Raw genomic sequence first — 55,932 nt, 5'->3', positions numbered from 1 at the left:
AAAATGAAGGGTTTTTAATTAAGGGTTTTGCTCAAGACGTTGGAGATGTTATGCAGCAATCGAAAGTGCTTTTAGCCCCAATTCGGTTTGGAGCAGGGCTGAAAGGAAAGTTGTTTGATGCCATGCAAAATGGCACACCATATGTAACAACTACAATTGGAGCAGAGGGTGTTGTAGAAGATGCAGAGCAGGATTTTGTGTGTGATGTGGCAGAAGAATTTATAGATTACGCAGTAGAGCTATATCAAAGCGAATCACTTTGGACTACGCAACAAAAGATGGGGTTTCAGATTTTAAACACACAATTCTCAAAGACAAACTTTGAAGTTCAGTTTAACGACCGATTGCATGTGGTTTGCAAAGACTTAGAATCACATAGGCAGAAAAACTTTATCGGACAAGTACTTCAACATCATACTTTGCAAAGTACTAAGTTTATGAGTAAGTGGATTGAAGCAAAAAATTCGTGATTTAAAAGCATAAAAAAACCCGAAACAAGTTCGGGTATATAGGATTACATTTTATTTATTCGTCAGTAGACTCCTCCATGGTATGGTAGACGTTTTGAACGTCATCATCTTCTTCCAGTTTTTCGAGTAATTTTTCTACCTCTTCAGCTTGTTCTGTACTGAGTTTTTTTGTGACTTGTGGGATACGTTCAAAGCCAGATGATAAAATTTCAATAGATCTTGATTCTAATTCGGCTTGAATGGTACCAAAGTTCTCAAAAGGGGCATAAATTAAAATACCATCGTCATCAGCAAAAACCTCTTCAGCACCATAATCGATAAATTCTAATTCAATTTCTTCTGGATCAAGACCTTCAGCATTTATTCTAAAATTGCAGGTACGATCAAACATAAAGACTACAGATCCAGATGTCCCTAAGCTACCATCGCACTTATTAAAATAACTACGAACATTAGCTACTGTGCGCGTATTATTGTCGGTTGCAGTTTCTACTAAAACGGCAATACCATGAGGTGCATAACCTTCAAAAACAACTTCTTTATAATCGCCTTGATTTTTATCTGAAGCTCTTTTAATAGCACGCTCGATATTGTCTTTAGGCATGTTAACGGCCTTTGCGTTTTGAATTACCGCACGCAATCGAGAGTTAGAATCTGGATCAGGTCCTCCTTCTTTAACAGCCATAACAATGTCTTTACCAATACGTGTAAAGGCCTTGCTCATTGCCGACCATCGTTTCATTTTTCTTGCTTTGCGAAATTCAAAAGCTCTTCCCATTAGTGTTCTGTTTTAAAAAATCATTTTAGTGAAGTTCAAAATTATCGAAATTATATCGATTTGACAATACTAGAGCTTAGTCTTTAGGGATGTGTTTTGATAAAAACTTCGAATTAGTGGCATTCAAACTATTGATCATTTTCTGGCGTTGCTCATTTAATTCTACGTTTACCTTATTGTAATTATCAGCGGCCTCATTGATTTCTTTTACTTTTTTGTTGTAATTATCAATTTGAGCTTCAGTACGTTTACGTTCTGGTGTTTGATCAATAGATGCCTGGATTTTTTCAAAATCTTCATTCAAAATTAAAAATTCGGTGATCACCGGAATTTGGTTTTCACTTTCGTCTATAAAAAACTCAAACACTTTTTTAGTTGCATTCAGGATTGAAGTATCATTTTTGTAAGTGGATTTAGTTTTTAAAATTTCTAATCCGTCTTTAGCTGCAGTATTCAAGGCATTTGCGTTTTGTTGAATAGCACTCACATCATTAGCCGTTATAGCTTCCCAGAGATATACCTCATTGATATATACTTTAAAATAAGTTAGAAACAAATCATTATAATGTTCAAATACCTGGTTGGAAATTTTCATTTTTTTTCCAAGGTCGGTTTCATTTTCAACAATATTTATATTGTGTTTAGTGGCAAACTCATGCAGGTTTTTTTCGTAATCTCGTTGCGATTCCTCCATTTTTTTATCTGCTAATTCTTGAGCTAAAATATAGGCCTCCATAGCATCATATGACTGTTCTGCAACGGCCTTCATGTCAATGATTTTAGCGTAGTCTTGATTGAGTAGATTTTTATTAAAAGTGAGGTGTTCTAATATTTTGTTCTTGTAATCGTCGCCGTCAAAACCGTTGGCTTTTTTAATTTTTAAGATGGCTCTATCAACAGATTTTAGAAGATTTTTTCGTTTACCATCAATGCTACGATCACTTTTGCTGTGTGCAACTGCTTTGGTATATCGCCACATATTTTTAGTGATGGCTTTTTGCTCTTTTCCAACAAAATCTAAATAGTCTGTTGCGCTTTTGAAGTTTTGAGCAGACATAGAAGTAATTACAAATAAAAAGGCGATGGTTAGTTTTAAGCTAATGTTTTTCATACTTAATTTAAAGGATTTAAATTTAGAAGATCCTGAAGAATAGCGTAAGCCTCTTCAATATAAATGTCTTGTTTTATGTCTTTTAAAATGGTTTCATTTATTAATTTCTGATCTTCATTATAGCTCATAACTTCCTGAGTAAAGGCTGAGTTTTTTACGGTAAAATCAGATTCGTTATTATCAATGGGTAAGTTGATAATTTCCCATTGCTTACGATAATTAGTCATTTCAGTATAGACATTTTTTAAGGTAAGAAGATATTCGGTATCTATCTGAAAATAGTTATCGATAATTAATGTGTTGAGGTCTTTTACAGAGGCGAAAGACTTGTCGTTGGCTATACGCAATGCGCTTCTTTTTTTTAGTTCATTTATGGGAAGTGGCTTGAGTTTTGGATATTTTTTTACTCCAGGAATGGTGTCATTTTGAAGCGCAAAATCTTCATACTGTTCTTGGGTTCCAAAACCATCATATACATTAGGTAAAATAATATCTGGAATCACGCCTACAGATTGATGACTCTTACCAGTTACACGATAGAATTTCTCAACGGTTAGTTTAGAGTAGCCTAAAGAGTCGGTATCACCTAATGGTAAAATGGCTTGAGCAGAGGCTTTACCATGTGTACTTGCTCCGACGATTATTGCTCTATTGTAGTCTTGCATGGTTGCTGCAAAAAACTCAGAAGCAGAGGCGCTATAGTTATTTACTAAAACGATTATTGGTTTTGTGAATAATGAACCTCGGTTTACATCTCTAATTGTATAGGTTTCACCATTGTTGTACTTTAATACTGAAATGGGGCCTCTATTAATAAACATTCCTGAAAGGTCTGCAGCCTCTTTCATGGAGCCTCCACCATTAAACCTTAAATCCAGAATAAGTCCTTCTATTTTTTCCTTTTGGAGTTTGTACAACTCTTTTGCCACATCATTGGCAAGCCCCAAACCATTAGGAGATTCAAAATCTGAATAAAAACTTGGGATATTGATATAACCTAATTTTGATTTGTTTTCAATAACATAACCAGAAACTGTATTTTCTTCAATTTTGGTTTCTGTTTTTGTAAGCTCGATATCTTTTACAGCTCCGTTTTGTTTTTTTATTTTGAAAGTGACTGTTTGATGCTTTTGATTGCTTGTAAAAGCCAAGACGTCATCGTTAGAAATACAATAGGTTTCTAAAGTATCAGTGTTAGATGTTAGCGATTTTATAACATCGTTAACATCAAAGTTGCCGTTATTGAAAGCTGCACTTCCAGGTGTGATATGCGCAATTATAATATCGCCATTGTCATTTTTAGATGTAATAATTCCGAAGGACAATTGATTACTGGATAAAGAGTTTTCGTAAATGTCTTTTTCTGTAGGTGTAAAAAATAAAGAATTAGGATCATGATAATGAAGGTAGGCATTAAAAAAAGCTTCTTTGACAAAATTCTCAACGTTGCCAAGCCTGTTTTTTAATTCTTCTAGTTTGCAGATTTCTTTTTGGATCAGTTTAGGTTTTAATTCGGCCTCTAGGCTTTTGAAATTGTTTTGCAAATTCTCCAAAACCGAATCATTTTCTACAAGCGTATATAGAATGTTATAACGCATTCTTTTACTCCAATATTTCTGTATTGCTGCATTGTCTTTAAAGTATTTATACTTGGTTTCAGGCTTAAATCGTAAGGTGTCTTTTCCCGAATAATCAAATGTTTCTCGTTCAAGCGCAGAAATAACCTCTTTGGAATTTTCAATACGTTTAGATAATATTTCAACGTATTTATCAATAAAATCACAGGTATTATTATTAATGTAATCGTCTAAAGTATTTCTGTCTTTTTCAAAAATTATGACATCATCATTGGTGAATAAACGTTTGTCTTCATCTAAACTATATAAGAACAAATCTAACACGTGTGTTGATAAACTATCATTAATTTCTTTTGGCGAATAATGACTTGTTTTTACCAGTTTTTTTAATGCCTGCAACTGTTCACAGAATAGATTACTGTTTTGGCTTTGACCAAAACTGCAAACAGACAATAATAAAATTATGGAAAATCGTTTAAGCATAAATAGAGATTAGATAAGGAAAATAAATCAAAAATCGCACCAAATATGTTAGTCTTGAACTTCAACTATGGCTTCTATGGCTTCAGCAAGTTTAAAATCTCTTTCAGTAACACCGTCGGCATCATGAGTAGATAACGATATTTTTAAAACATTGTAAACATTGGTCCATTCTGGGTGATGGTTTTGCGCTTCACATTCAAATGCTATTCTACTCATAGCACTAAAACAGTCCTTAAAATTATCAAATTCAAATTCGGCATACAATGCATTATTTCTATGTTCCCAATCAGGAAAGCGGAGTAATCGCTTTTCAATGTTTTCATCTTTCATAACGTTCATACTGTAAAAGGTTTACTTAAAAATACTATAATTTGATGTAAAATAAGAGGAATAACTGGTTGGAACTATAAAAAAAGACGAACCGAATACTTTTTACTGTAAACTGTACATTCTAAGACTTCAAAAGGTCTTCTAATACTTCTGAACTTGTAATTTCTAGGTGTTTTGGTAGTTTGTTGAATTTTGGAAGCACAGCAAGATAACGGTCTTCATTAGTTGTATATACATGTTTGTATACGACGCCGTTTTTTGAAGATAACTGCTTAATAATATCTTTAAAATATTCATCATGGTGGACCAAGTCTGTACTACCTAAGTGAAAAATGCCATGTTTGTTTCGATTAATTATATAGTGAATTTGTTGGGTGACTTTCGTATCTGTGGTCACATTCATTATAATATTGGGAAAAATTTCAATGGCGGTTTTTTCTTGAAGATGTTGTTTTAATGCTTTTAATCTTGGAGATTGTGAGCCTAAAACCATAGGTAATCTTACGATGGCAACCTTTTTTTTAGGTAAGCGTAAGAGCATGTTCTCAATTTTAATTTTGAAATGCCCATAAATACTATCACTTAGGGTTTTATCAAGTTCATAACTTGGGTATTTACTATAGCCATCAAATACATTTGCTGACGACAAGAAAATAATCTTGCAGTCATTATCGATAAGATATTCTGCGATATGTTGATGTGCTATAGTTTGCGCTCTAAAATCGCCACGTAAGCAAGATATAATAATAGATGGCTTAGTTGCTTCTAGTACATCATAGACATCGTCTTCCTCTACATTGTAATGAAAAAAATGATGATTGTTTTCATAGATTTTTTTGGGAATACGATAGGTGCCAAAGGTTTTGAAATAGGCACAGAGTTCTTTGTAAATCGCGTTACCAATAAACCCGCTAGCACCTAAAATTAAAATACGATGTTTACTTTCAAATGCCTTCATTAATCACGCCTCAATCTATAAATTATCCTTTGTAAAAAGGCAATTTTACTACAGTAGCTGGCACTGCATTTTTACGAATCTGTATGTTAATTTTACTATCAACTTTCGAGAAGATGGTTGGCACATAACCAAGGCCTATACCTTTCCCTAAACTTGGCGACATAGTTCCAGAAGTGACATTTCCAATTGTTTTTCCACTAGAATCAACAATGTCATAGCCTTGTCGAGGAATACCACGATCGTCTAATTCGAAAGCCACAAGTTTACGTTCTGGCCCGCGACGTTTTTCGTCTTCTAAAGCCTCAGAATTAGTAAAATCTTTTGAGAATTTTGTAATCCATCCTAAACCAGCTTCAATTGGAGATGTTGTATCGTCTATATCATTTCCGTAGAGACAATATCCCATTTCTAAACGTAGCGTATCACGTGCAGCTAGGCCAATAGGCTTTGCTCCAGCGTCTACAACCTTATCCCAAATTTGCTTCACTTCATCATTTTTGCAGTAGATTTCAAATCCACCACTTCCTGTATAGCCTGTTGCCGAAATAATAACATGCTCAATACCTGCAAAATCACCAACAACGAAATTATAGAATTTAATTTCTGAAAGGTCATGACTTGATAAGCTCTGCATGGCTTCTACTGCCTTTGGACCTTGAATAGCAAGTAAGGAGTAAGACTCACTTAAATCACGCATTTCAGCACCAATGTCATTTTTTGAAGAAATCCAGTTCCAATCTTTTTCAATATTACTAGCATTAACGACTAAAAGGTAAGTTTCATCCTTTACTCTGTAGACAATTAAATCATCTACAATACCACCATCATCATTTGGTAGACAGCTGTATTGTGCTTTTCCAATTGTTAATTTAGAGGCGTCATTACTACATACTTTCTGAATTAAGTCTAAAGCATGAGGTCCTTCAATAAGGAATTCTCCCATGTGAGACACATCAAATACACCAACTCCAGTCCTTACGGCTTCGTGTTCTACATTAACACCATCATATTGTACAGGCATATTGTATCCTGCAAAAGGTACCATTTTTGCACCTAGGGCTTCGTGAGTTGCGGTTAAAGCTGTGTTTTTCATATTAGAGTAATTATCAGTTAGTAGTCTTGATTTTCACAGGCAAATGTATCGAAAAATATCTATTTCTTAATACCTGTTTCCGAAGAAAATTGGATTAAAAATTTGTTAAAACGTTACTGTGTCGAATAGCTATTGTGGTTAGGGTTTTTGATATATTAAGTTAATAAAAGGCAATACCCTGGTATGCATTAGGGTTGTAAAATAAATTTAGACCACTTGTTGTTGGTTTTAACATATAATTCGCGATAGTGTAATCTGTTTTTTTTGAACGTCATAAGTTCAATTCGTTTAGGAACAATATAAAAACCAGACCAATGTTTTGGTTTATCTATGATAGAATTGACAGTATTTATTTTTTCTTTTTCAAATGTGCTCACCAATTCCGAAAAGTCATTGGTTTGTTCACCTTGATTAGAGATGTGACTTACTATTTGTGCGCCTTTGGATCTTTTACTAAAATAAGTCTTGGCAAGGTCATTTTCAATTTGAATGGCATCACCTTGAACTCTCACTTGACGTTCAGTAGCTGTCCACCAAAATGTGAGCGCTGCTTTTGGGTTTGCCAATAATTCTACCCCTTTTCTAGACTTAATTGGTCCAGTAATCACAAATTTTTGGTCTATAACCTCTTTAAGTGATACAAATCTGGAATTAGGATAGCCGTCCGATCCAATGGAGCTTAGACAGCAAACGGAAGGTAGAGGAACTGTACTTTTATTAAGTTCTTCCTGATACCATGTGTTAAACAAATTTAGCGGATTCATGCTTAGTTTTATCTTGTTACATGTGTTTGTAAAATTACATCGTTTAAAATGAAGTAACAAAAGAAAGAAGAACGAAAGGAAATTACAAGTATTGTTGTCGTAGGCTATTCGTTTTTGTTGGTAAGTTGTGTCACCTCTGATGTTTCAAGATTGAAATCAAACAGCTGATATGTCCCTGTTCTTTTTGAAGTAAAGATAACGCGATTTTTACCTGGTACATAATTAGGACCTTGGTCTCTATAGCTATTATGTGTAATTTGTTTTCGATTAGAACCGTTTTTTTGAATTTCGTAAATCTCTGCTCCTGACCACGATTTTTTTGCAGAACCTGCAACTTTTGATGGTTCTCTTGAGTACCAAATAATTTTTTCGCTATCGGGTGACCATCTCGGAACACGGTCTGACCGTGGGTCGGTTGTTAGGCGTTTTACATTAGTGCCATCACTATTCATGATATATAACTCGTTATTCCCATCTCTATTAGATACAAAAACAATATGTTTACCATCGGGAGAAATTGAAGGGGTTTGATCTGAAGCCTCGTGATGGGTGAGTTGTTTCCAATTTTTTCCAGTTACATCCATTACATAGATATTGTTATTGCCTCCTTTTGCTGAGCTAAAAATGAGCTGGCTGCCATCTGGAGACCAATTAGGATCTGAAGTCATATCTTTTTCAGTACTTAGGGCTTTATAGTTACTACCATCTTTATCAATAAGGCAAATAATAGTGTGTTCTCCTGCTAAAGACATAAATACAATTTTGGAGGCATCTGGTGAAAAGAAAGGGTAATAACAACTATGTTGAAGGCGGGTGAGTTGTTTCTTATTGGAGCCATCAGTGTTCATTGTGAAAATTTGGTTGATACCATCTACGTTTGACACATAAACTATTGTGCTCCCATCTTTAGAGTATGATGCATTTCTTGATTGAGAGCTACTTATATTACTCCAGAAGAAAAGACAAAAAACGATGAGCATTTTAGATATTGATGACATAAATGTTTGAAGTTTTAGTACTGATTCTTTCATTAAAAAAGGTTTATAAGTTTCAGGTCTACTGAGTGTGTATTCATATGGTTATAATTAAAAGTAGCAAAATGAAAGAAAGAAAGGTAAAGTCTTATAAAAGTTAACCAAAGGGGTAACGTCGCAGCACAAAGATGTTTAAGAACCGATTAGTTTATCTTGTGCAAGCAGCTTTTGCATAATTCAAAACCAGCCAAGTCTACAGTTTTAATGGTTTCTACTGCATCTTGCATGACGCATTTGTCTGTATCACAGTGGGGAAGCCCTAGATTATGTCCAATTTCATGGACAGCAATTTTTTGAATTCGATTTATATACGTTTTGGGTGTTGTATTTTTTAATCTGAAATTAGAAATGACACAGCTTTTACCTGGTTTATATCCTAATCCGAAAATTCCCCAGTCTCCATATTTTGCTTCGGGTTGCTTAATGTTTCCGTTGACATCTCTTTTGGTTGTAGAAATGTCTTTTGACGTGATTCCTAGTATGAAATCAATAGAATCTGGACGATGCCTTAGTAAGTCTTTGAGAAGAGAATCGGCACGATATCGAGGGCTTTTAATATTGACAAATGCCTGTTTTGGGAGTGCTTTTTTATCTAGCACTATGACATTAGCATTGTAGGTTTCTTTTAAGATTTTAGTAACCGAGTTAATGATTGCTTTATCAGGCTCTCCATAAGGTTGAATGCCAATTTGTTTTGGATTCGATGTGCAAGAGTAACAACTTATTATAAGTACCCAAAGTATAAACTTACTCCTATATGCAGCGACTGTTTTTATCATTTTAGATTCACCTGTCTACGTTAACACGTCCTTGTCCTTTTTGGCCAGTAGAACTAAAGTAGCTACCTCCATAAAGATACCATTCTAAGGATTTTAGTACATCTACTGCATTTTCGGGTGTAATTGTTTTAATCGTTTTTTTTGAAATTAAGCCTCTATACCATCTGCCAGATCTTGAGAAGGATTCATATTCTACCAAATAGTGTAACCATCGCGACTTGCAATGCACGCATTTTTCAATGGTAACCTCTCCATACCTACCATTAGTAGTATCGATACCAACCAAACGTGATTTATAATCTGAGAATAAAAGTGGAGGTTTATGACATTTACAATCGCTCGTTTGAATTGTAGGATAGGTTTTATATGTCATCATTATTCTGATTCGATTGATAAATACGTGATAGAGGTTATGTGCCATTTATTTTCAAATTTGATAAGACTGAATACGTCGTAACCTTGCCATTGCATTAAGTTACTTTCTGTTCCGAACTTTGCTGTATACTTTACCCATACACTTGCTAAATCATTTTTTATGTCGGTAGTTATTGTTAAAGGTTTTTCTTCAAAAATGGGTTGACTATCGGGACCGTTTTTTGTTTGAGCTAAAAATTCTGTAATTGAATTAGAGAATAGTGTTGGTTTTGGGTCATTTGGGCCATGCCAAATTGTTGTTAGTATTGCTTTATCTGCAAAAAATTGACGGTATGTATTCCAATCTCGTTCAGACATTACCGAGTAATACTGTGTGATAAAAGATTCTAACTTGGCGGTGTCTTCATTAGACGTTTTCGTTTGTGGCGTATTGCATCCAAATATAACTAGGCCAAGGATTAGGGTATATAAATGAATCTTCATATCATATGTTTTTCAAATGTCATAACTCGCAATAAATAAGTGTGAAATGCTTACTCTGACTTGTGAACTAAGTTAGGAAAAAAGAACGAAGTTTTGGGGTTGTGCCTAATTTTACACCTGTTTTTAAGAATTAATAACGGTATACATTATTCTTAGTAGTGTCGCTAGTTTTTCATTGATTTAAATATCGCACTATCTTCCATTTTAGTTTGTTTCTCTTTTTCGATAGCCTTAAATATGCTTTCAAAGTCACCTTTGAAATTTGATTTTATTTGAGTGTCTCCTAGCTTGTCTAAACAATACAGAAAGTTATGAATTGACTTTTGAGAATTATCTTTATCAAACGTTGCTGTTAGCCAAAATAACTGCGCTGCAAAATCATAAATCCCTAAATCGGATGCTATTTCTGCATATTTGAAGACATCGCTTAATTTTTCATTTTCATTTTTGAATAAACCACCAATTTCTTGACGTCTAAATAAAAGATAGGCGTCTTTTCCTGTCTTTGCTCTTACATCCATATGATATAACGGGTTATGTTTATAAATTTCAACCTTGGCAATATCCCAATCTTTTTTGTCTTCTGGTGATATCTTATCTTCTTTTAGTTTTAGTGCGTTTTCAGAATAATATTTCTCATAAAGTGCCCAAGCAGAGTTTGGGTAAATGTCAAGAATAGCATTATAGATGTTTATTGCTACTTTATAGTTGCCTTTATCGTGTTCTGAAATTCCTTTAAGTATTTCTTTTTCTAGATCTTGATAAAACAAATTTAATCTGTAATTAATGGTTTCTAAGTAATCATTTGAAATTGTTTGTGGATTTGAAAATGGACGAAGAATTTCGATATATTTTTTTGCATGATCAAATTCACCTTGTGCTACTAATGCATAGATTTTAGTAATTGGAATGAGCTGATTTCCTCTATCCATTTCTAGAGTAGCTCTCCAATAATTAGTGTTTAAACTTGTTGCTTTTTGAGTGTCATATGTCTTATTAAAATTAGCATTCTGTATGAGGTTTCCAAATGTTTTAACCCCAACGAATTTGTCATTTACAATAACTTGATAAGCACTTAATATTGGAAGCGCTTCATTAATAGCATAGGCTTTGTTTAGTTTTAACTTCGTTTTTAAATCTGCTTTTTTATATGCATCTAATTTTAATTTAACTGGATTTGTAAATGCTTTGAAGTCGGTTATTTCTCCATTGTTAGTACTATTTATAGAAATGAAAATAGGAAAATCGACGAGTTTAGTATTGTCTATTTTTAGTTTACTTAAGTCTTTTAAAGTTTGATCCTTTAAAGTGTTATCTATTTTTGGGTTTGAATAGATTTCATAGGTTGGCTTTCCTTTTTTATGGGCAATTATTAAGATTCCAATTTTTTGAGTTTTTGGGAGGTCATTAAAGCTCGATTTACAGTAATCTGTAATTTTTGAAATCGAATTGATAAATGCGTCTTCATCAATGTTAATGTCGCTTATTTTTTCGTTTTCAAGTAGGTTAATCATTATCTCTACCTCATTTTCTTGAGAAAAAACATTTCCGCATATAAGAACTAGTACGAGTGCTAAAATTTTTATTTTCATGCGTTTTAATGTTTAGAGAGAAAGGTTTTTGACTTCGAAATGAATTCATCTTTAGTTTCACCTTCATGAGCTCCATGAGATACATTTGGTAATATCCAAAGATCAGATAAAGGCAGATTTTTTCTTACTCGAGCAACTTCTTCTAAATCCATACCTTCATCATCATCACCCATCATAATTAGAACTTCGGGCTTTATGCTTTTTAATTCTTCATTGGTTAATGCAACCGTATAATTATTAAACTGCTTCATAATTGCCTTTATTTTGTCATCAGAGCCATGATAATCTGATAACCACGGAAAGTCTTCTTTATTTTCAAAAGTAAAAGCATTTTGGTATTCAGGAAAATCGTTCACAGTCCAAGTCCCAACAGCGCCAATTGTTATCATAGAGGTTATTAAAGAAGGGTTTAGTAAAGCAAGTTGATACAGGACGTCACCACCAAAACTAAAACCTATGGCTTTAATCTTATCCAATTTCAAATATTGAATTAAAGCATTAAGATCTTCTGCTACCGATTTTATAGATAGGTTTTCTTTAAAAGCATCCGATTTACCATGTCCAGTTAAATCAATTAGATAAACTTTGTATGATGAATCAAAATTTTCAACGTAAGGTAGCCATGCTTTTGAAGACAGTGAATAACCATGTAAAAGAAACAAAGGTTCTCCTTGTCCATAGCTTTCATAGTATATATGTTTTCCGTTAACTAATACAGATTCTGATGTCTTTAAGTTTTGAGAAAACAGATGAGTTGACATTAAAGTTAGTAGTATAAGTATTGTGTGTATTTTCATTTGAACTATATGTTGATAGGTAGTAACGAAGTTATCAAAAGAAAACGAACCTTCTGAAAATCTGACACTAATTTTCCGATGACGTTATAATGATACAAGTTAGAGCTTATAATATTTTAATATCCGAAAGGGCGTTTTTGGATATTCAAGGGCTATCAAAAGTTTTCCAGCGGGTTGGGCTTAATGCTTTTCCATCTATGGTCATTGGGATAAACCTAACCTTATATTTTCCATTTTTATTAAAGGTAAAGGCTCCAGAGCACATGCCATGTCCAACACTTAGTTTTTCATTCCACATGCGTAAGTAATAGGTTGTTTTTTTGTTGGAGGAAAGTTCAACAACTTCTGTTTTAAACCATAATTCGTCATCTGGTATATGCTTTACATTGAAAATAGCATAGGATGCTGGTCCGCAGCCATAAAACACTGTTTCTGTTTTTTTAAATTCTACCGTTAAATCCGAGTTTAGCTCGGCCAGTGATTCTTTATCTGACGTTGTCCAATAAATTTTTTCTCTTTTCTTTTTTTCTCTATTATACCTTACCATTTCTGCTAATTCAGCATTTGTTTGATTAGCATATTTGAGGACATAAGTGGTGTTTGGCTTTAGAGGGCTTGATGTGCAAAAGATAGCCTGGGTTAAATGCATTTGACCTTTTAATATGTCTTGAAGGTTTAACTCAATTAATTCTCCATTTTCACTCTCCAAATAAACACTGCGCTCTTTAAAGCTATTAACTGTTTTTTGACTAAAATAATAGCCTTCTATGATAAACATAGGATTTAAACTAATGTTCTTTTGCTCAGGAAAGAAGTACATTCCACTGCTAGAGCAATCTGCAAAAGCCGATTTAACGCCAAAAGTAAAGATAAAGAGAAGTACAAGTTTTTTCATAATGTTAGTTCTATAACATTTATCAAATATCGTTCCGTTGCTGTTAGGCTGGGATGGAAATGATTGACTTATACGTTAAGTTTTGGGAATAAGGTTTTATAATTCTTCTACTAATTGAATATTATTTCCGCAGGTGTCATTGAAAACAGCAACCTTTACAGTGCCCATTTCCGTTGGCTTTACACTAAATTCAACATCAAGATCTATAAGTCGGTCATATTCAGATTGTACATCGTCTACATCAAATTGAGTCCATGGATATCCTGCTTCCATCAATGCATCTTGAAAGACTTTAGACGGTTCAAAATGAAGCGGAGCAGGTTCTAGTAATAATTCTGGACCATCCTGCCAATCTTTTGAAACTAAGGTTAGCCATCTATTGCCTCCACCTAATGGCAGATCTTTCTTTTTTAAGAAGCCCAGCTTTTCTGTATAAAATTGTAATGCTTTTTCTTGGTCACGAACTGGAATACTAATTAGTGTTACTTTCATCTTGATTCTATTTTATTGTTAGGCAAAGTTCAGAACTCCCTATCTATTTTACTTCTCGAAAGTTGCTCTTTTTGAAATTTGGCAGGTGATTTTCCTATTTTTCTCTTAAATAAAGTACTGAATGAACCTAGACTTTCAAAACCGACAGCGAAACAGGTTTCAGTTACCGACATATCATTTACGAGATGTTCCTTGGCTTTCTCAATTCGTTTGTCTATTAAGTATTGTCTTGGCGTTTGGCCATAATATTTTTTAAACAAGCGTAACAAATGATACTTAGAAACATACTGCATATGAGACAACACATCCAAATTTAAATCGACATCATAATTGTTTTCGATGTAGTTTCGAATTCCAATTACGGTGTTAATTTGTCCTTCGTTTGAATAGACCACATCTCGAATTCTATCAAGTTCTTTTTCGTAAAATGTCATTAGTTTGTTGTCTTAGATGGCAGTAAATGTGTTGTCCTGGTTTGGAACTAAGTTAGCAAAAGAAAACGAAGTAGAGTAATATATGTATGTAATTTAGGGCATAAAAAGAACAAACAGTTTAATCTAATTTCAATTCTATCTCTTCGATATCCTTATAAATGTTTTTGATGACACTTTTACTTTTGCCCCAATCAATAAGCTGACCTTTAATTTTTGCATCGACGTCCATTTTTATGTTATCGTCATGTTCTTGTAACGAAATAATAATATCTCCTCCGAAAGTTTTAAAGTCGGATGGAATTTCTGCAAGCATTACAATACCGTTATCTGCTTGTTCAACACTAACTAAAGGGTAGTTGTTTTTCGCTAGTGAACACAAGATTTTTATAAAGAGTTCTTGAATGATTATGTCGAAATGTGCTGTGCTAGACCTCCCCGTTTTTACACCAAGATTTTTATAGATAGGAATTATAATATCTGCGGTTCTTTTTACCGATAAGCTTGTTAGCGGAGCAATGAGTAAGTCTGCACGTTCTAAAAATACTTCTGCAGAAATAGAGCGTTTAGAATTTTCTAGAAAATGAGAGATAAAACTATGAACTTTCGGGTTTTTGATTAACAAGTCGAAGTCTTTTTCTGTACGCCAATTAGGAATAGATAGCGCTTCTGTTTTATTGTTGTTAAGTCCTTTAGTTCCGCATTCTGAGCAATAGTTTCCTTCAATTTCGATGCTACATGTTGGGCAATAATTCTTTTCCATTTAGGAGGCTTAAAAAGGGGCTACTACAGGTTTACGTAATGCCGTCGTGTTTAGGCAACTAAAATAGGAAATACAAACCGAATAGAAAATTGATTATAAGGTTCTATTTGTTTTGATGATAATAATCTAAAATGTGTTTAGGGATTTCCATTTTTTGAGGTAAACCTTCATCAGGGACAGGGTATTCGGCTACTTGCTTTATAGGAATTAATCCGGCCCAAACATCTAAATTATAATCTTCGGGTTCGTCTCCAACGCCAACATCTCTAATTTTAGCTGAAGCGGTTTCAATAGTCATTTCCACTACTAATGTTCTATCTAGTTCTTCTTGATGCATGGGTCTAATACCATCCCAACGCCCTTCCATCATATGTTCCATAAAACAATGAAGAGCTAGTTCCTTTTCTTTCGGATCATTAATGTTTTTAATTGTGCCAAATAACGTTGCACTGCGATAGTTAACAGAGTGATGCAAGCCTGAACGCGCTAAAACTAATGCATCTAAATGCATGACAGTCATGCTCATTTTTTTGGATTCTAATAAATGGAGCAACATCCTATTTGCTTGTGAGCCATGTAAATATATTTTGTTGTCTTTTCTGCCGTAAGCCATAGGTAACGTTATGGCTCTACCTTCATAAACATAACTTACGTAACCAATAAAACCCGCATCCAAAATAGTATTGATTTTTTCAACATCATAGGACGCTCGTATTTGTCCGCGTTTTATTCTATTTAATTTTGATTTTGAATAGTCTGTCATTGTTATATGTGTTTTGAGAATACGATATTATCATATGGTTTTCCATTAACTAGGAAGTTTAATTCTCCTACGTTTTTAAATTCATTTTTCTCATAGAATCTTATGGCTCTATGGTTTTTTACGTAGACCGAAAGCCATATCATATCTAATTGCAGTTCTTTGGCCTGCTTTTCAACATAAGTTAGTAGCTGTTGCCCAATCTTTAATGGTATAAATTCATTTAAGATGTAGATACGATCTAGTCGACAATTGTTTTGAGAAACCACATCTTTGTGGTAAGCATTTACTATTAATTTGGCATAACCAGCAGGCAGATCATTAACATAAATAATGTAGAATATGATTTTAGGTTTGTTTATATCTTCCTTTGTTTTAGATACAGAAAATGCTTCGTTAATATATTGAAGTAGGTCATTCTTGTCATCAATAAAGGGACCATGAGATTCAACGTAAGTAAGCCGACCTAAAAGAGCTAAAACGTCTGTATTTGATTCTATAGCTTTTTTTATTTTTATCATTTCACGCTTTTTTTGTTTGTTATCTTTTTTCTGGAGGAATAGTTTTATATCTATCTGAATTTAATTTGGTCTTTTGTACATCTTTTGGTTTAAATATGCGTTTGCTTGAAGCTGGGTTCCTTTCTATTTCTTTTTTAGGTCTAATTGGACGCTCAACAAAATTCCCAGAACAGCTAGGGCATACATTCTCGAAAATTTCGAGCGCGCATGTTTTACAATACGTGCATTCATAGGAACAAATCATTGCCTCGGTAGATGTATAGGGCAGGTCTTTATCACAATGCTCACAATTGGGTCTAAGGTCTAACATGTTATAAATATTTGTTTTTTATGACTTCCATATGCCAAATATCGTGACCTAAAATTGTAAAAGCTGCTGCGCGTGCAGACATAGCTCCTCCGTTAGAATTTCCTATAAAGGATAAGTTTTCATTAGATAAACTATTTAATAATGATATGGAATGATTTCTATTGATTTCAAATTCGTTCAATAAATGTTCTATTGATTTGAGGTTGGCCTCAGATGGTTTCATATATACGTTCTGATCAAATCCGGCTAAAGGTGTCGTATCTTGTCTAGCAATTCTAAAGCAGCGATACATGAAAATTCGTTCGGTATCTATGATGTGTTGCAAAATTTCTTTTATACTCCATTTTTCGGCTTGATAGCGATACATGAGCTTTTCATTTGGAATTGATTTAAAAAAATCAATTAAGGTGTCTTTACCTGTTGAAAAGCCTTTTTTTAGTTCAGTTTTATGAGATAATTTGTCAATATATCTTAGATAGTAGTTATCGAATTCTGCTGATTTTAAATCTAGTTTTGTCATTTTAATTAAGGCTTTTATGCTTTTATAATTCAAAAATATTATATTTATGGACTACATTGATGATCCAGAATTAATATAATTAATAGTCCAGATGTTTCCATATAAAACGAGTATTCAATTTGATAGAACGTGTAATCAGGCCTTGTATCTACAATTGGCAAATCAAATTATTCAATATATTAAAGATCAAACCTTAGCCCCTAATACTAAACTTCCGGGGAGTAGGACTTTAGCAGAACTATTAAATGTGCATAGAAAAACGGTTGTAGCGTGTTATGAGGAGTTGTTATTACAAGGATGGGTTGAAAGTATTCCCAAGAAAGGAACATTTGTACTTGGTAGTCTGCCAATATTACATCAGCAAAAGTTAGATGACGCTGAGGTTTTTGGTGTCAAGACAACTGCTGGTTTTTCTTTTTATAACCATGCGAATTTGCCTGAAAAGCCTTCAAAAAGCGATGCTGATTTTATGTATTTGAATGATGGAATTTCTGATGGAAGATTGACACCAATTGATGACATAGCGAGAACATACAGAAGAGTTTGTAACAAAAAAATGATTTTCGAGCATTTGTCATATGGTTCTACTTATGGTAATGACTCTTTACGAGATGTATTGGTTGACTATTTGAATGCTACACGAGGTTTACATATAACCAAAGAGAATGTACTGATTACGCGCGGGAGTCAAATGGGTATCTGGCTGACCTCACAATTGGTGCTTAAAAAAGCAGATATTATAGTTGTAGGAACTACTAATTATGAATCGGCAGATTCCACTTTTCTATATCAGAAAGCGACAATAGAACGCGTAACGGTTGATGAGAATGGTATCATAACCGATGAGATTGAAAGGCTGTGTAAACGAAAACAAATTAAAGCCGTATATGTAACAACGCATCATCATCATCCTACTACAGTAACGCTTTCAGCAAAAAGAAGAATCCACCTTTTAAATCTAGCAAAGCAATACAATTTTGCGATTATTGAAGATGATTATGATTACGATTTTAATTATAATCACGCTCCAATTTTACCTTTAGCCAGTCATGATGTCAATGGAAATGTTATTTATATTGGCTCGGTTTGTAAGGCGGTTGCTCCAGTATATAGAATTGGTTATCTAATTGCTTCAAAAGCATTTGTAGATGAAGCTGCTAAACTAAGAGGCTTTGTTGATAGGCAAGGTGATGCCTTGTTAGAATTGACATTTGCAGATTTTATAAAATCTGGAGATTTAGATCGACATATTCGAAAAGTGATGAAAATCTATAAGCTACGTCGCGATTTGTTTTGTAAACTTTTTAATGAAGAATTAGGTGCTTTTTTCCATTTCGAAATTCCAAAGGGAGGAATGGCTGTTTGGGCAAAGTTGAATTCGAATTATTCTTGGGCAACTGTTTCTGAAGTTGCTAAGACCTACCACTTAGACATTGGTAACTGGAAACGCTATGATAGCGCTAAACTAAAGCATAATTATATTAGAATTGGTTTTGCATCGTATAACGAAGAAGAAATTTACGAATTGGTAAATAGATTCAAGAAAACGATGGATGAGGTTAAAAACTTATAAAAATTACCTTAAACCTTTACACTAATTTATGCAGTTAAAATATAGCTGTTATGGAAGTTTTATTTCTTTTCTTCTCGCAAAATTTTTTCCATTTTGCGACCTTTTGCTAGTTCATCAACCAACTTGTCCATATATCTAATCTGTCGTGTTAGTACATTGTCAATGTCTTCAATTCTATAACCACAGATCACTCCTTTAATAAGGTGAGCATTTGGATGTATGCTTGCCTTATCAAAAAATGTTTTAAGGTTTACCTTACTGTCAATTAATTCTTGTAATTGATGGTTATCAAAACCAGTTAACCATTCTATGACTTGATTTAGTTCTTCTTTGGTTCGTCCTTTGTTCTCCACTTTAGTCACATAATGTGGATAAATTGAGCCAAAGACCAAGTTTGCAATACGTTCGTTATGTTCAGCGGTTACTTTCATTTTTAATCCTATACTAGTTAGTGTGAACATATCCATTTATGAATAGTTCTGTAGACTAGGGACTAAGTTAATAAAAGAAAACGAGCCAGAGGAAATGATGTTTATTTATGAACAGCTAAGGAACCAATGGTTTTCGTTTAGATACAAGTTTAAAGATTTTCGTATATTTAGATATGAGTTTATCAGAAGAATATTATCAGATAATTATTTTAATTATAGTTATAAGTGTAGTTTGGGGTTTTACGACCTATTTTACCAGAAATGGGAAGAACTTCAGGAGCAGTAGAAATAAAAGGGCAAGAAGACAACTGTAATGAACAGAGTTTTCTTAGAATTTAGATTACAAACACTTTTATCAATTGTTTAAATTTTTTTATTTCAGAATACATTTTGTAATGAATAGCTGTGGTTTCGTTTATGCCTAATTGTGTGTTGTTAATTCTTCTTTTCTATAAAGAAGTAGTGCTAGTCCAGATGCGAATACGACACAACTAATTAACATTAAAATCCCATTATTCCAGATAAAATAAGAGAGTCCAACAAATGGTCCACCTATTATAACCATAAGAGAGCTTATTGTATTGGTTTTGATAAAATTTAAAGCGTGTAGGGCTAAACCGACGAAAAGTAATGATGGTCCAATTATCACAAAAGGATATAAAATCGAAGGTGTATTACTTATTTGTTCGCTTAATGCATTTCTTCCCATATCGTCATTTCCGAAACTCCACATCATAAAATCAATAGTGCAAAGTCCGATATGAGCTATTACTCCTAGTCCAGTTAAAATAGACGCAACAGAATTAAGTCTGTTTTTAGGAAATACGAAATTGAAAAAAAACAATAATACTGCTCCTATTAGGTTAAACCAATGGGCTAAGTCGATATGCTTCTGGGCGCTCAAAGAACCTTGAGCAAAGTAGATGTAGCTTATGACAAAAAAGATTAGTCCAAGTAAACAAATGGTTTTTGATTTCATTATAGTTTTGATTGATTAATATTTTTAAAATTCTACCTTTTTTAGATTATTAAGAATTAACAAAGCCTGAATTGTTGAAAAATGATGATGATTTGTCAAAATGTTTGATAAGCTATTAGCCTCATTTTACTTCAAGTTTTTCTCCATCCTCTTTTTTCAATGTTTCTAACATGTGTTTTGTCTTTTAGCGTTTTCAAGTATTGAGATAGCGCTTTCAATTCGTCATCGTTGAGATCGCCTACATACTCTTTTGGATAAATTGCATTCCCAAAATTATCACTTGATTTATGAGGTGTATCATCAATAATAAGCATCCTATCGAGGCTAAACCCTCTTCTCTTGAGCTTTTTTAATGGTTTAATAAAATTATAATGATCCATATATCTACTTTCATAGTTGCCAAAATCATCTGTATTTAAAAACCGTTTAGGCTTACATCTGCTTCTTCCCCAAACAAACTCTAATTTTAGTTCTGCAGGAAAAATAATGTCAACAACTTCTTCAACATAATCATCAGATGCAGATGACCATACAGCTATTAAAAAGTCATCCTTAATTTGATCTAAAAAATGATCTAAATATGGTCTGCGATAAACATAATAGTCAAATACTTTAAAATCTGCTTTTCTATTTAATTCCTTTGGAGTTGCATGAACTAAAGTTTCGTCAATGTCTAGAACGAGTAATATTTTATGATCTTCTTTTTGATTCATTTTATAAAGACTAGCGAGATTTGGTTGTTTTACTATTTCAGACTTAATTATCCAACTGCCAAAATATGACCTTATAGCTAAAGACTGAAAAGGCTATTTTATCCTCAACTGGGGAAAAGACAGGATGTGCTTTGTCTGTTGGGTCAAAGGTAAGTTGTTTCAATTGTTTACCATTAAAAGACACTTTGTATAATTGATAATATCCTTGGTCGTCAGGTGCAATATAAGCTATCCATTGGTCGTTGGATGATAGGCCAATTCCAGAATATAGTTGATCACTGTTAAATGAATAGATTAATTTACCTTTCCCGCCATCTATTGGGATGCACCATATTTCTTTTCGATTGTCATCCACCACATATTCTACAACTAGACTTTTACTATCAGAGGTCCATTGAACGTCTGTAAAACTGCCATTTTCTAAACCAATTGGGGAAATTAATTTTTGCGGTGAGGTAATTTCACCTTTATCCTGGTCTATACCAACAATGATTAAACCCATTTTTTCGCCCTGTTTTGTGCCTGTTGTTGAAACAATCCACTTACCATCTTTTGACCATCTTGGCCAACCCGTTTCATATCCACCTTTAGTTAGCGGTTGCTCCATTTTATCTCCAGATACAGGCATAATCCAAAGGTCATCAGTTTTATCTGCGTGTGTGTGAAATGCAATCCATTTGAGGTTCGGGGACCAGCACATGCCTTGATCTTCTGAATAGGAAGCTCTTATGATGGTATCGGGTTGTTTAGCCGGACTTTCTCTGTTCACATAAGCCCAACCTAGATTTTGATCAATATCTGGGTACTTGGCATCGTCCATTACAGTCCTCCAGTTGCCATAGGTAAAAGCCACTCTTTTTCCATCGGGATGCCAGTAAGGAATTTCAGATTGAAACCCTGTGAGTGTGGTAGATGGACCGCCTTGACCAGAAACAGTTGCAATGGATATGCGATAATCTTTTAATTTGAATAACACTTTGCCGTCTTTGCTGATGCTTGGAGCATAAGTGTCCTTAGAAAAGTTTGTAAGTTGCTGTTTTTGATTGGTTTCTAGATTTTGTTTCCATAATTCTAAAATTTTATTGTCATTTCCTGAGGCATAATACATGGACTTACCATCGTTTGTAAATGCAATTTTACCATAAATGTTTCCACTTATTTTTTGAGCTTTTGGGTTTCCAAGATCAAGCTGAATATACCGCTCATCATCTTTAATTACAATTCCGGCCCAACAAGATAAGTTCGGATTCCATTGTAAGGATGTTACGTGTTCAAAATCTGAAACCACTTTTGGATTGTTACCACCTGCTTCAAATTCAATGACAGCGGTTCTTCCATTTAGATTAGCACTACCAGCAATGTGTTTTCCGTCTAAAGACCAAGTAAGCTCTCGCAGGTTATGCCGAGAAATCTCGGTTTTTGTACCATCTGGCTTTATTACAATAAATGCCTCTTTATCTGGCCATAACGGTTTACTAGTATTTGCTTGAATGTTGTATGTATACCATGTCTTGCGTGGTCCTCCTAATTCGGAGGTAATGAGATTGCCATTAGGTGTCCACGTAAAATAGCGAATAATAGATCCGTTATTAGCGAGTTTAGTTGATATGCCTCCAGTAATAGATTGAATTTCTAATCGCCTTGAATCAGAAAAGGCAACTAATTTACCATCTGGTGATACAGCACCAATAGGATCGCGATAAGCTACAGGTCCTTTTTGCTTGACAATATTTACAAGTTGAAATTCATCTTGGGCCACACAAAAATCGGATATGAAGAAAAGAAACAACACATTCGACAAAATAAAAAGATGTGATTTCGACATGATTATTAAGTTTAAAAAGAAATATAATAAAAATAGACGTTTAGCACGTGATTTTTAACACTCTAAGGACTATTAATTAACTGAACACGTTGCTGTTTGGATTGTGTTCTATTCAGGGGTTTTTAATGTATTCCTTTCAACTTTTAAGCGATCAATACTGTTTGTAATACATAGTAATAATATAATCGCTATAAGATTAAAATTTACTTATATATATCAAAAGTGCTATTGTGAGGCGTGTTTTTTAATTGATTCTGCTATGCTCTCAAACCATAAGTCTCTTTCATTAACAACAAAATTAAAGACCTTGTTATCAAGTGTTACAATTTTGATTTTGTTGTCAATAATTTTAGCGGTTTTTCCTTTAATGATTGTTTTGATATTCTGATATGCAATAGTCGTTTGTTCTTTTCGGATATTCAATTTATGCGACTTAAATATCATTTTTTTATTGGTCAGAAATAGTTTTCCACCAACACCACCTATCCCTCGAAATACATTTGCAGGACCTTCAATTTCAATAATTTCGTCGGGTTCTAATTCTGGTTTTATTGCAGCTCCCATTGTATTCGAGAATCTTCCAGCAAGTTTTTCATTAATGTAAGGAAAACCGATTCCAAAAATAATCCCGAATACTACGCCTTGAAAAATGATACTATTACTAGTGTAAATGTCTTCATCTGAAAAATAATCAAATGTCCACAGTAAAATGGAATAAAGAATTGCAGTTCCGACGGCGAATAGTATTCGGAATTTCAAGCTCATTTTTATTAATTTCGTTCCTATTTCCATATTGCTTTTCTAAGATATAATGGGATGTGTTTGTCTAAGGTTAGTAGTGTTAGTATACATAAAGTTACAGATTATTCTAAACCAGAAGGCCATCAAGATGAACTTCAGAGTATGCCAAAGTAATTAATTAAATACGCTATCGTAAGGTCTTTTTTTTACTTTTTCTTTTAAAAACCCAAGTACTTTTTGAAAATCAGATGCATCCATTTGGGTTTCACTTATTATCAAATTGTGTTCGTCTTTATTTTTCCTAAACATAACAATATGGATTGAATTGACCACTTTATAATTCAATATATCTGTCCAATTTATGTCTTGATGGTTTCTTTTGCTTTCATATATTAGGCTTTCGTCTGTGAATTTAAATGAACCAAAATGCAACATTTCTGAAACTTTATTGGCAGGTAAATATTCTAAATACACCTTTTTATATGTTTTGTATGTGCCATTTAGCATATAGAACCAAAAAAAAGATAAAACGGCACCTAATAATAGAAGACTGCCAAAATTTCTATAATCGAGCGCGATTGAAACTATGCCAGCAATCAAACAGATAACGCCAATTACGACACTTAATGTTCTAAATATATATATGTCGTTATCTATATTTGGCATTTGCATTTATAAGATTTTTGTCACACCAATACCAAATAGCGTCTTCGCTTTCGGGTTCATATGGCGCAAATTTATCGAATTTCATTCCAACTTTTTCCATCACTCTGATAGACGCTTTGTTTTCTTTTTCTGCAATGGCAATTATCTTTTTTAATTTGAGTCTATCAAATCCATAATTTAAAATTGCATGTGAAGCTTCGGTTGCAATGCCTAATCCCCAATATTCAGGTAAGAACCTATAACCAAGATCAATTTCATCAAATTCTGGGAGATATGCCAATCCTGACCAACCGACAAATTGATTTCCATTTTTTAATATAGTCGCCCATCTACCAAATCCATATTTTTTATAATTAATAATTCTTTTTTCTATAGCCTTTGTCATTGCTTCTATAGATTTCACTACAGGTTCTCCAGTATATTTCTGTACCTCAGGATTAGAATGTAATTTAAATAATGCCTCTTTGTCATCAAGGGTGATTTCTCTTAATAATAACCTTTCTGTTTCGATTAAAGTTTTCATGCAATTACTTATAACACGTTTATTAATGATTAGCTGGATAGGGTAGGTCTAAGATACTAAAAGGGAAGAAACCAGATGAAAATTTACCATAAATTAACTAGTCTGAAATTGTTGAAGTTTGTCCGCATAGCAGTTTCCATCCATCGTGTCGCTTTACTACAACGCCAGTTTCAACAAGTTTGACTTTAAAAACTTGTCCTGATGTGTCTATCACTATAGAACTTAATTTACCTGTATATGTTGCAAACTCTTTAGTTAAAGGGTTGATTTTTAACACGTCCCATTGGTTGTCAATAGATTGATAACGTGGAGCACTTTGTTTGAGTATTGTGACCACAGAATCGTATGAAATAGATGAAGCGAATCCTGGAGGTGTCCAGAAAAACGCCTTAGAATTATCGAGGTATTTAAATTCGGCTGTAAGTCCTGATTCTCGAATGTCGTCAAAGTAACTGTTCAATGTTTGCTTGACGTCATCAGCAACTTCAATGCTCTGTTTCTCTGTAATCGTTTTAGGCTCATTACATGATACTGCAGTTAGCAGGCAGGATATTGTTACTATTTTAAGAAGGTATCTCAAATCACTTTTTTTATGTTATTACCAATATTCAAAGATTCGAGCTATTTTACCGTTTTTAAATTCAAAAAGTGTCATTTGAGGTTCTCCATCTTCGGTTTTACCATCTTTTTTTTTCACGAACACTTTTTGAACAACAACAGCATTCAGTCCGATAATTTCGTTTAGTATTTTAATCTCTTTGATTTTTCCATCATAACCTCCATTTTTTTGGTTTCGGACATATCCTTTATACAAATCGTCACGAGTATATATTCCACCATATTTTGGGTGAACATATGTGAAATCCTTCGTGAAAAGTTCAAAGGCGTTGTTGATATCTTCCACAGTAGAATTTGCTTGAAATATTTTAAGGTTTAAATCATAATATTTCTTAACCATTGTTTTAAGGGAGTCCTTATGGTCTTTTGTGACATCCTGTGCATTAATTTGATTAGTGGCTACTAGAATTAAGAAAAGAGGAATTAATAATTTTAGATATGTTTTCATTTTCGATTGTTCAAACGCGTTCGTGTTTATTTTCGTTGGTAAGAAAGGACTAAGTTAGTAAAAGAAAATGAACCAGAGGGAACCTGTGATGTCTTAGTTGTGTTAGTTGGTTACGTCATGATACTTGTATGTAAAAATCATCAATTAACTTTTTACATTGTGAATACTGTTAATTTTTAGCTTGCTTTTCGATGCTATCCAACCAGCGATGATATTTCCTAGCATTTCTATGATGTTCTGTTATCGTTTCTGCAAAAACATGATAACCTGGATCTTCTGGTTTTACACACATGTAAAAGAAATTATGCTTTTCCGAATCCAAAACGGCATCAATACTTTTGATGGAAGCCATACTTATAGGTCCTGGCGGAAGTCCCTTGTGTAAATACGTATTATAGGGAGAATCGAAACGAATATGCTTATATAAAATCCTTGTTGCTCTAAAGTCTCTTGTTGCAAATTTTGCTGTAGGATCTGCATCTAATTTCATGCCTATTCTCATTCGATTTAAATATAATCCTGCAACTCGTTTTTTTTCTTCATCCTTTGAAATTTCCCTTTCCACAATTGAAGCTAAGGTGTACACCTCTTCGGGAGTCAATCCTATTTTTTGTGCTTTTGCAAGTCTGTTGTTAGCATTCCAAAAACGTTTATGTTCTTTAATCATGCGTTCAAAAAAGTCCTTTTCATTTGTGTTCCAATAAAATTCATATGTATTTGGAATAAACAAGCTCATAAGGGTCTCATTGGTGTATCCGAATTTGGTTATATAATCCTCATTTTGAAAAAGGTTAAGCAAATCTGTTGAGTCACTTTCTATAAATCTAGCGGCTTTGCCTGCGACATCTGACAATAACCAACCGTGAGTTAAAACTAAATTTACAGTTTCCTGTTTTCCTGCTCTGAGATGACTTATTAATGAACGATTACTCCAAGAAGGCTTAATTTTATAGCGTCCAGACCTCATAATACTTTTTTTGTAATTCATCATTTCTGACACCTCGCGAAAGGAAACCGTATCTATGATTTGGTTATTCTTATAAAGGATGTCAACGACATCATTGAATGAGGAATTTGCCGGAATAATAACAGAAGTGTTCTCCAGTTTTTCAGGAACATTAGGCCCCATTATTCTTAAATATTTATAGTAGCCAAAGATGCCTCCTATAATACCAAGAATTAATAGTCCCCAAAGTATTTTTTTTAGCATCTAGTTTTCGTTTTTTTTCTAATGACTGTCAACAAGTTTGTGTTATAATTGATTACGTATTGTTCTATTCTTTTGACGACCTATTTTTATATGTTGTGTATTTAAATCTTCCGCTTCCAAGTGTTCCATGTTCTCCCATGTCAACAATCCAATAATCTCCGCCACTTCTATAGTTCCATTGTCCATGTTCAATTTTACTGCCTTCTATTGAAACTAAATACGTATTGTCGTCATTCAGTTTTAAAATACAGGAATCACAATTTGGATATTCGGTTAAATCATAAATTCCAACATAGTCTAATTCAGCATCTCTATGATTTTGATATTGACTATAACTGAAAAGGGCTAGCGGTATTGACGATATTATTATAAATAGAGTACCACTCAATTTCTTTTTTCTTTTAATACATACAATTAAAGTCAAAAGGATAGGAATAATGAGTATCACATAAATTCCGAAAACAATGAGTTCTCCTAATGCCGACATTTAGTTTTGTTAAAGGTTTATACAGGTTTGCCCAAAAAAATCTACTAGTTTTAATAATTGATTGAACGCGCAAGAACTAAATTAGCAAAAGAAAACGAACCAGAGGAAAAATAGGTAAGATTTTACGAGTGCTGGGACTAGTAATTGAGTATTCACATGGTTAGCCACTACTAGTATTTTAAACTAACTATAAATAGTTATTAAGCAAAAAGTATTTGCTAGACCTAAAACAAGTTCAAATAGAATTCCTTGAGTAATTTGTTTACTTGGTTTACCATCAACTTTTAAACTAATTAATCTACCAATCGCGAAACCTAGAAACATTAGAGATGCAATAAGGTGTGAAGAAAAGGTAAGTTTTTCAATAAATAAACCGAAAGCGATAATAATTCCTGCCGAAAGCATTACTGCACTAACTCCTCTCATTTCGTTTAAAAGACTAGCATCACGTTCTAGTCTGATTCCTGAATTCTTTCCATAAGTTTTGATAGGATTACTCAACCTCATTATACCAACGAAGATGAGCATTAAAGCCGATAATGATAAAGTTGCGATACTGATAATTTCCATTTTTAGATGTTTTAGTATTAATATATCTGCAAATGTAAATTGAGGTTGTGACAAAGGTATGTCAAGGGTGTTTTTGGTGCTTTACATATTTTTCAAAATATTCTTTTATAGACATATTATGCGGACTAAATGTTTCGGTATCAGTCCTAAGATTTTGGATGAAATCTATTCTGAAATGTCTAAAATCATTTCGTAATAGACAAAAGGCGATTAACAGAAAATCTCCATGAATACTGTAAATAGCAAACGGCTCAATGCTTCTAGTGGATTGTTTGTTTTCGGAAGAAAGATACTCCATATTTAAGACTTTATATTGGGTTATAGCCGATTGTATTTGCATTAGATTATTACTAGTTTTCTCTTCGTTATTGTTTCCACTAAAGTAGATCCTGTCTGCTAACAAATCTGCGTTTCCTTTTTGAGAGTATCGTAAGATGGCTTTTATTTTTTCTATGGCGCTTGTGGTGTTTTTAACAAGCGATGCGTCTTTGTTTTTGATTGCCAATTGTTCAATTGTGATTAAGGCATTTGCTTCTTCCTCGGTAAAGAGAACAGGAGGAAGGTGATAGCCTTCCATAATAGAATAGCCTTTTCCTTCTTCGGTTACAATAGGTATTCCCGATTTTTCTAGGGTACGAATGTCTCGATAAATGGTTCTTACACTAACGCCATGTTTTTCAGCAAGTTGTTTTGCCGTAATAATTCTTTTAGATTGTAGTTGAGTAAGAATAGCAGTTAATCTTGAAAGTCTAGGTTTTTCTTTTTCCTCCATATAGGTGTTTTCTGCTTGTAATCAATGTACTTGAGTAGGGTTAGCCTTTGGTTATTTAATTTAGCCATAATTAGGTTAGTTTGAGGAACTCACTTAATTCATAGGCAACAAATATTGTTAAAATAGATAATTCTGTTTTATAAGATTCTGGTTTTCTAAAAGTTACTGTCTACAAGCACACTCATGATGTTCATTGAGATATGCAATTGTTTCCATACTGAGTTGTTCTACAACAGGAATGTTTATGTCTGTTAGTTTCTTAAAATAAATACAAGCTTTTCCCATTTTGAATTTGCCTAAATCCTCCAAAAGCGCATCACTTTTTTCTGTTTTGGAATAGATATAGAGCGAAAATTGAGCTTTTCGCGGAGAGAAACCTAACAAAGGAGCATTACCCTCATGGCCGCTTGCATATTTATAATGATACCTTCCAAAACCAATTATTGTTGGACCCCACATTCTTGGTTTAAAACCCGACCATTCGCTCATTAATTCTATTAATTTATAACTATCAGCTTTCTTTTGATCATTATCTACGTATGATTCAATAAAATCAAAGACGTCTACTTCGGTTTTGGTGGTTTTGTTTTAGCCATTTCGTTATGATTTTAAGTTGCCTTACAATACTTACCAGCGTATTCTTGTAGTGTTCGCCATAAGGTATTTAGACAGCACTTTTCAGAAAGTAATTTACAAAATAAAAAGTAATAGCGATTTGAACTTTAATTCAAATCGCTATTACTTATAGACGTTGTTGCCCAAGGTTTTTAATTCCAATAATTTATTAAATCGTCAATTTCAAAGTTGTCTTCAGGAATGTAAATATTATCCCAATATAAGGTTCCGTTGATTTTCACAAAAACTCTATAATATCCAGCAGCTAAATTTTCTAAATTGAGCACTAAATTTGTTGTATTCAAGTTCATGAATTCCATTTCGGCATTTGATTCGATTAACGATTCGGCGTACAAATTGGAGTTCAAAACTGAATTGAAATCGGTTTGCTGGAACGTTTTTTGTGCATTGGCAGGTATAATCCAAACATCAGAAATGTTTTCAGACGCGAGTAAACTCAATGCTCCAGCTGGCGGGTTTGGATAAGCAATAAATTGATTATTGGTTAAAACATTTGGATTGCCTAATTGCGTAGGTGCTGAAAATTCAGAACTTCTAATATTAATACCAGTTACTAATTCAATATTAGTTTCTACTGTAGAATTGTTGTTGTCATCGTCATTGCTACAGCTAATACATATTAGAAGGGCAAAAATAATTGTCATTTTTTTCATTCGTATTGCTTTTTCAAATGTTGGGTAATGTGTTTGTGTATGGTCTATTTTGGAAAATTAGCTCTCATGGTTTATTGTAATTCAAAGGCAGAGAATACGCGTTGAATTTTGTCTAAGAAATTTAACGGCAAGCAGCTACATATATTGTTCGTACATGTATTTTTAAATTCTGCTAAGTAAGTCCGTTATAAAATTCCAAATAGAATTCCATGTTGTGATTTCTTTTTCATTATTTGGGTCTGTTAGCCATAACCCGCAAACGTTACAAATAATTTTATCTTTATAAGTAGATTTCCCAGCAATCCCATCAAGTACAGCTACATCGAACTCATCTGTTGTATTTGTGAATTCGGTTTTTTCAACTCTAATTTTATTTGAATAACACCTTGAGCATCTAATGTTATTATCATTGAATGTTCTCTTTTTGTTTTCAGATATCAGTTGATTAATTCTGGATTCGGTTAGATGGCGTGCAGCTAAATAGTTTTCTATTTCTAATTGCGTTTCTTTCATATAGCTTAGACGCTTGAATTTTGCAAAATTTGCTAATTCGTAATCGTCTAATTTGGTAAGAAAGTCTTTAACTCTGCTCATTTTCTGTTTATAGTCGTGTATAGCTCGTTGCCTGAGCTAGCCGATGACACTAATAATTTATTCCCGTATTAGGGTCATAACCTCTTTTTGTCCAGATCTACTCATAGTAAACTGAAGTGTGTCAATCTTTAATTTGTCTAAATGAACGCCTATTTTCATTTTACCGTCGGGATAACAGATTAATTGAGCGCCAGATATTTCAAATTTTCCAGAATCAGAGATGTTTCCGATTTTGGAGGTATAAGATTTGTCAGCAGAAAATATAAGTTCAACATTATCTTTACAATTGTCTTTGCCATTAGAATCAATGATCCAGCTGCCACATCCCCATTTGCCAGTGATTAAGTCGTATTTTTCAGAATTGTCACAACCGAATAGTATTGTTAATAGTAGTAGGAATCCAATTTTTTTCATAATGTCTTTTCTAAGTATGAGTTAATAATTAATACGAACGTTGTGATAATGTGTTGGTGTATGTTTCGTTGCTTTGGCTAGCACTAAGTTAGTAAATAGAAAACGAACTAACGAGATTTGTTAACGTGAGTTCGTTGTTTATGTTACATAACAATTCACTATACTTAATGTTGTAATAAGCTCTTATAGATCAATTAGCTGATTAACTTCGTTAAATGGTTTGAAAATGAAATTTGTTCTAGGCAAATCAACTACACTTTCTTTAATTAGTTTTCCGTTTCTGAAAATTTTATAGTTTTGAGTTTTAAATACTATTGAATCACCTGATTTTAATAAATTAACATTACTAAAAACTAAATCTGCTTTTTTGCCTTTTATTACACCAAGATATTTGTCTAAATTTTTACGTTCATCGTAGTTAGTTATATTAGAGTCATGAATATCAATTGCTATTACACCAAAGCCATGACCGTATTTATTTAAAGGTTTAATTTCTTTTATTATACCTGTAAAATTAAGATTGACTTCTTTGTAATATTCTCCGTGTTGATTAGTGGTGTTTAACCCAATAACTAGAATTGTGATAAACAATAAAACTACTCCAAGAAATTTGAACAAGGCTTTTTTGTTTTCTTTTTTCATTTAAATGGTGTATTTATCCATTTTATTAGTCATATAATTTGAGGGAATGTTACAGTTTATGATGAATTCAGAAATGTACCACAACATGTTTGTATGAGGTTAGTTATGGGTTAAATAAGTTTTATGTAGAAGGTGTCATGTCGAAATAGGCATATGCTAATTCAACCGTTTCAATCAATAGTTCGCTTTCTTGCGATTTTAAATCGGAGAGCGAATATTTTACAGGATAGCTATTGTAAAATGTCCATTTCATCAATATTTTGCTGTCGTTGTCCATCAATTCTACAGATACATCTTTTGTTTGTATTGCCGCTCCTAATCCATCATTGAGCGTTTCGGAACACCAGGCAATAAGTTTTGAACCCAATGGAACAATGGCTCTTTTGAGGACTAAGTTTTTACTTGAGTTGGCAGTTGGTAATCGATATTTGAATCGACTTTCTCCACCATTAGTTATGTCCTTCACGCCAAGCTCTTTCGTGATTCCTGATACTTCTTTAAATGCTACATTTTCGCCTTCAAATGAAAGTGAAAAATAGAATCCAACAGGATATTCGTTGCTATTTTTCATTTTAAATAATTAGTATTGATGTGTTGGTTCTATTGTATCATTCCGTTAAATGTTTTCGATTCGTTATAAACGGTTATTCCGAAAAGCTGCCACTTCAAAATTCCATTTGCGGTAAATTCGGCTTTCCCATTCGGTTTATAATTATCAGTTTCAATAGCGGTGAATTCCCAATCGTAACCGCTAACAAATCCCGTTATAGAACTATTACTCTCTATAGGAATCCATTGGTTTTGTTCAATCGAATACTTTACGAGCATATTTATATCAAAAGTCAGGTTATCTTCGAGTTTTACTTTTTCTATTTTAGAATTATTCTTTTTATTATAATTGTTTGTAATGGTTATTTGGTTCGTTTTTTCTTCCGAATTAACAGCCGAAATTACTTGGACAATTCCAATGAGCATTACAAATGCCGAAACAACTTTAAATTTAGGGTTAAAAATTCGCATACCTTTTCTAATAAATCCAACAACCAGATATAGAAAGTAGAATGCAATGGTTAAATTAACAATGGACCACAGTAAATATATCATGAGTTTTTTAAGTTTGTTTATAAGGTGTTTGTTTAAGTTGGGGTCGTTCTGCTATTTGAAAGTTTGCGTCTTTAGGAGTTCGCCAGCGTCACTATAGACCTTCCATGTACCTTTCTTCTTGCCGTTTTCGAATTGACCTTCGTCCCAGAGTTGACCATTGGCATGGTATCGCTTCCATAGACCATGTTTCTGTTCGTTATCGTTGAAACCTCCAATTCCTCGAGGCTCACCAGTTTTGAAGAACCATGTCCACTGACCAACAATCTTTCCGTCCTTGAAGCTACCAGTGGATTGCATCTGGCCATTGTTGAGAAAATAGGTCCACTTTCCTGATTTCTTTCCGTTGTCGAACTCACCTTGACAAGAGATAAGACCGTTTTTGAAGAACAGTTTAAAAGGTCCATGTTTAGGATTACCGTTTTCATCGATTCCAGGGATGTCTTTCATTGGTATTCTTTTTTATTGGTTACAAGATGTTCTTGTTATGGTGCGCTATTTTGGTTAGGAACTAAGTTAATAAAAGAAAACGAATTAGAGGGAAATTAGTAGGGTTTTGGGAAGGCCAATTCGCTATGTTCGTGTCTCGAGTACACTAGACCAGTCAACTCGTTATATCGGTTGTAAGGCGCTGTTTTATTTCCACTCTTTAATAAACGTTCCTTTATTATATTTTTTTGAACCTACGGTAAGCCCTCCGTTAATTATGCCAGTATTATATTCCTCTTGATCCTTTATAGTGTTTTTTGGATACAAATAAAAAATACCTTCAAGTTTTTTTGTTTCGGAATTCCAGAATATCATGAATTGTTTGAATTCAGTTCTGACCCAATTTAATTTTAATTTTTTTGCGGAACAAGATTCTAACTCATCTATTGTTTTCTTCCAATTGGCTAGAACATCTTCTTCGAACTTATCTCGGTTTAAGTCCATTGCTGTTTTTAATCTAAGACGATAAAGACTAGTAAGTTCTTTTTTCTCCTGTTCAAATCCAGAATGAAATAATACTTGCCTGTTTTGAATTTCATTCAAACATTCCTGAGCTAAATTATTTTCCTTTTCTAATTTTAGATTATTTAATACCTCTTCAAATTCCATCTTTAAATTAATATCGACCTTACTGTGCTTAATTACTTCTTTCGTATGTGTATTTTATTTGCGCTAGTAGCTTTCCTTTTTTTGAAAAATATTCAATTTTTTCAATAAGTCCGTTTTCTAATTTTGTTTCGATTCTTTCACCTCCTTTTTCTAAAACAAGTTTTATACCAGAGAGATAGCCCACATTATCTTTAAGGATTTTCCAAATATTCTTGTTTCCATCTTTACATTTAATAGACACTAGTTTATTTCTGTTTCCTCTTTTTTTCATACAATTTCCACTTTTTTCATAAGTATATGATTGGCTCGAAAATAAATTACCGTTTTTGTCATACTGCTCTTTTGATGTAAGCATATGACCTTGATTATAATTCCATTTATGACTCACGATTTTTTTCCCATTTCTCACTCGGTAAAGAATACTGTCATTCAAATTTTTATCTCTAATCCAAACTTGTTCAACTAGGGTGTCATTCTTGGAGCTTATTTGCATCCTTCTTATAGAGCGTTTTTCTTTGTTTTTTATGGTAACGATAGTATACTTTAATTTACCGTCTTTATCACGCATTTCCCCATATTCCGTCATTCCGTCATCAGAAAACTTGTATTTTGTTTCTTCAACTAATGAGTCGTTTAAATCATACTCTCGAAATGATATTGTATTTCCAAATTCATCCAATTGATCAACAAGATAAGTTTGTTTTATAAGTGAGTCATTTTTGTATTCAAATCCTTGAATTATTCTCTTTGTAATACCATTTTTTATTAAAATCTCTTGCTCATTAACTTGAGCATAAAGATTTGAAAATGATAGTATAGTTATTAAAATTATTAGGTATCTCATAATTAAATGCGAGGTGTTTGTGTATGGTTGATGCATTGGTAGTAACTAATTTAGCGAAAGGAAAAGAGCCACAGGGAAATCTGTAGGATTTTGCTAATATCAGTTTGTTAAGCTCGTGTTCGATTACATATGGCATAAGCTGTTAACTATACACCTTGCTATATACTAATTTTAATCAATATTAGGCTGAGGTGTTAACCTTAAGTATGGTTTAACTTCAGTATGTCCTTTTGGAAATAAGCTAGGAATATCTTCATTAGAAACAGAAGGAACAATAACACATTCATCGCCATTATTCCAATTTGCAGGTGTCGCAACTTTATGATAAGCTGTTAACTGTAAAGAATCTATAACTCTTAGTAATTCATCAAAATTTCTGCCTGTTGAAGCGGGATAGGTGATAGTTAATTTCACCTTTTTATCACTATCTATAACAAAAACAGATCTTACTGTCAATTTACTATCGGCATTAGGATGAATCATATCATATAGCATAGCTACTTTTCTATCCTCATCTGCAATTATTGGAAAGTTTACAATTGTATTTTGTGTTTCATTAATATCATTAATCCAGCCATTATGCGACTTTAAACCATCTACACTCAATGCAGCTACCTTTACATTTCTTCTGTCAAATTCAGTTTTATATTTAGCAACTGTTCCCAGTTCGGTGGTACAAACAGGAGTATAATCTGCTGGATGTGAAAATAAAATGCCCCAACTATCTCCAAGCCAATTATGAAAATTTAATTCCCCTTCTGTTGATTGTGCTGTAAAGTTTGGTGCTTCATCACCTAATCTAATTGCTCCCATGATTTTTAAATTTTAAATATTAATAAATGTGTTGCTTTAATTTTTGCATATAACGTGTAGGTTTATGGTTCGTTATGTTGGCAAGGTCTAAGATAGTAAAAGGGAATGAATCAACGCGGAAATCTGTATGATTTTGTTATCACAGTTTGCCTCGCTCGTATTAGAGTACACACAGACCAAGTAATTGGTTATATTCGTTGTGAGGTAGTGTTATTAATTTTCGAGATTTGATAAAACAGCATAGCAATAGGAGTCATGTTCACCTACTAAAATATAGAATTCATCATTCATGTTAATTTTATTGAATGTATTTTGTTTGTATAGCTCATAGAAAACCTCATGAATAGCAATAAATCCTTTTAATCTATAGCAGTGAGCCAATTTGTAATCGTCTATTGATTCGTCATTAATAATCTCAACATAAGGGTTAAAGAAATCAAGTGTAATTCCTTCATCTTGTTCTAATCCATCTGCAAAATCATAACTACATCCCATATCAACATCCACGTCATTTACATCTCTTTCTTCCCATTCAATAATGCCGTAAGCGTAAGCCTCTAAATTTAGTTGATTAGGTATGTAATGTTCTAATAAAATTGCATCTAATTTTTGTTCAGGGTTTATTCCGTTTTCAACATTTGTCCAAACAGAGGATAGTTTCCTATGTATCTCTTCTTTTAATTTAACTTTATAAGACTCAAAATCAAAGCTCATGAGTTTATCATAACCAATTTGTAGCTTCACATCAATATCAGAAGACTTAAATTCAGATATTGCATTTTCTAGTTCAATTTTAAGTTGAGTTTTTATATCACTATTTTTTAGCATTGTAGTCTGGTTTAATCGTCTAACGTTTATGTATGACTTGTTAGAACTAAATTAGTAAAAGAAAACGAACCACAGGGAAATTTGTAGGATTTTGCTAATGCCAGTTCGCTTCGCTTGTGTATGAGTACAACCTGAACGAATAATTAACAATACACGTTGTTGTAAGCTGGCTATTTACAGTTCTAATTTTTCAAATGACTCTCCATTATATTTATAAACTCCAGCGTTATGTGTTCCGAGCCATAGAACATCTTGGTTGTCTTTATATATTGAAAATAGTAAAACATCAGTTTCGCCATCTTTAATTGGATAATGAATTAGTTCAGTGCCATTACTTCTCCATACGCCATTATCGTATGTTACCATCCACAAGCTTCCATCATTATCTATAGTCATCGACATAGAATACAAACTTTCTAATTCTTTACTTTTTACTCCTAACTCTCGTTGATAATTTATTGATTTGAGCTCATTAGACTTAGTGTCATCCAGTAATATTTTGTATTTATATTTCGGATTACAAATCCAGATATATCCATCTCTGTCTTCAATAATTGAACGAATCCCGAAAGAACCGCCTTCAGGAGTTTCTGTTAAATGTTTTTCATACATCCAACGAATTTCCTTTCCATCATATTGATAAACGCCTAAATTAGAAGTGCCAAACCACATATTTCCTTTAGAGTCTTTATAGATATAATAAACACCATAAGGATTGTAACTAGCATTAGGATTAATGGAAATGAATTCGTTCTCTACTTCATTTTTTGGAAATTTTAAATGATATAAATACTTTCCATCAAATCGATATGGTCCGTTATTATTCCATCCAATTCTAAACCATAAATCGTACGGTTCTAATTTCCATTCATTTTCTACAGAATTATCTTCTACTATCTCTAAAGTTGTAAATTTTTGCCCATCAAATTTGCTCACTCCTTCTGCTGTGTCGAAGTAGATGTTTCCAAATCTGTCTTCTTGTATTCCCCAAATATTACTTTCAATAAGTCCATCTTTATCAGTAAAAAGAACTAGACTTTCCCCATCATATTTATAAGCTCCTTTATCATTACCTCCAAACCAAATATTATTATTAGAATCTTGGAAGATTAGTAATATTTTTTGGTCGAGCTTAGAAACAGTTTCACCAAGTTCAATAACTTTTTCAGGCGTATCTAATTTTTTAGATTTATTCTGTCCGTTGCATGTAAATAATGTTGTTAAAATTCCAAAAATTAGAACAACTTTAATAGTTAGTATTTTTAAGTTCATTCTATTTTTTGTTTGTTCTGGATTTTTAGCTTGATAACAACGTGTTCGTGTAGGATTATGTTACGGAAAAGAACGTGCGTTATTTTCTGCTAGATTTGATTTTTATTAAAAGTAGGAATTTTTCTTGTGCTTAGCCAACTTAGCAATGAATTATACATGTTGTTGTACAACGTTTTTTTATGTTTGTCGTTTCCAAGTCGATTCAAAATTCCAACAAGATTTGTCAATATTTTCAGGAAATTCTCCATTGTGAATTACTTTATAGGTATTCAAGTCAACACTCCATGAGAGCGTTTGTAATTCAGAGTATTCAGTTTGAAAATGAACTTTTGATTCCAACCATATTAATTCAGATAATAGTTTTTCGTATTTAGCAATCCATTCGTCCAATTCATATTCAACCGATTTTAGATTTGCACCGAAGTGGATAATTCTACCAGAATACTCCAAATTCGCACGAGGAATTTCGTGACTTGAGTTATGGGTTATAGAAAACATTTCATAGGAAAGTGGTGGCCACTCATCTGTTTTATTACTTCATGATTATGTTTTTTGACTTTATTTTGAACAGGACTTTTCCAAAAATCCATTTCCTCAATATAACCATATAAAGTGGTTCTCATTCCCATAATTATTTGTCTTCGTTCATTTTTGTTAAATGGTGTACAATGCGTTGGTGTATGATTTCGTTGCGTATTTCTAGCAACTAATTTAGCAAATACAAACCGAATATAAAATCCGCGAGGATTTTCGTAAGTAGGCGAGTACTAGCAATGAATTATACACGTTGTTAGGTGTAGTTTTTTTCAATCGAGTTCTTTTATTTTACTTTCTATTAAAAGTCTAAATTTTCTCAATTCGGTCGGTAGGTTTTCAGTTTCTATTTCATAATCATCAATTGTAATTTCTTTCTTTAGAATTCCATCACATATTTCCACTATCAGTTTATCCTCGTTTTTATTTCCAGTGGTATAAAATCCGTTTAGATTTTCATCAAGCATGTCATTTGGTACTTGGTTAATTAAATCTTTTATAAGTTCAAATTTTTCTTGAGACATTAATTCACCGACGAACGTGTATCCATTTTTAGTATGTCTTTCATTGTGCCACAACTCTCTTTTATCTACTAATAATTCCGAACGCGTTAGTTTGTAAATTTCATAAGTGCCATAGTTATCACTGAAGAATCTTCCGAAAACAAGATATTCTAAATTTTCAAGATTAGTTTTCTTTGTCTTCTTAAAGAATCTATTTAACCATTTAAACATATTCAAAGTTTGTTCAATTAAAATTACATTGGTTTAAAATTCTTTAATAACTCTTTCTTATCAAAAACTAATCGATTGGTTCTCCGATCAGATATAAATCCGTAATCTCTCCACATTAGTTCGGTTCCGTCCTCAATATTTTCTTCATAAATTGGTAAAAGTTCTCCAATTCCGACAAAAATCCATTCCATTTCCAATTTGTCAGTATTAGTGAATTTGTATTCAGCTTCTTTTCCGAGTTTTACAGCTTTATCGAATGCCCTTTCAGGAGAATTAGCTTTAATCAGGTGATGGTTTCCCCAAGTCGTAACTCTCCTTAAATCTTGCTTTTCATTGCGATCAACTGGCTCGCATTTTTCGATAATCTCAACGATGTACCAGTTACCTTTTTCGTTCGATATTTTTTCTTGGGATTTCATTTTTTTAAATTGTAGCTAACGTTTTTTTTTATTCACATTTTTTGGATTTCAATCGATTATTAAATCCATTCCAAAATTCATCGAGATTTTCAAAGTTTAGATTCTCATTAATTGGTTTTAAATCTACCCTGTCATTGTTTTCAAAAACATGTAATTCGATTTTATTTATTCCGATATATCTTATTCTTGCTTTCCTATTCTCACTCCATTCTCCGAACGACTCAAAATAAAGAGTATCATTTTTAATTTCAATTTTTCGCCATTCTGATAGTTGAACCCATTCATTTTTCAACGTTACTCTCATCGAATCTTGTTTGAAATAAACCTCAGTATATTCTCCCATGCTACATGAGAAATAATTTCCATTAAGATTTTGGTCAGATTGACAACCAAAAGATAATGCTAAAATCAAAATAATTTTCCAAAGATTGAGTTTCATCCAATGTTTGCTAACGTGTTTTTGTATGGTTTACCTTCGGTGATTATTTTCTCTAGTTCGTTTTTGTTGGCGTTATTTTTTCAAAATGTCGAGCAAAAATCTACTAGCTTTAATAGTTGATCGCGTAGGTAAGAACTAAGTTAGTAAAAGAAAACGAACCAGAGGAAAATCCGTATGATTTTCCTTGCGCCAGTTCGCTTCGCTCGTGTCCGAGTGCATACAGAACGAGCAATTATCTATACATGTTGTTGTGCACTGTATTTATTTTAGTTTTTTTCTCATTACATAATATTGATCATACTCCTTGTGCGTCTTGAAATTGTTTCTTTTATATAATTCTATTGGACCTTTGAAATTACTCGCATTTGATTCTCCTTTCTTTGGATATGATTCAATATAATGATAATCTGTATTTGAATAATCTGTAATAATTTTTTCAAGAATCTTTTGAGATATCCCTTGTCTTCTATAATCGGGATGTATTAAAAAACAAACAATTGAACAAACCTTATCATCAGGGTTATCAATCAAATCATAGTCTCTCAATAACCTTTGATATTTTAATCTATCGTTTACATTACACCATCCAATTGGGTTATTATTTTCAAAAACTAAATAACCTTGCAACTCACTCTCATTGATACGATTAATTATCAAAGAACGGCTAATATCACGTGTACATGTTTCCACATCTCCTAGAAAATGATAGTCATTACAATAGCATTTTGACCAATCAGGATTTTCTTTGTGAATCATATTATCAAAGAGAAACAAGTAATCGTCTTGTAAATCTTTAGTCAAAGGCCTTATTTCAATATCCATTTTATTCGTTTTTTGTTTTTGATATGACGCACAACGTATTTATCTATGGTTTATCTTCGGTGATTATTTTCGTTAGTTCATTTTTGCTGGCATCATTTTTTCAAAACGTCGAGCAAAAATCTACTAGCCTTAATAGTTGATCACGTTGGTTAGGTCTAAATTAGTAAAAGAAAACGAACCAGAGGGAATTCCGAAAGAATTTCTAAGTAGTCTAGAATCAGGCAATTAATTATAGACGTTGTTGGCAAATCGTTTATTCTATAACAGTATAGTATTCTTTGCTAAATGCCTCTGAATGATTTTTTAACTCACCTTTTTTGGCTATCATGTGGAATTTATTCAAAATTTTAAATTGAGATTCATGACAAAGAGCGACGTCATTCTTTATTTTCCAATAATCGGCTATATTAAGCGCAACATCTGGATTTGGAAGACCTTCACTATTTGTTAATTTCTTTGAATAATCATAAGCAGGAATATTACTTAGCATGAAATTTTCTAATTTTTCTGGTAAGCTAAATTGATAAATTTTCTCAAGATAAAGTGTAGAATCACTTTTCTTTTCATGAAATATTTCTTCAGTTAATTGTGCAGATATTCGATGTTCAGGATGACCGTATCCACCAATTTCAGTATCGTATGTTATTAATATTTGAGGTTTGTACCTTTTTATCTTATCTGAAATTATAGCTTTAATGCTGTCTTTTTTGTCATACCAAAATGAAATGTTATCATTCATTATATCATCCCATTTGTTAATAATTAGACCCGCTATTTCTAACTTTTCGACACCCATTTTAGTTGCCGAACAATTTAATTCTTCAATTCTAGTTTCATTTATTTTGGTTTCTGAGCTGTGCCCTAGAGTTAACATATGGATTTTCGCTCCTTTCGATTTCAGATAAGAAGTAAGTCCAACACAAGTAATCTCGTCATCCGCATGAGGAAAAATAAGTAGAACACGTGTGTTTTTATCTGCCGAGATTTCTAAATTTTTAATGGAATGATCTTGAAAGGAAGCGATTTTTTTATAATTAACTTGGTTGTTATTACAACTGACAAGGATTAATGATAATAATAAAAAATAAAATTTGTAATTCATGATATTTTCAACTGTTTGTCAACGTATTCGTTGTGGTTATTTATGCAAAAACCCTCAAGCTATTTTCGGCTAGATTCACTGTTATAACACCTTAATATTTAGTTGATCCATTCCTCTATTTTTTGTTGAATAATAGGATACGTATCTTTAGAGGGCATGTGTTTTGAATTTTTTAAAATATGGACTTCTTTTAAATTTGAGAACAGCTCCCTACACCTTCGCGCAATTTTTTCACCAGGAAAATAAACGTCATTTTTAGCTGCAATTACATAAACAGGTGCTGTAAAATTTTCAACGTCTTTAGTTTTTAGCAGTTTAGGTAGTCTTGTGTCTAATTTTACACCTTTCATGATTAAACTCAACATTTGATATAAAAAATCATTTTCAACAGGAACAAATGCGCTTAAAAAAGATTTTAAATGCTTCTCTTTTTTAGTGATTTTCCATCTAATTAATGGAAAGGTTAATTTTTTTGTTGACTTCCAAACATTTCCATTAACAATTCCACTTGGAACTACAAGAATGCATTTTTCTATTCGTTGAGGTTTGTGGACAATTATTTTTCCAACTATAAAAGCACCATATGATATACCGATAACATTTGCTTTTTGTATTTCTAACTTTTCCAATGCTTCATCTGCCCAAAGCGCAAAAGAATCGTCATTAATATTGATGATTGACTCTTCGCTTTTGGTTGCCTGTCCGACAGTTTCAATAACATAAAAACAATAGTTGTTTAATATGTCTTTTATTGCTTCTAAAGTAATCGGTGATCCTGCATTATAACCATGAAACATTACAATTTGTTTTCCACTATAGTTGCCTGCTTTTACAACTCTTGTTCTTCCAAATTTTGTGTCAATATCTATGTTTTCAAAATCAATTTGCAAATCTTTTAATTTTTTATCATAAAGATTCATTAAATCAATTTTTGCTTGATTATTCTTGTATATTGATTTCACTTTGAATATATTTTAAAGCAAAGATATCTAAATAATTTTAAAATTAGTCCAAATGACCTAATTTTATGTAATAATGAAGACAAAAGACAAGATTAAGAATATATCTAGAGAACTTTTTAATATAAAAGGGTTTAAAAACGTAACGTTAAGAGAAGTCGCTACAGAACTTTCTATTAGCTATGGTAATGTTACCTATCATTTCGAAACGAAAAATCAATTAATACTTAGTTTATATGAAGATATGCTAAAAGAAACGGTGGAAATTATTAAGACTTTTGATTTCGGTAATTTATTGAAAAGCATACTTGACGCGCCAAAAATCACTTTTGAAATCTCATTAAAATATTTATTTTTCTATGTTGATTTTATTGAAATTAAGAGAAGTTATTCAGCTCTTTCTTTAAAGATAGAACAAGATAATAATGCTAGAAAAAATGGATATTTAAACATATTAAAACAGCTACAAGTTCAAAATTTATTGAGAAAAGAACTAACCGACAACGATTTAGATTATTTAATGGATTTAAGTGGTGCGATGCGTACTTTTTTCTTTATGAACCTTAATGCTGATGATTTTCTAAATCCAAATTTAAAAAACAAATACGTAGTTTATGTAAATAATTTGATCTTCCCGTATTTAACTGAAGACGGAATGAAAAAGTACAAATGCTATAAATAAAATTTTTGTTTTAATTTTAATTCAAATGTTTACCAACGTGTTTGTGTATGATTTCGTTGCGTTGGCTAGAACTAATTTAGCAAAAGAAAACGAACCAGAGGAAAATTCGTAGGATTTTCCGAGTAGGCAATAACCGAGCAATTGATTGTAAACGTTGTTGGCATTTCGTATTTATTTATTTCGTTTATAATGACTTTGTGTTACTTGATTCAAATATGTTCTAGTTTCAACCAGTTCGAAATTCAATTGGTTTGGAAGTTCAGAGAATAAAGAAGATCCACCACCTAATAAAACAGGAATCGTTGTAAGCACCATTTCGTCAATTAAGTCTTCTTTCAGAAAGTTTCTTATTGTAGTTCCTCCGTCAATGTACAATCTGTTAAAACCTTTTTCGTGAATATGTTCTAAAATTTCTATTAAAGTTCCCTTAACTAAAAACGCTTTTCCTTTATGACTTTCAGGTATCTCACTTAATTTGTTACTTAATACGAATACAGGTTTATCGTAAGGCCAATCGACATCAAATCCACACACAGTTTCAAACGTTGTTCTTCCCATAACAAGTGCATCAATATCGTTATTGAATTCTACGTATCCCATATCATCCATATTAGGATTTGGTATTGTATGAAGCCAATCTATTCCGCCATTTTTGTCAGCGATGAATCCATCTAAACTTGTTGCGATAAATACACTATTTTTTTTGTTCATTTTTTTCTTTCGTGTTCTTTGTCAATATGAATGCCAACGTGTTTGTGTATGAGTAGTAGCGAATTTATTTGCGATACTTTTCGGAAAGTAAATTACAAAATAAAAAAGAATAGCGACTTGAATATAAACTCAAATCGCTATAACTTATACACGTTGTTGGCTCTTATTATTATTATTATTATTATTATTATTATTATTTAGTTAGATTTATTTTTAAATAATTTTTCAGCCTTTCTGTAATACATAGAAGCTTTTTTATTATTCAGAAGTGATTTATAATTATCTCCTAATCCTATGAGTGGTAATTCTGAATTAGGATATTTATCTGCTAGGAGACTAAATATCTCTATGGACTTATCGTATTGTTTATTTTCTAAATAGTATTCTGCAATTAAACAAGAACGATTTATTCTTATTCTTTCAAGAAACCCTGTTTCTTTAAACTCATTTATAAATATGTCAAATTGATTATAGTCTTTTGCTCTTATCGCGTTTCTTGTTAAACTAAACATTGTCCAATCGGAAAGGTTACTTGAAAACCCATAATCTAAAGCTCTTTTTTTGTAATACTCATTAACATAATTTAGTCCACCTGCTTTTGTAAATTCTTCAAGACTATTGAATTGTAATTCTGGATAGTAGCCATAAAACTTTTTTAAACCGAAATAAATAGTTGAATAAGGTGTAGAAAGATGCTCTTCATTTTCTAATTCTTTATAATTCCAATTCAGTGTTTTAGGAGCTTTCAATTTTAGCAAACTATCCAATTTTTTGGTTCCAATATTAACTTGGTTTTCATATGGACTTACTGAAAAATATAACATGTTGTTAATTCTCGGATTATTTGAAAGAAAATTATCTAGTTCTTCAATTTTATTGTCCAAAGGAAAAGGGCTGGCGGCAAGATAAGCATCAAAAAGATCTGGTTTATCCATCATTGTCTGAACTACAAAACTTCCACCATATTCCCAACCAAATAATATACGTTTATCAGAAGTTCGATAACTATTGTCAATATAAGAAATGACTTCTTCTTCGATAAATTTTAAGAATCTTTTTTCTATATCAATAAAATGCCCAAATCTATCAGGATATTTGTTTGTAATTCCTACAATAATAAATTCTGGTGTCAGTTGAAAATGAGTATTAGATTTTAAAAGGCTTACTCCAAAAGGAAATAACCTTTGACCATCTAAGATGTATAATACTGGGTACTTTTTATCTGTTGTTTTATAACTTTCAGGGACAAATACTTGAATTTGTCGATCTTCATTTAAACTTTTTGAATGAATTGTATAATTAACCCCTAAATTATTTACTGTTTGTGCATATATATTTGTGCAGAAATAGCATATAGAAAAAAATATACATAGTTTTTTTATTGTCATTTCAACTAGGCTTTAAATTAAATTCAAATCTATGTCATTTAGTAAGCACAAGTAGTTAAATTATTAATAAAATTGTCGTAGTAAGTATGAATTTATAATAAGTGCCAACGTGTTCGTGTATGGTTTACCTTCGGTGATTATTTTCCCTAGTTCGTTTTTGCTAGCGTCATTTTTTCAAAATGTCGAGCAAAAATCTACTAGCTTTAATAGTTGATCGTGTAGGCTAGGACTAATTTAGTAAACAAAAACGAACCAGAGGAAAATCCGTAGGATTTTCCGAGTAATTCTGGAACCAGCTATTAACTATACACGTTGTTAGGTGCTTTTATTTTTATTCAATTTTTCTTAGTTTAAATCCTATCGATGCACATCTTAAAGTATATGATGCTGAATCTCCTTGGATTTCTTCACCTCGACATTTGTCAATATAATAATCAAATGGTTCAAGTTCGAATTGTTGAAATATATTCGTGATTTCAGTTAAATATTCTGATTTATACGCATTTGGTGAAACCGTTTTCATTGAATTGACTTTTCCATCTCTCTGAATCATTTCTGATTGAATCTCGGATACCGAAGCAATATTAGACAACAGTTCATAGTTTAAAGGTTGAATCATTACCTTCTTTAATTCTCTTAAATCAATTTCTTCTGAGATTGTAGTAAGTGTCATTTTGATTTTATTCAATTGGCTATTATAACTTGATGATTTTTCAAGTCTAATTCCCAAATTTTCTTTAGATGCATATATCTTAAAGTCCGAAGAATCAATTTTGAACTCTTTTGATTCATTGTTATTTGGCCAAATTTGCTCAATATTTGAATTTGGTTCTGAAGCGGTCTCTGTTGTCACTTCATTTTGAGATGTTTTCTGATCAGAATTACATGCGAATATTAAAAAAATCATTGCTCCAATAATAACAAAAATCAAATTCTTTTTATTCAGCATATTATATTCCATTTATAATTGCACCTAACGTGTTCGTGTATGAGTAGTAGCGAGTTTAAATGCGTTACTTTTCGGAAAGGAAAATACAAAATAAAAAAGAATAGCGACTTGAATTAAGATTCAAATCGCTATTACTTATACACGTTGTTGTAGGTAGTATTTTAAAAATTAAATTTTCCGTTGCTATTTTTCCTCTCAGCTTCTGGTAAAATAGACTCCATAACATCCCAATGCTCAACTATTTTTCCATTATCCACACGAAATAAATCGTAGTATGATGTTGGTGTTCCAGCAAAAGCGCCTTCGCTTATTGCTAACACAAAATTACCTTCACCTAATACTTTATGAATAGTAGTATATCCCATTGATATACCTTGTTTAGCCATTCCTTCTAATGCTTGACCCAATCCTGATAAACCGTCACCAATTACAGAATTATGTTGAATATAGTTTTCTTTGCCTTCTTCAATAAAATTTCCAATTTTATCCATCTCGCCTTTCATTAATATTGTTGAAATGAAATCTTTTACTAAAGCCTTGTTAGCTTCTGTTTCATCTAAATCTTTTAGTTCTGTTGTCCCATCTGCTTGTGAATGACCACTTGGATTAGGAGGTGTTACATCACCTAAATTATCCCAATGTTCTACTATTAAGCCATTTTCAAATTTAAATACATCGAAACCTATTTTTGGACCAAAGAAATCATATATGGTATGCAAGAATACATAATCTCCATCTTGAAATGCTCTTACTACATTTGCTTTAAAACCACCTTCTGGTGCATTCTCCATAATTGCCCCAAAACCAGCCAAACCATCTCCTATTGCTAAATTGTGTTGAACATATTTGTTCGGATTAATATAACTTACAGGTTGAGAGTCTCCTGTTTCAAAACTTCTTAATAGTGCTATTGCTTTTTCTTTATTTGATAGTTCCATTTTTTCTTGATTTTTAGTTGTTTGTTCTTCTTTTTTCTGTTCTGTTTTGCATGCGCTAAAAGTTAAAATTATGATGCATGCTGCTAACGCTGATTTCATTTTTAATCTATTTAATTAATGTAAGTGGTCCATTTAAATGGTAAAAAGTCCCTTCCTCATCTGGTATTGCAATGTTAGTATGTGCAATTTCATTTTCAAAATCTTCTACGTGCACTATTCTGTTACCACTTTCTTCTTTCCAGTATATCATATAAACGTTAGGCCTGATTTCTACCATTGTAATGTCCTCTGTATGTGGCTGTTTGTCATCACCCTGTAAAGGTGTCCATGTCATTTTAGTTTCTGAATGAAAATTAAGCTCAAACACAAAACCTTCTCCGAAGTTTACTTTGAACTTGTTCCCGATTACTTGAATTTTTTTTGCTTCCATTTTTTCTACTTTTTTAGTGTTGCTTTTATTTTTGGTATTACATGCTACTGTGATTAATACCAATAAAATAATAGTTAAAGATCTCATGCCTTTTGGTTTTAATTACACTGCAAATTTAAAGGAGGAAAGAAAAGATGTGTATGTTAATTTCAGATAAAAATAGGTTAATATCGAACCTGTAAATCTATTTGTGTAGTTTTTTGAACTTATTTGGGGTTAATCTTGTGTGTTTTTTAAAGTACTTTACAAAATTACTTGATTCATCGAATCCCATTGAGTATGCAAGCTCTGTACTTTTAATAGAGGAGTTAATAAGATTTCTTTTAGCTTCAAGAATGATAAATCCATCGATAAATTGCTTTGCTGTTTGATTTATAACTTCTTTGCAAATAGAGTTTAAATGCTTGTATGTTATATGTAGTTGAGAAGCATAGAAATCTGCGTTTCTGCTTTTGTGGTAATCTCTTTCTAGCAAAGTCTTAAAATTCAAAAATGTCTTTAGTTTGTCAGAATCTTTTAAATAAAATGTTTGGTATTGTTTTAATGATTCGAGTTTAGAAAAAATAATGCTGTATAAATTGTTAATAATATTTTTTCTATTAAATGTACCTTCTTCTTTATAAAACTCGTGAAAGAGAAAACGAATATAATCACCTACATTTGAATTATCGGGAATTTGTACTTTGGGAGAAAATAAATGAGAAGTAAACAATCTTATAATTGTATCATTTGGCAATTTATTTAATTGAGCATTAAAATACTCTTCTGTAAAAAGTAACATAAACCCTTTCATCTCTTTTTTAAAGTGGAATGCATTTATTTGCCCTTTGGTTAAATAAATAACAGTGTTTTCTTTTACTTCATGCCAAACAAAATCTACAAGATGTTTTGACTTTCCATTAGTAAAGAAAATTAACATATAAAATTCTAACTGATGAGCTTTTTCAGGATTATGGTCTAACTGTGTTTTTCTTTCAATTAAGTTTTCGATAGGAAATATTTCTATCCCTTTTATCTCTGGAAATTTTGATTCAAATGAAATATGAGGAATTTTCTTAGTCATATTAACTATACACGATGTTAGTTACCGTATTTTTGACTTTTCAAATGGTCTTTTATCTGAAGTAGTCATTTGATATTGTTCCAAGGCCTCTTCCAGAGTAAGATCTGTTGGCATATTTTCAATGAATGTCATAACTGATGTAAATATGAACGGAATGTTGCTTCTCGAAATAAAATCAGATTTTGTTGCAATGTCATCTAATTGATCAGCATTCCATTTTTTTCTTATTTCATTAGCATGCTCATATTTTTCCTTATTCAAATTTACAAGCCATATTTTGTTATTTAAAGAATCTGGCAACAAGTTATGTCTATATTGCCAAGTTGAGTAAACTTCAAAATCTCTTTTGTCTTTATCATTTTGAAAATGCAGATAAGAGATTGCTTGTTCAGGATCAAATCGTCCCTCATTTACTGCCTTACAAAGAATTGGTTCAAGATCAATTATGTTTTTATTGCTGCTTCTTCTTTGAGATGTATGAACTAAAACCACATCATGATTTTGCCCTCTTAAGGATTTTTTAAAACCGAGCTCTATCTGAGAAGGGAAGCCAATAGAATCAGTTATTGAAAGTATCCTGTTCATATTTATTATTCGATTAGCTTGAATAGTGTCATCATGAGTATCATACATTGGTCTGAATAATTGATCTCTTTCCCAAATTGATTTGAATTCATTCCTTAATCTTGAGTCATATTCAGTCGTCCTTTTCTCTATAAAAGAATTCCAAAGGTTTTCATCTATATATGTGTTGACAAAAATTGACTTTAGCAAACTTAAATCATCAGAATTATTTATAAGTAGTTGCAGATTTATATTCCTTTCATCTAAATTATTAGAGAGTTGATTTGAAAGTGCAGCATTATAAACATCATGACCAAAAGGTTTTTTAATTTCTCTAAATGCCAATGAATAATATTTTGAAGCTTTTTCAAAATTACCGTCACAAATTTCAATTTCAGCTTTATTAGTTAGAATGTGATATTTAGTAATTGCTTCATTATTGTAGTTGCATTTCGTTAATTCAGTGATGACAGATTTTTCAGACTTAATATTCGTCTCATTACTGTTTTTACAACCTACTTGAATTGTCAGAATAATTATAATGATTGTTCTTCTCATTTTTTAAATTTTATGGTGACTAACGTGTTCGTGTATGATTTCGTTGCGTGTTTCAGCAACTAATTTAGCAAATACAAACCGAATAGAAAATCCGCGAGGATTTTCGTATGTAAGCCTGTACTAGCAATGAATTATACACGTTGTTGGCAACTGGCTTTTTCTTTAATCAAAAAGCCTTTCTATTATCAATGAAGAAAAGTAGTTAACACCAGTTTTGATACAGTTTTCGTCAATTTTAAAATTAGGTAGATGTGGCATTGAAATGATTCCTTTTTCAAAATTTGAACCTCCTAAATAAAAATAGACTCCAGGTACATGCTCTTGAAAATAAGCAAAATCATCACCTCGATAATCAGGCATTTCTCCATATAGCAGGATGATATTTTCTGCACCGAAAGTTTTAGAGATATGTGCTAAAGATTTTTCAGTAAGATTTTTATCATTGTATAGGTTTGCTCGTTGGTAAGAATAAACAACATCGATTAATTTTCGAGCATACTTGGAATGATTTATTTTATCTTTCAACTGCGGTATTACAGAGTTTATCTTGTCCTTTGTACTTGCTCCAAAATATGCTGAAATAGTTACTTCTTTCTTGGTTTCAGTAACTTTAAAACTTCTTTCATTTACAAAAAGAAAATCTTTAAAAATAGTATTAGGGCTTGCCAATCCAATGTTAGGATCTCCTAAATTATTAGGATTCCAAAACTTACTATCTGGGGCTACATTTTGAAGTTCCATAATAAGTTTTTTACTATAATTTATAATTGCTTCATTTTTATTTGAATTTTTGAAGGAAATAGTAACTGTTTTATAATCAGCAAACATCCACTCTGGTTTTGTCGAGATTATATTTGTTGGCATAGGGCCAATATGTGAACCATAAATTTCATCCGGATTAATAATATCAAATAAACCATCATCAATCATGGCCTTTGCTCCCGTATAAGATTCCTCAGCTGGTTGAAAAATAAAATATACTTTTCCTGACAATTGTTCTTTTTGGCTCATTAATACGTTTGCAATACCAAGTGCGACAGTCATGTTTACATCATGTCCACATATATGATGTGCCTTACTGTCATTTGATGCATTTTTTTCAGAATTATGATGAACCGATACAGCGTCCATATCTGCTCTCCATGCAATGTTTTTTCCTTTTTTACCTGTATCCAAAATACCTACAACACCATAACCACCAATTCCAGTTTTTACTTCTAGACCTAATGATAATAAGTGTTTAGCTATTTTTTCTGAAGTTCCTATTTCTTTTCCGGATACTTCAGGATTTTTATGTAAATCTTGACGTATTTTTACTAGACTATCAAAAATTATGTCTGTTTTTTCCTGAATATTTTTATGAAAAACCTCTGTTTTATTAATACTTTGACCACATGAAACTAGAGTGAAAAATAGGAATGATAGTATTAAAATAAACTTACTATTTGCTTTTTTTGAAATCATTTAATAATATTTTTGAATTTGATAAAGCAAAGGTGGAACTTTAAATTAATAAGTACCTGTCACATTTGTGACATATTTATTTTTTGGTAAGTTTACTTCTAATTCTACTTAAAGATTGTCTTTCTATACCTAAATGTGATGCTAAATGAGATAAACTAATTCTGTTGATGATGTCTTTGTTTTGCTGAATAAAATCAAGATACCTTTCCTCAGCATTTTTGAATAAAAAACTTTCTACTCTATCGGTTTGTACAGTCAAAACATATTCAGCTATCAATCTACCATACATTTCACTAAGTTTAAATTTGTCATATCCTTCTTGAATTTTATCATAAGGCAACTTTATAATTATTGATGGTTCAAGGCATTCAATAAAGTATTTTGAGGGAATTTGTCTTATAAAAGCTGGGTAATCGGTTGCATACTTATTTTCATTTATAAATCCAGTTGTTATTTTATTTCCTTTTTCATTTATGTAATATCTTCTCAAGAGCCCTTTGCATATAAACCCGATCTCTTTCTGAACTTCTCCACTTTTAAATAAAAAGCCCTTTTTAGAATATTCTTCTATTGTAAGATATGATTTTAAAAAAACTATCTCTTCTGAATTTAAATCAGGGAATAACTCGATATAAGATTCAATGTATTTTTTAAAGTCTTGTTTCACAATGTTTTTGTGCTTGTTGCCAACGTGTTCGTGTATGGTTTACCTTCGGTGATTATTTTCCCTAGTTCGTTTTTGCTGGCGTCATTTTTTCAAAATGTCGAGCAAAAATCTACTAGCTTTAATAGTTGATCGCGTTGGTAAGAACTAAGTTAGCAAAAGAAAACGAACCAGAGGAAAATCCGTAAGATTTTCCGAGTACACACAGACCGAACAATTGACTATACACGTTGTTACCTACAGTATTTTATTCCTCAAATAATTCCTTCGGTACTCCGTAACTTGCAGCATACATTAATCCTTTTCCGCTCTTTTTGAATTCTGAGAATGCTTTTCTATACCAATTCGGATTTGTAGCCAAGCTATTATATTCTTCAGCAACTTTTACTCCGTAATAATCTCCGTCAAACCAAGGTTCGATTCCATAAATTGCTATTCCGTTTTTTTCGATTCGGTTGAGTACAATTTCAAAATCTGATTCTGAGAAATAATATATAGATTCAGCGTCGAATCCGTCATTAAGGTTTTTCAATCCGTTAAATATGTTTTTTTTTAAGAATTCATATTCTTTTTCTTGATCTTCCTCACTATAATCTGCTAATTCCAATTTTGCTTGTTCAAAAGTTAAAGGTTCGGTTTTCTTTTTATCGTTACAACACAATATTGAAAAGGCTATTAATATTAAAAGAAGTGATTTTCTCATATTGTAGGTAACGTTGTTGTGTATGGTTAGTTGCGTGTTTGAGCAACTAATTTAGTAAACAAAAACGAACCAGAGGAAAATCCGTAGGATTTTCCGAGTACACACAGAACTAGCAATTAAATATACACGTTGTTACCTGTAGTTATTTCATTGCACTATTTCTGTGTATTGAATTGGAATTGCTTGTCTAATTTCTCTCCATTTTGTAATATCATCTTCTTCAGACGAATTTATTAATTCCATTAGGTTCTTATCAAATTTCTTTATTGAAAACTCATTTCGAGCTTTATTGTATGCGGAATAAATACTTTTTCTAATATTGCGATACTTTTCATACTCCAATTTTTCATTAAACTTAGCCAGAATAATCAGGTTTTTATTAACTATCACTTTTCCAGAAAGCTCAAATTCTTTTTCAATTGTAATTGGCATTTTTTCGTTTTCAGGACTTGGAATTATATATTTTAGAAGTTCCGTAGTAATTAAACTGTCTTCAACAAAACTATCCTCAATTGTTACCATTCCATCTTTATTTGTATTAATAATTACAATGTTTCTTTCCTTAATGATAAACGGATCAGATTCAGATCTAAAATTGTTCATATAATTATCAAATCCGTATTCGAATTCGATTACTTTGTAATCAGTTTCTATCAATGTTTCAAGTTCTTTTTTACATGATAAAGCAGTAAACATTAGAATCAGAGATAATATCTTAAGAGAGATTTTTGTCATAATTACAGGTAACGTGTTCGTATATGAAATGTAGCGACTACAAAGTCATATACTTCTGAGTTTTAGTTTGATCTTATAAATAAACAAAAATAATTGATCAAAAAATAGCCTAGCTATATTTTATATGCGCTGTTGTGTTTAGTAATTTGGAGATTTCTTTGGGAAATATCCCAAATTGCGTAGGAATGACAGACGCTACATGGGCAAGATCTTTCCGCGTATTGATGGTTTTAAAATCATGTACTATATCATTAGATATGGTTCGTTATTTTTAAAGCAAGCTAGCGTCTTTGTTGCGCAAAGTAATTCCGTGCTTTAAAATAATAACAACTTGATTTACTTGACTTTGTAAAAATTTTAGACTACCTTTTTCAAGCTTTAATGCGAATCAAAATTCGTATGTGAGAGTAAAACTCTCATCCGATTTTAATCGAAAGCTTGAGTGGAAAAAATCTTGTGGTAAAGTCAACTATGGCGTATGAGTTTTAGAGAACTGACCTTCGTCTACAAATTTCGATACTTGCAATCAATACGGGGAAGTCCCAGAAGTCTGGCATTATTAATCACAACGTGTTCGTGTATGGTTTGTTACGATGGCTAGGTCTAAGATAGCAAAAGAGAACGAACCATTAGGGAAATCCGCAGGATTTTCCGAGTGCAAGCTGTACTAGTAATTGACTATACACGTTGTTGTGGGTAGTTTTTATTCATTGTAAGGATCCATTATGTTGTTCGCTTGATGGCCTTCCTTTCTGTCTTTATCCATTTGTTCTGGATTAATAAAAGCAACTATTTCATTGGAAACAATTGTTCTATCTTCAAATTCCAATTTGTAGCGAAGCTTTGTTTTGAAACTTCCCTTAAATACTGGTTGAACAAATTCCCAATACTCGTCTGTACCAAGAGTTATAGTATGATAACTATTTCCGCACCAACTTGAAGGTAAATAAGTGATTTCTGTCCATATTCCGATATGAGATTTAATCTCTGTTTTTATATCAAGCCGACTGTCTTGTGCTGATAAGTCAATATTTTTGTCAGTAGTGTTGATTAAATAAAGAGTATGTCCAATATATGTTTCATATACTTTTTGAAGTTCGATTTCGCTCAAATAAAGTCCGAATAAATCTTTTTCAAACTTTCCTTTATTAGACTTAGGTATATTCTCCGAATGAGCTTCACCATTTGATTCTTTAGCGTTTTTTTGACTGCTAAATGCATAGCAATTACCTCTTAATTGAAAATCAATATCTAAACTGTCCAAATTTTTTAGAGTGTCAGAATCAATTTTAGGTTTTCCATTAAATGCAATTCCATTCGATATGTTCACTTTTTCTTGGCATCGCATAAAACAAATTATTCCAACTGTCAGAAACATCAATTTTAGTATTCTTTTCATATCGAGTGTAAATTACCCACAACGTGTTTGTGTATGGTTAGTTGCGTGTTTCAGCAACTAATTTAGTAAACAAAAACGAACGATAGAAAATTCCGAAGGAATTTTCCAAATAAGCACTTGCCAGAGCAATTAATTATACACATTGTTAGGCAACGTTTTTTCGGGTATTAATTCAGAACTAACATAAAATTCAGCAAGATACTTTGGCATATTAAATATTCTCATTAAATCTTCAATTCCATCTGCATCATTATAAATCCAAGCTCCATCATGGTCGCCTAAATCTAATTCTTCTACGTCAATAGTTATAGGAATTAATTCGCCGTTGTCATTGTAGTAACATTCAAATAACGAATCATTTGCTCTAATTGATTTATCATAATAGTATTTAGAAGTTCCATTCCAGTATGGAATTTCACTTTCAATATCATCAGTAAAACTTGAAACTATTACATTATTTTCATTGTCATAAACTAAATTAATAATAGTTTCTAAAATTTTATTGCTGTTATAGTGATATAACTTTTCATGTCTAAAATCCCCTAAATATTCTCTCTGTCCTATAGCAATTTTTATTTCCTGTAAACCTACATTGTTGAGTATTTCGATTCGACTTTTATTGCTTTCGTTGAAAATGATATACTCGTTGAGTTTTTCATTTTTATAAATTTCTCGAGTTTTATATTTCCCTTGAATATCATTTGGTTCAGAATAGTATTCATCCACTGGCAATTCTATTTCTTTAATTATCGCTTCATACTCATTTTTATAAATTATTTTCTTCATTAGAATTTATGTTGATAATTTAATTTGGTTGTGCTGAAATGTTGCCTAACGTGTTTGTGTATGATTAGTGGCGTGTTTAAGTAACTAATTTAGCAAATAAAAACCGAATAGAAAATCCGCGA

At 32.1% G+C, this 55,932-nt stretch carries 70 protein-coding genes (1 of these 70 only partly in view); 3 read left to right on the top strand and 67 right to left on the bottom strand.

Translation table 11 applies throughout. The features are described 5' to 3' along the window. On the top strand, window positions 1-470 hold the final stretch of the coding sequence (locus Q0893_RS12380; RefSeq protein ID WP_299276051.1) for a glycosyltransferase family 4 protein. It extends 760 nt beyond the left edge of the window; 470 of the gene's 1,230 nt are visible here — the last part of the coding sequence; its start codon lies off the left edge, out of view; the stop codon is at window positions 468-470. Between the two features lie 55 nt (window positions 471-525). On the opposite strand, the gene Q0893_RS12375 is transcribed toward Q0893_RS12380, so the two are convergent. From Q0893_RS12375 to Q0893_RS12275, 21 genes are all read right to left on the bottom strand, one after another. Further along, complete coding sequence (locus tag Q0893_RS12375; protein WP_298903410.1) at window positions 526-1,248, bottom strand: YebC/PmpR family DNA-binding transcriptional regulator; 723 nt, start codon at window positions 1,246-1,248, stop codon at window positions 526-528. Between the two features lie 76 nt (window positions 1,249-1,324). Next, on the bottom strand, window positions 1,325-2,359 hold the full coding sequence (locus Q0893_RS12370) for a hypothetical protein (RefSeq protein ID WP_298903411.1): 1,035 nt from the start codon (window positions 2,357-2,359) through the stop codon (window positions 1,325-1,327). A 2-nt stretch (window positions 2,360-2,361) separates the two neighbouring features. Next, window positions 2,362-4,419: a carboxy terminal-processing peptidase gene (locus tag Q0893_RS12365; protein ID WP_299276046.1), complete on the bottom strand. Its 2,058-nt coding sequence runs from the start codon at window positions 4,417-4,419 to the stop codon at window positions 2,362-2,364. Between the two features lie 48 nt (window positions 4,420-4,467). Then, window positions 4,468-4,758, bottom strand: a complete 291-nt coding sequence (locus Q0893_RS12360; protein ID WP_298903413.1) for a 4a-hydroxytetrahydrobiopterin dehydratase — start codon at window positions 4,756-4,758, stop codon at window positions 4,468-4,470. Window positions 4,759-4,870: 112 nt separating this feature from the next. After that, the gene (locus Q0893_RS12355) at window positions 4,871-5,707 is read right to left on the bottom strand and encodes a sugar nucleotide-binding protein (protein ID WP_298903414.1); all 837 of its coding nucleotides are present in this window, start codon (window positions 5,705-5,707) and stop codon (window positions 4,871-4,873) included. 22 nt (window positions 5,708-5,729) lie between these two features. Then, a complete protein-coding gene (gcvT, locus tag Q0893_RS12350) occupies window positions 5,730-6,800 on the bottom strand; it encodes a glycine cleavage system aminomethyltransferase GcvT (RefSeq protein ID WP_299276041.1) in 1,071 nt (356 codons plus the stop codon). Between the two features lie 188 nt (window positions 6,801-6,988). Further along, window positions 6,989-7,624: a pyridoxal 5'-phosphate synthase gene (locus Q0893_RS12345; RefSeq protein WP_299276038.1), complete on the bottom strand. Its 636-nt coding sequence runs from the start codon at window positions 7,622-7,624 to the stop codon at window positions 6,989-6,991. A gap of 44 nt (window positions 7,625-7,668) precedes the next feature. Further along, window positions 7,669-8,595 (bottom strand): DUF5050 domain-containing protein, encoded by a 927-nt coding sequence (locus Q0893_RS12340; protein ID WP_299276035.1) that lies wholly within the window; start codon window positions 8,593-8,595, stop codon window positions 7,669-7,671. A 146-nt stretch (window positions 8,596-8,741) separates the two neighbouring features. Then, window positions 8,742-9,377, bottom strand: coding sequence for a matrixin family metalloprotease (locus tag Q0893_RS12335; RefSeq protein WP_299276031.1), 636 nt, complete (start codon window positions 9,375-9,377; stop codon window positions 8,742-8,744). Between the two features lie 7 nt (window positions 9,378-9,384). Further along, window positions 9,385-9,753: a hypothetical protein gene (locus Q0893_RS12330; protein WP_299276028.1), complete on the bottom strand. Its 369-nt coding sequence runs from the start codon at window positions 9,751-9,753 to the stop codon at window positions 9,385-9,387. Then, on the bottom strand, window positions 9,753-10,235 hold the full coding sequence (locus Q0893_RS12325; RefSeq protein WP_299276025.1) for a nuclear transport factor 2 family protein: 483 nt from the start codon (window positions 10,233-10,235) through the stop codon (window positions 9,753-9,755). Before Q0893_RS12325 ends, Q0893_RS12330 begins: the two co-directional genes overlap by 1 nt. Window positions 10,236-10,399: 164 nt before the next feature. Further along, window positions 10,400-11,827, bottom strand: coding sequence for a hypothetical protein (locus Q0893_RS12320; RefSeq protein ID WP_299276022.1), 1,428 nt, complete (start codon window positions 11,825-11,827; stop codon window positions 10,400-10,402). Window positions 11,828-11,832: 5 nt separating this feature from the next. Next, window positions 11,833-12,624 (bottom strand): alpha/beta hydrolase, encoded by a 792-nt coding sequence (locus Q0893_RS12315; RefSeq protein WP_299276019.1) that lies wholly within the window; start codon window positions 12,622-12,624, stop codon window positions 11,833-11,835. 145 nt (window positions 12,625-12,769) lie between these two features. After that, a complete protein-coding gene (locus Q0893_RS12310; protein ID WP_299276016.1) occupies window positions 12,770-13,519 on the bottom strand; it encodes a hypothetical protein in 750 nt (249 codons plus the stop codon). 96 nt (window positions 13,520-13,615) lie between these two features. Further along, a complete protein-coding gene (locus Q0893_RS12305; RefSeq protein ID WP_299276013.1) occupies window positions 13,616-14,011 on the bottom strand; it encodes a VOC family protein in 396 nt (131 codons plus the stop codon). A 29-nt stretch (window positions 14,012-14,040) separates the two neighbouring features. After that, on the bottom strand, window positions 14,041-14,445 hold the full coding sequence (locus tag Q0893_RS12300; protein WP_298903425.1) for an AraC family transcriptional regulator: 405 nt from the start codon (window positions 14,443-14,445) through the stop codon (window positions 14,041-14,043). Between the two features lie 118 nt (window positions 14,446-14,563). Further along, window positions 14,564-15,205, bottom strand: coding sequence for a hypothetical protein (locus Q0893_RS12295; protein WP_299276009.1), 642 nt, complete (start codon window positions 15,203-15,205; stop codon window positions 14,564-14,566). Window positions 15,206-15,308: 103 nt separating this feature from the next. Next, the gene (locus Q0893_RS12290; protein WP_299276006.1) at window positions 15,309-15,968 is read right to left on the bottom strand and encodes a pyridoxamine 5'-phosphate oxidase family protein; all 660 of its coding nucleotides are present in this window, start codon (window positions 15,966-15,968) and stop codon (window positions 15,309-15,311) included. Window positions 15,969-15,970: 2 nt separating this feature from the next. Further along, complete coding sequence (locus tag Q0893_RS12285) at window positions 15,971-16,486, bottom strand: N-acetyltransferase (RefSeq protein ID WP_299276003.1); 516 nt, start codon at window positions 16,484-16,486, stop codon at window positions 15,971-15,973. A gap of 19 nt (window positions 16,487-16,505) precedes the next feature. Then, window positions 16,506-16,796, bottom strand: a complete 291-nt coding sequence (locus tag Q0893_RS12280) for a DUF1272 domain-containing protein (RefSeq protein WP_298903430.1) — start codon at window positions 16,794-16,796, stop codon at window positions 16,506-16,508. 1 nt (window position 16,797) lies between these two features. Beyond that, window positions 16,798-17,316 (bottom strand): DinB family protein, encoded by a 519-nt coding sequence (locus tag Q0893_RS12275; protein WP_298903431.1) that lies wholly within the window; start codon window positions 17,314-17,316, stop codon window positions 16,798-16,800. Between the two features lie 91 nt (window positions 17,317-17,407). Between Q0893_RS12275 and Q0893_RS12270 the strand changes: the two genes are divergently transcribed. Then, entirely contained in the window at window positions 17,408-18,889 is a 1,482-nt protein-coding gene (locus Q0893_RS12270) for a PLP-dependent aminotransferase family protein (RefSeq protein WP_299275999.1), read from the top strand. A 59-nt stretch (window positions 18,890-18,948) separates the two neighbouring features. Here the strand turns inward: Q0893_RS12270 and Q0893_RS12265 are convergent, their stop codons facing one another. The 33 genes from Q0893_RS12265 to Q0893_RS12105 form a co-directional block, all read right to left on the bottom strand. Further along, the gene (locus Q0893_RS12265) at window positions 18,949-19,320 is read right to left on the bottom strand and encodes a DUF2200 domain-containing protein (protein ID WP_299276548.1); all 372 of its coding nucleotides are present in this window, start codon (window positions 19,318-19,320) and stop codon (window positions 18,949-18,951) included. 421 nt (window positions 19,321-19,741) lie between these two features. Then, window positions 19,742-20,299 (bottom strand): hypothetical protein, encoded by a 558-nt coding sequence (locus Q0893_RS12260; protein WP_298903434.1) that lies wholly within the window; start codon window positions 20,297-20,299, stop codon window positions 19,742-19,744. A 131-nt stretch (window positions 20,300-20,430) separates the two neighbouring features. Then, window positions 20,431-21,012, bottom strand: a complete 582-nt coding sequence (locus tag Q0893_RS12255; RefSeq protein ID WP_298903436.1) for an HAD family hydrolase — start codon at window positions 21,010-21,012, stop codon at window positions 20,431-20,433. Window positions 21,013-21,055: 43 nt separating this feature from the next. Further along, window positions 21,056-22,837, bottom strand: a complete 1,782-nt coding sequence (locus Q0893_RS12250; protein WP_299275994.1) for a hypothetical protein — start codon at window positions 22,835-22,837, stop codon at window positions 21,056-21,058. A gap of 225 nt (window positions 22,838-23,062) precedes the next feature. After that, the gene (locus Q0893_RS12245; RefSeq protein ID WP_298903439.1) at window positions 23,063-23,602 is read right to left on the bottom strand and encodes a GRAM domain-containing protein; all 540 of its coding nucleotides are present in this window, start codon (window positions 23,600-23,602) and stop codon (window positions 23,063-23,065) included. A gap of 150 nt (window positions 23,603-23,752) precedes the next feature. Next, complete coding sequence (locus Q0893_RS12240) at window positions 23,753-24,244, bottom strand: hypothetical protein (protein WP_298903440.1); 492 nt, start codon at window positions 24,242-24,244, stop codon at window positions 23,753-23,755. Further along, a complete protein-coding gene (locus tag Q0893_RS12235; protein WP_298903441.1) occupies window positions 24,228-24,767 on the bottom strand; it encodes a GNAT family N-acetyltransferase in 540 nt (179 codons plus the stop codon). The genes Q0893_RS12240 and Q0893_RS12235 overlap by 17 nt, the downstream gene beginning before the upstream one ends. Window positions 24,768-24,864: 97 nt before the next feature. Further along, window positions 24,865-25,347, bottom strand: coding sequence for a nuclear transport factor 2 family protein (locus Q0893_RS12230; RefSeq protein ID WP_299275988.1), 483 nt, complete (start codon window positions 25,345-25,347; stop codon window positions 24,865-24,867). Window positions 25,348-25,365: 18 nt separating this feature from the next. Further along, window positions 25,366-25,833, bottom strand: a complete 468-nt coding sequence (locus Q0893_RS12225) for a nuclear transport factor 2 family protein (protein WP_298903443.1) — start codon at window positions 25,831-25,833, stop codon at window positions 25,366-25,368. Between the two features lie 169 nt (window positions 25,834-26,002). Then, entirely contained in the window at window positions 26,003-27,043 is a 1,041-nt protein-coding gene (gene mltG / locus Q0893_RS12220; RefSeq protein WP_298903444.1) for an endolytic transglycosylase MltG, read from the bottom strand. 64 nt (window positions 27,044-27,107) lie between these two features. Continuing rightward, a complete protein-coding gene (locus Q0893_RS12215; RefSeq protein ID WP_299275983.1) occupies window positions 27,108-27,530 on the bottom strand; it encodes a hypothetical protein in 423 nt (140 codons plus the stop codon). 183 nt (window positions 27,531-27,713) lie between these two features. After that, window positions 27,714-28,100 (bottom strand): DUF4345 domain-containing protein, encoded by a 387-nt coding sequence (locus tag Q0893_RS12210; RefSeq protein WP_299275980.1) that lies wholly within the window; start codon window positions 28,098-28,100, stop codon window positions 27,714-27,716. A gap of 61 nt (window positions 28,101-28,161) precedes the next feature. Next, the gene (locus Q0893_RS12205; protein WP_299275977.1) at window positions 28,162-28,872 is read right to left on the bottom strand and encodes a YafY family protein; all 711 of its coding nucleotides are present in this window, start codon (window positions 28,870-28,872) and stop codon (window positions 28,162-28,164) included. 162 nt (window positions 28,873-29,034) lie between these two features. Continuing rightward, window positions 29,035-29,421, bottom strand: a complete 387-nt coding sequence (locus Q0893_RS12200; RefSeq protein ID WP_367180667.1) for a DUF1801 domain-containing protein — start codon at window positions 29,419-29,421, stop codon at window positions 29,035-29,037. 218 nt (window positions 29,422-29,639) lie between these two features. Next, a complete protein-coding gene (locus tag Q0893_RS12195) occupies window positions 29,640-30,161 on the bottom strand; it encodes a hypothetical protein (protein WP_299275974.1) in 522 nt (173 codons plus the stop codon). A gap of 162 nt (window positions 30,162-30,323) precedes the next feature. After that, window positions 30,324-30,755, bottom strand: a complete 432-nt coding sequence (locus Q0893_RS12190) for a hypothetical protein (RefSeq protein ID WP_299275971.1) — start codon at window positions 30,753-30,755, stop codon at window positions 30,324-30,326. Between the two features lie 57 nt (window positions 30,756-30,812). Beyond that, the gene (locus tag Q0893_RS12185) at window positions 30,813-31,169 is read right to left on the bottom strand and encodes a lipocalin family protein (RefSeq protein ID WP_299275968.1); all 357 of its coding nucleotides are present in this window, start codon (window positions 31,167-31,169) and stop codon (window positions 30,813-30,815) included. A gap of 183 nt (window positions 31,170-31,352) precedes the next feature. Continuing rightward, the gene (locus tag Q0893_RS12180; protein ID WP_299275965.1) at window positions 31,353-31,811 is read right to left on the bottom strand and encodes a hypothetical protein; all 459 of its coding nucleotides are present in this window, start codon (window positions 31,809-31,811) and stop codon (window positions 31,353-31,355) included. Between the two features lie 121 nt (window positions 31,812-31,932). Continuing rightward, complete coding sequence (locus Q0893_RS12175) at window positions 31,933-32,382, bottom strand: phage tail protein (protein ID WP_299275962.1); 450 nt, start codon at window positions 32,380-32,382, stop codon at window positions 31,933-31,935. Window positions 32,383-32,411: 29 nt separating this feature from the next. Then, window positions 32,412-32,915 carry a hypothetical protein gene (locus Q0893_RS12170; RefSeq protein WP_299275959.1) on the bottom strand — a complete coding sequence of 168 codons (504 nt, stop codon included), beginning with the start codon at window positions 32,913-32,915 and terminating at the stop codon, window positions 32,412-32,414. Window positions 32,916-32,966: 51 nt separating this feature from the next. Further along, a complete protein-coding gene (locus Q0893_RS12165) occupies window positions 32,967-33,212 on the bottom strand; it encodes a hypothetical protein (RefSeq protein ID WP_299275956.1) in 246 nt (81 codons plus the stop codon). A 336-nt stretch (window positions 33,213-33,548) separates the two neighbouring features. After that, window positions 33,549-34,010 carry a hypothetical protein gene (locus tag Q0893_RS12160; protein ID WP_299275953.1) on the bottom strand — a complete coding sequence of 154 codons (462 nt, stop codon included), beginning with the start codon at window positions 34,008-34,010 and terminating at the stop codon, window positions 33,549-33,551. 28 nt (window positions 34,011-34,038) lie between these two features. Further along, complete coding sequence (locus Q0893_RS12155) at window positions 34,039-34,854, bottom strand: hypothetical protein (RefSeq protein ID WP_298903458.1); 816 nt, start codon at window positions 34,852-34,854, stop codon at window positions 34,039-34,041. A 171-nt stretch (window positions 34,855-35,025) separates the two neighbouring features. Then, a complete protein-coding gene (locus Q0893_RS12150) occupies window positions 35,026-35,667 on the bottom strand; it encodes a peroxiredoxin (protein ID WP_299275949.1) in 642 nt (213 codons plus the stop codon). A gap of 213 nt (window positions 35,668-35,880) precedes the next feature. After that, a complete protein-coding gene (locus tag Q0893_RS12145; RefSeq protein ID WP_298903460.1) occupies window positions 35,881-36,495 on the bottom strand; it encodes a hypothetical protein in 615 nt (204 codons plus the stop codon). Window positions 36,496-36,669: 174 nt separating this feature from the next. Beyond that, window positions 36,670-37,767 (bottom strand): two-component regulator propeller domain-containing protein, encoded by a 1,098-nt coding sequence (locus tag Q0893_RS12140; RefSeq protein WP_299275946.1) that lies wholly within the window; start codon window positions 37,765-37,767, stop codon window positions 36,670-36,672. Between the two features lie 177 nt (window positions 37,768-37,944). Beyond that, window positions 37,945-38,265, bottom strand: a complete 321-nt coding sequence (locus Q0893_RS12135) for a hypothetical protein (protein ID WP_299275943.1) — start codon at window positions 38,263-38,265, stop codon at window positions 37,945-37,947. Between the two features lie 308 nt (window positions 38,266-38,573). Then, window positions 38,574-39,035 carry a hypothetical protein gene (locus Q0893_RS12130; protein ID WP_298903464.1) on the bottom strand — a complete coding sequence of 154 codons (462 nt, stop codon included), beginning with the start codon at window positions 39,033-39,035 and terminating at the stop codon, window positions 38,574-38,576. A gap of 23 nt (window positions 39,036-39,058) precedes the next feature. Next, window positions 39,059-39,454 carry a DUF4288 domain-containing protein gene (locus Q0893_RS12125; protein ID WP_298903465.1) on the bottom strand — a complete coding sequence of 132 codons (396 nt, stop codon included), beginning with the start codon at window positions 39,452-39,454 and terminating at the stop codon, window positions 39,059-39,061. A gap of 28 nt (window positions 39,455-39,482) precedes the next feature. After that, window positions 39,483-39,893 (bottom strand): hypothetical protein, encoded by a 411-nt coding sequence (locus Q0893_RS12120; RefSeq protein WP_298903467.1) that lies wholly within the window; start codon window positions 39,891-39,893, stop codon window positions 39,483-39,485. Window positions 39,894-40,154: 261 nt separating this feature from the next. Then, window positions 40,155-40,715: an N-acetyltransferase gene (locus tag Q0893_RS12115; RefSeq protein WP_298903472.1), complete on the bottom strand. Its 561-nt coding sequence runs from the start codon at window positions 40,713-40,715 to the stop codon at window positions 40,155-40,157. A 253-nt stretch (window positions 40,716-40,968) separates the two neighbouring features. After that, on the bottom strand, window positions 40,969-41,817 hold the full coding sequence (locus tag Q0893_RS12110) for a PIG-L family deacetylase (protein WP_299275936.1): 849 nt from the start codon (window positions 41,815-41,817) through the stop codon (window positions 40,969-40,971). Window positions 41,818-41,915: 98 nt separating this feature from the next. After that, the gene (locus Q0893_RS12105; protein WP_299275933.1) at window positions 41,916-42,779 is read right to left on the bottom strand and encodes an alpha/beta hydrolase; all 864 of its coding nucleotides are present in this window, start codon (window positions 42,777-42,779) and stop codon (window positions 41,916-41,918) included. A gap of 73 nt (window positions 42,780-42,852) precedes the next feature. Between Q0893_RS12105 and Q0893_RS12100 the strand changes: the two genes are divergently transcribed. Beyond that, the gene (locus tag Q0893_RS12100) at window positions 42,853-43,458 is read left to right on the top strand and encodes a TetR/AcrR family transcriptional regulator (RefSeq protein WP_299275930.1); all 606 of its coding nucleotides are present in this window, start codon (window positions 42,853-42,855) and stop codon (window positions 43,456-43,458) included. A 171-nt stretch (window positions 43,459-43,629) separates the two neighbouring features. Here the strand turns inward: Q0893_RS12100 and Q0893_RS12095 are convergent, their stop codons facing one another. From Q0893_RS12095 to Q0893_RS12035, 13 genes are all read right to left on the bottom strand, one after another. Continuing rightward, the gene (locus Q0893_RS12095) at window positions 43,630-44,169 is read right to left on the bottom strand and encodes a dihydrofolate reductase family protein (protein ID WP_298903476.1); all 540 of its coding nucleotides are present in this window, start codon (window positions 44,167-44,169) and stop codon (window positions 43,630-43,632) included. Window positions 44,170-44,366: 197 nt separating this feature from the next. Then, a complete protein-coding gene (locus Q0893_RS12090; protein WP_299275925.1) occupies window positions 44,367-45,557 on the bottom strand; it encodes an alpha/beta hydrolase-fold protein in 1,191 nt (396 codons plus the stop codon). A 331-nt stretch (window positions 45,558-45,888) separates the two neighbouring features. Further along, entirely contained in the window at window positions 45,889-46,506 is a 618-nt protein-coding gene (locus Q0893_RS12085) for a hypothetical protein (protein WP_299275922.1), read from the bottom strand. A gap of 161 nt (window positions 46,507-46,667) precedes the next feature. Further along, window positions 46,668-47,543 (bottom strand): hypothetical protein, encoded by an 876-nt coding sequence (locus Q0893_RS12080; protein ID WP_299275919.1) that lies wholly within the window; start codon window positions 47,541-47,543, stop codon window positions 46,668-46,670. A 7-nt stretch (window positions 47,544-47,550) separates the two neighbouring features. Next, the gene (locus Q0893_RS12075) at window positions 47,551-47,961 is read right to left on the bottom strand and encodes a MoaF N-terminal domain-containing protein (RefSeq protein ID WP_299275916.1); all 411 of its coding nucleotides are present in this window, start codon (window positions 47,959-47,961) and stop codon (window positions 47,551-47,553) included. A gap of 97 nt (window positions 47,962-48,058) precedes the next feature. Beyond that, window positions 48,059-48,937, bottom strand: coding sequence for a helix-turn-helix domain-containing protein (locus Q0893_RS12070; RefSeq protein WP_299275913.1), 879 nt, complete (start codon window positions 48,935-48,937; stop codon window positions 48,059-48,061). 21 nt (window positions 48,938-48,958) lie between these two features. Then, entirely contained in the window at window positions 48,959-50,059 is a 1,101-nt protein-coding gene (locus tag Q0893_RS12065) for a hypothetical protein (RefSeq protein ID WP_299275910.1), read from the bottom strand. Between the two features lie 162 nt (window positions 50,060-50,221). Then, window positions 50,222-51,523 (bottom strand): M20/M25/M40 family metallo-hydrolase, encoded by a 1,302-nt coding sequence (locus Q0893_RS12060; protein WP_299275907.1) that lies wholly within the window; start codon window positions 51,521-51,523, stop codon window positions 50,222-50,224. A 76-nt stretch (window positions 51,524-51,599) separates the two neighbouring features. Then, entirely contained in the window at window positions 51,600-52,190 is a 591-nt protein-coding gene (locus tag Q0893_RS12055) for a Crp/Fnr family transcriptional regulator (RefSeq protein WP_299275904.1), read from the bottom strand. 244 nt (window positions 52,191-52,434) lie between these two features. Next, the gene (locus Q0893_RS12050; RefSeq protein WP_299275901.1) at window positions 52,435-52,890 is read right to left on the bottom strand and encodes a hypothetical protein; all 456 of its coding nucleotides are present in this window, start codon (window positions 52,888-52,890) and stop codon (window positions 52,435-52,437) included. A 147-nt stretch (window positions 52,891-53,037) separates the two neighbouring features. Next, a complete protein-coding gene (locus Q0893_RS12045) occupies window positions 53,038-53,625 on the bottom strand; it encodes a hypothetical protein (RefSeq protein ID WP_299275898.1) in 588 nt (195 codons plus the stop codon). A 703-nt stretch (window positions 53,626-54,328) separates the two neighbouring features. After that, window positions 54,329-54,973, bottom strand: coding sequence for a hypothetical protein (locus Q0893_RS12040; RefSeq protein ID WP_299275895.1), 645 nt, complete (start codon window positions 54,971-54,973; stop codon window positions 54,329-54,331). 180 nt (window positions 54,974-55,153) lie between these two features. Next, a complete protein-coding gene (locus Q0893_RS12035) occupies window positions 55,154-55,810 on the bottom strand; it encodes a hypothetical protein (RefSeq protein WP_299275892.1) in 657 nt (218 codons plus the stop codon). Window positions 55,811-55,932 lie beyond the last annotated feature (122 nt).

The organism is uncultured Psychroserpens sp., assembly GCF_947494225.1.
Classification (GTDB): domain Bacteria; phylum Bacteroidota; class Bacteroidia; order Flavobacteriales; family Flavobacteriaceae; genus Psychroserpens.
This window is presented reverse-complemented; position numbering and strand designations above follow the sequence as displayed.

Excerpts from the sequence above, each read along its gene's own strand:
- Q0893_RS12375 (WP_298903410.1), bottom strand. The coding sequence starts at position 1,248 with ATGGGAAGAGCTTTTGAATTTCGCAAAGCAAGAAAAATGAAACGATGG.
- Q0893_RS12370 (WP_298903411.1), bottom strand. The coding sequence starts at position 2,359 with ATGAAAAACATTAGCTTAAAACTAACCATCGCCTTTTTATTTGTAATT.
- Q0893_RS12365 (WP_299276046.1), bottom strand. The coding sequence starts at position 4,419 with ATGCTTAAACGATTTTCCATAATTTTATTATTGTCTGTTTGCAGTTTT.
- Q0893_RS12360 (WP_298903413.1), bottom strand. The coding sequence starts at position 4,758 with ATGAACGTTATGAAAGATGAAAACATTGAAAAGCGATTACTCCGCTTT.
- Q0893_RS12355 (WP_298903414.1), bottom strand. The coding sequence starts at position 5,707 with ATGAAGGCATTTGAAAGTAAACATCGTATTTTAATTTTAGGTGCTAGC.
- gcvT (WP_299276041.1), bottom strand. The coding sequence starts at position 6,800 with ATGAAAAACACAGCTTTAACCGCAACTCACGAAGCCCTAGGTGCAAAA.
- Q0893_RS12340 (WP_299276035.1), bottom strand. The coding sequence starts at position 8,595 with ATGAAAGAATCAGTACTAAAACTTCAAACATTTATGTCATCAATATCT.
- Q0893_RS12335 (WP_299276031.1), bottom strand. The coding sequence starts at position 9,377 with ATGATAAAAACAGTCGCTGCATATAGGAGTAAGTTTATACTTTGGGTA.
- Q0893_RS12330 (WP_299276028.1), bottom strand. The coding sequence starts at position 9,753 with ATGATGACATATAAAACCTATCCTACAATTCAAACGAGCGATTGTAAA.
- Q0893_RS12325 (WP_299276025.1), bottom strand. The coding sequence starts at position 10,235 with ATGAAGATTCATTTATATACCCTAATCCTTGGCCTAGTTATATTTGGA.
- Q0893_RS12320 (WP_299276022.1), bottom strand. The coding sequence starts at position 11,827 with ATGAAAATAAAAATTTTAGCACTCGTACTAGTTCTTATATGCGGAAAT.
- Q0893_RS12315 (WP_299276019.1), bottom strand. The coding sequence starts at position 12,624 with ATGAAAATACACACAATACTTATACTACTAACTTTAATGTCAACTCAT.
- Q0893_RS12310 (WP_299276016.1), bottom strand. The coding sequence starts at position 13,519 with ATGAAAAAACTTGTACTTCTCTTTATCTTTACTTTTGGCGTTAAATCG.
- Q0893_RS12305 (WP_299276013.1), bottom strand. The coding sequence starts at position 14,011 with ATGAAAGTAACACTAATTAGTATTCCAGTTCGTGACCAAGAAAAAGCA.
- Q0893_RS12300 (WP_298903425.1), bottom strand. The coding sequence starts at position 14,445 with ATGACATTTTACGAAAAAGAACTTGATAGAATTCGAGATGTGGTCTAT.
- Q0893_RS12295 (WP_299276009.1), bottom strand. The coding sequence starts at position 15,205 with ATGGAAAAGAATTATTGCCCAACATGTAGCATCGAAATTGAAGGAAAC.
- Q0893_RS12290 (WP_299276006.1), bottom strand. The coding sequence starts at position 15,968 with ATGACAGACTATTCAAAATCAAAATTAAATAGAATAAAACGCGGACAA.
- Q0893_RS12285 (WP_299276003.1), bottom strand. The coding sequence starts at position 16,486 with ATGATAAAAATAAAAAAAGCTATAGAATCAAATACAGACGTTTTAGCT.
- Q0893_RS12280 (WP_298903430.1), bottom strand. The coding sequence starts at position 16,796 with ATGTTAGACCTTAGACCCAATTGTGAGCATTGTGATAAAGACCTGCCC.
- Q0893_RS12275 (WP_298903431.1), bottom strand. The coding sequence starts at position 17,316 with ATGACAAAACTAGATTTAAAATCAGCAGAATTCGATAACTACTATCTA.
- Q0893_RS12270 (WP_299275999.1), top strand. The coding sequence starts at position 17,408 with ATGTTTCCATATAAAACGAGTATTCAATTTGATAGAACGTGTAATCAG.
- Q0893_RS12265 (WP_299276548.1), bottom strand. The coding sequence starts at position 19,320 with ATGAAAGTAACCGCTGAACATAACGAACGTATTGCAAACTTGGTCTTT.
- Q0893_RS12260 (WP_298903434.1), bottom strand. The coding sequence starts at position 20,299 with ATGAAATCAAAAACCATTTGTTTACTTGGACTAATCTTTTTTGTCATA.
- Q0893_RS12255 (WP_298903436.1), bottom strand. The coding sequence starts at position 21,012 with ATGAATCAAAAAGAAGATCATAAAATATTACTCGTTCTAGACATTGAC.
- Q0893_RS12250 (WP_299275994.1), bottom strand. The coding sequence starts at position 22,837 with ATGTCGAAATCACATCTTTTTATTTTGTCGAATGTGTTGTTTCTTTTC.
- Q0893_RS12245 (WP_298903439.1), bottom strand. The coding sequence starts at position 23,602 with ATGAGCTTGAAATTCCGAATACTATTCGCCGTCGGAACTGCAATTCTT.
- Q0893_RS12240 (WP_298903440.1), bottom strand. The coding sequence starts at position 24,244 with ATGCCAAATATAGATAACGACATATATATATTTAGAACATTAAGTGTC.
- Q0893_RS12235 (WP_298903441.1), bottom strand. The coding sequence starts at position 24,767 with ATGAAAACTTTAATCGAAACAGAAAGGTTATTATTAAGAGAAATCACC.
- Q0893_RS12225 (WP_298903443.1), bottom strand. The coding sequence starts at position 25,833 with ATGAAAACATATCTAAAATTATTAATTCCTCTTTTCTTAATTCTAGTA.
- mltG (WP_298903444.1), bottom strand. The coding sequence starts at position 27,043 with ATGCTAAAAAAAATACTTTGGGGACTATTAATTCTTGGTATTATAGGA.
- Q0893_RS12215 (WP_299275983.1), bottom strand. The coding sequence starts at position 27,530 with ATGTCGGCATTAGGAGAACTCATTGTTTTCGGAATTTATGTGATACTC.
- Q0893_RS12210 (WP_299275980.1), bottom strand. The coding sequence starts at position 28,100 with ATGGAAATTATCAGTATCGCAACTTTATCATTATCGGCTTTAATGCTC.
- Q0893_RS12205 (WP_299275977.1), bottom strand. The coding sequence starts at position 28,872 with ATGGAGGAAAAAGAAAAACCTAGACTTTCAAGATTAACTGCTATTCTT.
- Q0893_RS12195 (WP_299275974.1), bottom strand. The coding sequence starts at position 30,161 with ATGAAAAAAATGACAATTATTTTTGCCCTTCTAATATGTATTAGCTGT.
- Q0893_RS12190 (WP_299275971.1), bottom strand. The coding sequence starts at position 30,755 with ATGAGCAGAGTTAAAGACTTTCTTACCAAATTAGACGATTACGAATTA.
- Q0893_RS12185 (WP_299275968.1), bottom strand. The coding sequence starts at position 31,169 with ATGAAAAAAATTGGATTCCTACTACTATTAACAATACTATTCGGTTGT.
- Q0893_RS12180 (WP_299275965.1), bottom strand. The coding sequence starts at position 31,811 with ATGAAAAAAGAAAACAAAAAAGCCTTGTTCAAATTTCTTGGAGTAGTT.
- Q0893_RS12175 (WP_299275962.1), bottom strand. The coding sequence starts at position 32,382 with ATGAAAAATAGCAACGAATATCCTGTTGGATTCTATTTTTCACTTTCA.
- Q0893_RS12170 (WP_299275959.1), bottom strand. The coding sequence starts at position 32,915 with ATGATATATTTACTGTGGTCCATTGTTAATTTAACCATTGCATTCTAC.
- Q0893_RS12165 (WP_299275956.1), bottom strand. The coding sequence starts at position 33,212 with ATGCAATCCACTGGTAGCTTCAAGGACGGAAAGATTGTTGGTCAGTGG.
- Q0893_RS12160 (WP_299275953.1), bottom strand. The coding sequence starts at position 34,010 with ATGGAATTTGAAGAGGTATTAAATAATCTAAAATTAGAAAAGGAAAAT.
- Q0893_RS12155 (WP_298903458.1), bottom strand. The coding sequence starts at position 34,854 with ATGAGATACCTAATAATTTTAATAACTATACTATCATTTTCAAATCTT.
- Q0893_RS12150 (WP_299275949.1), bottom strand. The coding sequence starts at position 35,667 with ATGGGAGCAATTAGATTAGGTGATGAAGCACCAAACTTTACAGCACAA.
- Q0893_RS12145 (WP_298903460.1), bottom strand. The coding sequence starts at position 36,495 with ATGCTAAAAAATAGTGATATAAAAACTCAACTTAAAATTGAACTAGAA.
- Q0893_RS12140 (WP_299275946.1), bottom strand. The coding sequence starts at position 37,767 with ATGAACTTAAAAATACTAACTATTAAAGTTGTTCTAATTTTTGGAATT.
- Q0893_RS12135 (WP_299275943.1), bottom strand. The coding sequence starts at position 38,265 with ATGTTTTCTATAACCCATAACTCAAGTCACGAAATTCCTCGTGCGAAT.
- Q0893_RS12130 (WP_298903464.1), bottom strand. The coding sequence starts at position 39,035 with ATGTTTAAATGGTTAAATAGATTCTTTAAGAAGACAAAGAAAACTAAT.
- Q0893_RS12125 (WP_298903465.1), bottom strand. The coding sequence starts at position 39,454 with ATGAAATCCCAAGAAAAAATATCGAACGAAAAAGGTAACTGGTACATC.
- Q0893_RS12120 (WP_298903467.1), bottom strand. The coding sequence starts at position 39,893 with ATGAAACTCAATCTTTGGAAAATTATTTTGATTTTAGCATTATCTTTT.
- Q0893_RS12115 (WP_298903472.1), bottom strand. The coding sequence starts at position 40,715 with ATGGATATTGAAATAAGGCCTTTGACTAAAGATTTACAAGACGATTAC.
- Q0893_RS12110 (WP_299275936.1), bottom strand. The coding sequence starts at position 41,817 with ATGAATTACAAATTTTATTTTTTATTATTATCATTAATCCTTGTCAGT.
- Q0893_RS12100 (WP_299275930.1), top strand. The coding sequence starts at position 42,853 with ATGAAGACAAAAGACAAGATTAAGAATATATCTAGAGAACTTTTTAAT.
- Q0893_RS12095 (WP_298903476.1), bottom strand. The coding sequence starts at position 44,169 with ATGAACAAAAAAAATAGTGTATTTATCGCAACAAGTTTAGATGGATTC.
- Q0893_RS12090 (WP_299275925.1), bottom strand. The coding sequence starts at position 45,557 with ATGACAATAAAAAAACTATGTATATTTTTTTCTATATGCTATTTCTGC.
- Q0893_RS12085 (WP_299275922.1), bottom strand. The coding sequence starts at position 46,506 with ATGCTGAATAAAAAGAATTTGATTTTTGTTATTATTGGAGCAATGATT.
- Q0893_RS12080 (WP_299275919.1), bottom strand. The coding sequence starts at position 47,543 with ATGAAATCAGCGTTAGCAGCATGCATCATAATTTTAACTTTTAGCGCA.
- Q0893_RS12075 (WP_299275916.1), bottom strand. The coding sequence starts at position 47,961 with ATGAGATCTTTAACTATTATTTTATTGGTATTAATCACAGTAGCATGT.
- Q0893_RS12070 (WP_299275913.1), bottom strand. The coding sequence starts at position 48,937 with ATGACTAAGAAAATTCCTCATATTTCATTTGAATCAAAATTTCCAGAG.
- Q0893_RS12065 (WP_299275910.1), bottom strand. The coding sequence starts at position 50,059 with ATGAGAAGAACAATCATTATAATTATTCTGACAATTCAAGTAGGTTGT.
- Q0893_RS12060 (WP_299275907.1), bottom strand. The coding sequence starts at position 51,523 with ATGATTTCAAAAAAAGCAAATAGTAAGTTTATTTTAATACTATCATTC.
- Q0893_RS12050 (WP_299275901.1), bottom strand. The coding sequence starts at position 52,890 with ATGAGAAAATCACTTCTTTTAATATTAATAGCCTTTTCAATATTGTGT.
- Q0893_RS12045 (WP_299275898.1), bottom strand. The coding sequence starts at position 53,625 with ATGACAAAAATCTCTCTTAAGATATTATCTCTGATTCTAATGTTTACT.
- Q0893_RS12040 (WP_299275895.1), bottom strand. The coding sequence starts at position 54,973 with ATGCGATGCCAAGAAAAAGTGAACATATCGAATGGAATTGCATTTAAT.
- Q0893_RS12035 (WP_299275892.1), bottom strand. The coding sequence starts at position 55,810 with ATGAAGAAAATAATTTATAAAAATGAGTATGAAGCGATAATTAAAGAA.